45 protein-coding genes are annotated in these 57,671 nt (G+C 61.1%); 27 read left to right on the top strand and 18 right to left on the bottom strand.

Going from position 1 to position 57,671, the window contains the following annotated elements; genetic code table 11:
* The first annotated feature begins 6 nt into the window (after nucleotides 1–6).
* From PMI03_RS26345 to PMI03_RS26285, 13 genes are all read left to right on the top strand, one after another.
* Nucleotides 7–1,107, top strand: a complete 1,101-nt coding sequence (locus tag PMI03_RS26345; protein WP_007700997.1) for a DUF475 domain-containing protein — start codon at nucleotides 7–9, stop codon at nucleotides 1,105–1,107.
* Nucleotides 1,108–1,369: 262 nt separating this feature from the next.
* The gene (locus tag PMI03_RS26340; protein ID WP_007700994.1) at nucleotides 1,370–2,797 is read left to right on the top strand and encodes a mannose-1-phosphate guanylyltransferase/mannose-6-phosphate isomerase; all 1,428 of its coding nucleotides are present in this window, start codon (nucleotides 1,370–1,372) and stop codon (nucleotides 2,795–2,797) included.
* Nucleotides 2,798–3,080: 283 nt separating this feature from the next.
* The gene (locus PMI03_RS26335; protein ID WP_007700988.1) at nucleotides 3,081–6,404 is read left to right on the top strand and encodes a DUF2126 domain-containing protein; all 3,324 of its coding nucleotides are present in this window, start codon (nucleotides 3,081–3,083) and stop codon (nucleotides 6,402–6,404) included.
* Nucleotides 6,405–6,417: 13 nt separating this feature from the next.
* Nucleotides 6,418–8,835 carry a circularly permuted type 2 ATP-grasp protein gene (locus tag PMI03_RS26330; protein ID WP_007700984.1) on the top strand — a complete coding sequence of 806 codons (2,418 nt, stop codon included), beginning with the start codon at nucleotides 6,418–6,420 and terminating at the stop codon, nucleotides 8,833–8,835.
* Between the two features lie 4 nt (nucleotides 8,836–8,839).
* Nucleotides 8,840–9,724 (top strand): transglutaminase family protein, encoded by an 885-nt coding sequence (locus PMI03_RS26325; RefSeq protein ID WP_007700981.1) that lies wholly within the window; start codon nucleotides 8,840–8,842, stop codon nucleotides 9,722–9,724.
* A gap of 105 nt (nucleotides 9,725–9,829) precedes the next feature.
* On the top strand, nucleotides 9,830–11,035 hold the full coding sequence (locus tag PMI03_RS26320) for a VWA domain-containing protein (RefSeq protein WP_007700978.1): 1,206 nt from the start codon (nucleotides 9,830–9,832) through the stop codon (nucleotides 11,033–11,035).
* 309 nt (nucleotides 11,036–11,344) lie between these two features.
* Nucleotides 11,345–13,807 carry a glycogen/starch/alpha-glucan phosphorylase gene (locus tag PMI03_RS26315; RefSeq protein WP_007700975.1) on the top strand — a complete coding sequence of 821 codons (2,463 nt, stop codon included), beginning with the start codon at nucleotides 11,345–11,347 and terminating at the stop codon, nucleotides 13,805–13,807.
* A complete protein-coding gene (glgB, locus tag PMI03_RS26310) occupies nucleotides 13,804–16,011 on the top strand; it encodes a 1,4-alpha-glucan branching protein GlgB (protein WP_007700971.1) in 2,208 nt (735 codons plus the stop codon). Before PMI03_RS26315 ends, glgB begins: the two co-directional genes overlap by 4 nt.
* 26 nt (nucleotides 16,012–16,037) lie before the next feature.
* Nucleotides 16,038–17,300, top strand: a complete 1,263-nt coding sequence (gene glgC, locus PMI03_RS26305) for a glucose-1-phosphate adenylyltransferase (protein WP_007700968.1) — start codon at nucleotides 16,038–16,040, stop codon at nucleotides 17,298–17,300.
* Nucleotides 17,301–17,303: 3 nt separating this feature from the next.
* Nucleotides 17,304–18,746 (top strand): glycogen synthase GlgA, encoded by a 1,443-nt coding sequence (glgA, locus tag PMI03_RS26300; protein ID WP_007700965.1) that lies wholly within the window; start codon nucleotides 17,304–17,306, stop codon nucleotides 18,744–18,746.
* A gap of 4 nt (nucleotides 18,747–18,750) precedes the next feature.
* Nucleotides 18,751–20,379: an alpha-D-glucose phosphate-specific phosphoglucomutase gene (locus tag PMI03_RS26295; RefSeq protein ID WP_007700962.1), complete on the top strand. Its 1,629-nt coding sequence runs from the start codon at nucleotides 18,751–18,753 to the stop codon at nucleotides 20,377–20,379.
* Nucleotides 20,380–20,601: 222 nt separating this feature from the next.
* Entirely contained in the window at nucleotides 20,602–22,575 is a 1,974-nt protein-coding gene (glgX, locus tag PMI03_RS26290) for a glycogen debranching protein GlgX (protein ID WP_007700959.1), read from the top strand.
* A gap of 68 nt (nucleotides 22,576–22,643) precedes the next feature.
* Entirely contained in the window at nucleotides 22,644–23,132 is a 489-nt protein-coding gene (locus tag PMI03_RS26285; RefSeq protein WP_007700957.1) for a MaoC family dehydratase, read from the top strand.
* Here the strand turns inward: PMI03_RS26285 and PMI03_RS26280 are convergent.
* From PMI03_RS26280 to PMI03_RS26250, 7 genes are all read right to left on the bottom strand, one after another.
* Entirely contained in the window at nucleotides 23,129–23,677 is a 549-nt protein-coding gene (locus tag PMI03_RS26280; protein ID WP_007700954.1) for a sarcosine oxidase subunit gamma, read from the bottom strand. The two genes, PMI03_RS26285 and PMI03_RS26280, sit on opposite strands and share 4 nt — an antisense overlap.
* Nucleotides 23,670–26,663 carry a sarcosine oxidase subunit alpha gene (locus PMI03_RS26275; protein WP_007700952.1) on the bottom strand — a complete coding sequence of 998 codons (2,994 nt, stop codon included), beginning with the start codon at nucleotides 26,661–26,663 and terminating at the stop codon, nucleotides 23,670–23,672. The genes PMI03_RS26280 and PMI03_RS26275 overlap by 8 nt, the downstream gene beginning before the upstream one ends.
* Nucleotides 26,660–27,025, bottom strand: coding sequence for a sarcosine oxidase subunit delta (locus tag PMI03_RS26270; RefSeq protein ID WP_007700939.1), 366 nt, complete (start codon nucleotides 27,023–27,025; stop codon nucleotides 26,660–26,662). Before PMI03_RS26270 ends, PMI03_RS26275 begins: the two co-directional genes overlap by 4 nt.
* Before the next feature lie 16 nt (nucleotides 27,026–27,041).
* Entirely contained in the window at nucleotides 27,042–27,458 is a 417-nt protein-coding gene (locus PMI03_RS26265) for a hypothetical protein (RefSeq protein ID WP_039974719.1), read from the bottom strand.
* Nucleotides 27,458–28,711, bottom strand: coding sequence for a sarcosine oxidase subunit beta family protein (locus PMI03_RS26260; RefSeq protein ID WP_007700933.1), 1,254 nt, complete (start codon nucleotides 28,709–28,711; stop codon nucleotides 27,458–27,460). Before PMI03_RS26260 ends, PMI03_RS26265 begins: the two co-directional genes overlap by 1 nt.
* A gap of 178 nt (nucleotides 28,712–28,889) precedes the next feature.
* Nucleotides 28,890–29,297: a hypothetical protein gene (locus PMI03_RS26255; RefSeq protein WP_007700930.1), complete on the bottom strand. Its 408-nt coding sequence runs from the start codon at nucleotides 29,295–29,297 to the stop codon at nucleotides 28,890–28,892.
* 17 nt (nucleotides 29,298–29,314) lie between these two features.
* On the bottom strand, nucleotides 29,315–29,593 hold the full coding sequence (locus tag PMI03_RS26250) for a hypothetical protein (RefSeq protein WP_007700927.1): 279 nt from the start codon (nucleotides 29,591–29,593) through the stop codon (nucleotides 29,315–29,317).
* A 350-nt stretch (nucleotides 29,594–29,943) separates the two neighbouring features.
* Between PMI03_RS26250 and rpsU the strand changes: the two genes are divergently transcribed.
* The 4 genes from rpsU (at nucleotide 29,944) to PMI03_RS26230 (ending at nucleotide 34,270) form a co-directional block, all read left to right on the top strand.
* Nucleotides 29,944–30,156, top strand: a complete 213-nt coding sequence (rpsU, locus tag PMI03_RS26245; protein ID WP_003585885.1) for a 30S ribosomal protein S21 — start codon at nucleotides 29,944–29,946, stop codon at nucleotides 30,154–30,156.
* 138 nt (nucleotides 30,157–30,294) lie between these two features.
* Nucleotides 30,295–31,170 carry a tetratricopeptide repeat protein gene (locus PMI03_RS26240; protein WP_039974749.1) on the top strand — a complete coding sequence of 292 codons (876 nt, stop codon included), beginning with the start codon at nucleotides 30,295–30,297 and terminating at the stop codon, nucleotides 31,168–31,170.
* A 117-nt stretch (nucleotides 31,171–31,287) separates the two neighbouring features.
* Nucleotides 31,288–32,370 (top strand): FAD-binding oxidoreductase, encoded by a 1,083-nt coding sequence (locus PMI03_RS26235; RefSeq protein ID WP_007700920.1) that lies wholly within the window; start codon nucleotides 31,288–31,290, stop codon nucleotides 32,368–32,370.
* 244 nt (nucleotides 32,371–32,614) lie between these two features.
* Nucleotides 32,615–34,270: a sensor histidine kinase gene (locus tag PMI03_RS26230; RefSeq protein ID WP_039974715.1), complete on the top strand. Its 1,656-nt coding sequence runs from the start codon at nucleotides 32,615–32,617 to the stop codon at nucleotides 34,268–34,270.
* Between the two features lie 104 nt (nucleotides 34,271–34,374).
* On the opposite strand, the gene PMI03_RS26225 is transcribed toward PMI03_RS26230, so the two are convergent.
* The 6 genes from PMI03_RS26225 to PMI03_RS26200 all read right to left on the bottom strand — a co-directional run bounded on the left by PMI03_RS26225 (nucleotide 34,375) and on the right by PMI03_RS26200 (nucleotide 41,520).
* The gene (locus PMI03_RS26225; protein WP_039974747.1) at nucleotides 34,375–35,769 is read right to left on the bottom strand and encodes an NAD(P)(+) transhydrogenase (Re/Si-specific) subunit beta; all 1,395 of its coding nucleotides are present in this window, start codon (nucleotides 35,767–35,769) and stop codon (nucleotides 34,375–34,377) included.
* Nucleotides 35,770–35,779: 10 nt separating this feature from the next.
* On the bottom strand, nucleotides 35,780–36,178 hold the full coding sequence (locus PMI03_RS26220) for an NAD(P) transhydrogenase subunit alpha (RefSeq protein WP_007700911.1): 399 nt from the start codon (nucleotides 36,176–36,178) through the stop codon (nucleotides 35,780–35,782).
* Nucleotides 36,179–37,342 (bottom strand): Re/Si-specific NAD(P)(+) transhydrogenase subunit alpha, encoded by a 1,164-nt coding sequence (locus tag PMI03_RS26215; protein WP_007700909.1) that lies wholly within the window; start codon nucleotides 37,340–37,342, stop codon nucleotides 36,179–36,181.
* A 109-nt stretch (nucleotides 37,343–37,451) separates the two neighbouring features.
* Entirely contained in the window at nucleotides 37,452–37,676 is a 225-nt protein-coding gene (locus tag PMI03_RS26210; RefSeq protein WP_007700907.1) for an aa3-type cytochrome c oxidase subunit IV, read from the bottom strand.
* A gap of 204 nt (nucleotides 37,677–37,880) precedes the next feature.
* Nucleotides 37,881–40,184 carry a bifunctional diguanylate cyclase/phosphodiesterase gene (locus PMI03_RS26205; RefSeq protein WP_007700905.1) on the bottom strand — a complete coding sequence of 768 codons (2,304 nt, stop codon included), beginning with the start codon at nucleotides 40,182–40,184 and terminating at the stop codon, nucleotides 37,881–37,883.
* Nucleotides 40,185–40,413: 229 nt separating this feature from the next.
* Nucleotides 40,414–41,520 (bottom strand): TRAP transporter substrate-binding protein, encoded by a 1,107-nt coding sequence (locus PMI03_RS26200; RefSeq protein WP_007700902.1) that lies wholly within the window; start codon nucleotides 41,518–41,520, stop codon nucleotides 40,414–40,416.
* 296 nt (nucleotides 41,521–41,816) lie between these two features.
* On the opposite strand from PMI03_RS26200, the gene PMI03_RS26195 reads away from it, so the two are divergent.
* Complete coding sequence (locus tag PMI03_RS26195; RefSeq protein ID WP_007700899.1) at nucleotides 41,817–42,605, top strand: gamma-glutamyl-gamma-aminobutyrate hydrolase family protein; 789 nt, start codon at nucleotides 41,817–41,819, stop codon at nucleotides 42,603–42,605.
* On the opposite strand, the gene PMI03_RS26190 is transcribed toward PMI03_RS26195, so the two are convergent.
* The 3 genes from PMI03_RS26190 to PMI03_RS26180 form a co-directional block, all read right to left on the bottom strand.
* A complete protein-coding gene (locus tag PMI03_RS26190) occupies nucleotides 42,606–43,574 on the bottom strand; it encodes a 2-hydroxyacid dehydrogenase (protein ID WP_007700895.1) in 969 nt (322 codons plus the stop codon).
* A gap of 31 nt (nucleotides 43,575–43,605) precedes the next feature.
* The gene (locus PMI03_RS26185; RefSeq protein ID WP_007700893.1) at nucleotides 43,606–44,628 is read right to left on the bottom strand and encodes a LacI family DNA-binding transcriptional regulator; all 1,023 of its coding nucleotides are present in this window, start codon (nucleotides 44,626–44,628) and stop codon (nucleotides 43,606–43,608) included.
* Between the two features lie 120 nt (nucleotides 44,629–44,748).
* Nucleotides 44,749–45,261, bottom strand: a complete 513-nt coding sequence (locus tag PMI03_RS26180) for a MarR family winged helix-turn-helix transcriptional regulator (RefSeq protein ID WP_007700891.1) — start codon at nucleotides 45,259–45,261, stop codon at nucleotides 44,749–44,751.
* A gap of 86 nt (nucleotides 45,262–45,347) precedes the next feature.
* Between PMI03_RS26180 and PMI03_RS26175 the strand changes: the two genes are divergently transcribed.
* The 6 genes from PMI03_RS26175 to PMI03_RS26150 all read left to right on the top strand — a co-directional run bounded on the left by PMI03_RS26175 (nucleotide 45,348) and on the right by PMI03_RS26150 (nucleotide 52,488).
* Nucleotides 45,348–46,139, top strand: a complete 792-nt coding sequence (locus tag PMI03_RS26175) for a creatininase family protein (protein WP_007700889.1) — start codon at nucleotides 45,348–45,350, stop codon at nucleotides 46,137–46,139.
* 138 nt (nucleotides 46,140–46,277) lie between these two features.
* Entirely contained in the window at nucleotides 46,278–47,387 is a 1,110-nt protein-coding gene (locus tag PMI03_RS26170) for a GTP-binding protein (protein ID WP_007700886.1), read from the top strand.
* Nucleotides 47,387–48,376, top strand: a complete 990-nt coding sequence (locus PMI03_RS26165; protein WP_007700881.1) for a WD40 repeat domain-containing protein — start codon at nucleotides 47,387–47,389, stop codon at nucleotides 48,374–48,376. The genes PMI03_RS26170 and PMI03_RS26165 overlap by 1 nt, the downstream gene beginning before the upstream one ends.
* 16 nt (nucleotides 48,377–48,392) lie before the next feature.
* Nucleotides 48,393–49,208, top strand: coding sequence for a serine O-acetyltransferase (gene cysE, locus PMI03_RS26160; protein WP_007700871.1), 816 nt, complete (start codon nucleotides 48,393–48,395; stop codon nucleotides 49,206–49,208).
* Between the two features lie 242 nt (nucleotides 49,209–49,450).
* Entirely contained in the window at nucleotides 49,451–51,079 is a 1,629-nt protein-coding gene (locus PMI03_RS26155; RefSeq protein ID WP_007700868.1) for a phospholipase C, read from the top strand.
* Between the two features lie 23 nt (nucleotides 51,080–51,102).
* Complete coding sequence (locus PMI03_RS26150) at nucleotides 51,103–52,488, top strand: cytochrome-c peroxidase (protein WP_007700865.1); 1,386 nt, start codon at nucleotides 51,103–51,105, stop codon at nucleotides 52,486–52,488.
* 40 nt (nucleotides 52,489–52,528) lie between these two features.
* Here the strand turns inward: PMI03_RS26150 and PMI03_RS26145 are convergent, their stop codons facing one another.
* Entirely contained in the window at nucleotides 52,529–53,119 is a 591-nt protein-coding gene (locus PMI03_RS26145) for a GNAT family N-acetyltransferase (RefSeq protein ID WP_007700862.1), read from the bottom strand.
* A 95-nt stretch (nucleotides 53,120–53,214) separates the two neighbouring features.
* On the bottom strand, nucleotides 53,215–54,348 hold the full coding sequence (odc2, locus tag PMI03_RS26140) for an ornithine/lysine decarboxylase (RefSeq protein ID WP_007700859.1): 1,134 nt from the start codon (nucleotides 54,346–54,348) through the stop codon (nucleotides 53,215–53,217).
* A gap of 532 nt (nucleotides 54,349–54,880) precedes the next feature.
* Here odc2 and PMI03_RS26135 point away from each other — a divergent pair.
* The 3 genes from PMI03_RS26135 (at nucleotide 54,881) to PMI03_RS26125 (ending at nucleotide 57,584) form a co-directional block, all read left to right on the top strand.
* Nucleotides 54,881–55,774 (top strand): LysR family transcriptional regulator, encoded by an 894-nt coding sequence (locus tag PMI03_RS26135; RefSeq protein ID WP_007700856.1) that lies wholly within the window; start codon nucleotides 54,881–54,883, stop codon nucleotides 55,772–55,774.
* Between the two features lie 188 nt (nucleotides 55,775–55,962).
* On the top strand, nucleotides 55,963–56,310 hold the full coding sequence (locus tag PMI03_RS26130; RefSeq protein WP_007700853.1) for a YciI family protein: 348 nt from the start codon (nucleotides 55,963–55,965) through the stop codon (nucleotides 56,308–56,310).
* An 11-nt stretch (nucleotides 56,311–56,321) separates the two neighbouring features.
* Complete coding sequence (locus PMI03_RS26125; RefSeq protein WP_007700849.1) at nucleotides 56,322–57,584, top strand: RNA polymerase sigma factor; 1,263 nt, start codon at nucleotides 56,322–56,324, stop codon at nucleotides 57,582–57,584.
* Nucleotides 57,585–57,671: the final 87 nt, after the last annotated feature.

The raw sequence follows: 57,671 nt of genomic DNA, 5'->3' as shown, positions 1-57,671 counted from the left end.
GCGCCCATGACGCAGCCCACCTCCCCCAGATCCGTGCTCGGCTATTTCGGCTGGGCTTTCGCTGTTACAGCCGCCGGCCTCGCCCTCGGCGCGCTGCTGGGCTGGAATGCGACCGGCACGTTCGGCGGCCTCGCGACAGCCTTCTTCATCTGCGCGGTGCTTGCCGTGCTGGAGATATCGCTCTCCTTCGACAACGCCATCGTCAATGCCAACAAACTGAAAGAGATGACGCCGCTCTGGCAGCATCGCTTCCTGACCTGGGGCATCGTCATCGCCGTCTTCGGCATGCGTATCATCTTCCCGCTGGCGATCGTCGCCATCGCGGCTTGGATCAATCCCTGGGAAGCGCTGAAACTCGCGGCCGCCGAGCCGGAGCAGTATGCGCGGATCATGCATGACGCCCATCTGCCTATCGCCGCTTTCGGCGGCACCTTCCTGATGATGGTCGGCCTCACCTATTTCTTCAATCACGAGAAAGATGTGCACTGGATTGCCTTCGTGGAAAAGGCGATGGCGCGTTTCGCCACCATCAAGGGCATCGAGATCGCCTTCGTACTGATCCTCATTCTGGTTTTCTCCTCCCTGCTCGACGGCGAGGATTCAACGACGTTCCTGCATGCCTCCATCTACGGCCTCCTGACCTTCCTGCTGGTGGAAGTCCTGGCCGGCTTTCTCGACGCTTCGCAGAAGACGATGAGTGCTGCCGCCAAGGGTGGCTTCGGCGCCTTCCTTTATCTCGAGGTTCTCGACGCCAGCTTCTCCTTCGATGGCGTCATCGGCGCCTTCGCGCTGACCCAGAACCTCTTCATCATCGCCATCGGCCTCGGCATCGGCGCCATGTATGTGCGCTCCATGACGATCATGCTGGTGGAAAAGGGGACGCTTGCCCACTATCGCTATCTGGAGCACGGCGCCTTCTACGCGATCCTGATCCTCTCGGTGATCATGTACGTCCAGACGCTCATGCATATTCCGGAGGTCATCACCGGCCTTGGCGGCGCCGCCCTGATCGGCATCTCACTGTGGTCGTCTATCCGCTACAATAAGCGCAACGGCGTCCAGCATGGGCCTGCCCATGAAGAACCGGGCGACCGGGCCGAGGCGTAGAGAAGAATATATGACCGTTGCCGCTTGGAGCGGCGACGGTCGCCTCTCGCGGCAAGCAATCCGCCATACGGCTGCCTCCTTTTCGTCGAAACGTAAGCTCTCCGATGAGAGTCTATTAGAATTTCCACACTAAAGTCGATAAAGTTCCCAGTCGACGGCAGATCGCAATGGCGATAAGAGTTGTCGAAGGAACTGTGTCGATAATCCTATAGGTTGCAAACCTTCGCGTAACGCTTGAACAAGTGTCTAGGAGAGAGAAAGAATGGCAGCGAAAATCGTCCCGGTGATCATGGCCGGAGGCAAGGGAACACGGTTATGGCCGCTGTCTCGCGCCTCGGCGCCAAAGCAATTCATTCAGTTCATCGGCGACAGGACGCTCTTTCAGAACACGCTGGAGCGCGTTTCCGATCCCGAGCTTTATGAAGCGCCGATCGTGCTCACCAACGAAGAATTCCGCTTCCTCGTCGCCGAGCAGGCGCGTGAACTCAGCCTGACACTGGCCGCCGTGCTGCTGGAGCCGGTTGCCCGCAACACCGCCGCCGCCGTCGCCGCCGCCGCTGCGCTCGTCACCGAACTCTTCGGCAAGGACGCGACCATGCACGTCCTCGGCTCCGACTACGAGATCGATGCCAACGCGACCTATTACGATTGCGTCCGGATCGCCCGTGACACAGCGCTTCAGGGCAAGCTTGTCACCTTCGGCATTGCACCGACTGAGCCGGCAACCGGCTATGGCTATATCGAAAGCGGCAAGGCGCTGCCGACCGGTGCCCACGTCGTCAAGCGCTTCGTCGAAAAGCCGGTGCTCGAAAAGGCCAAGGAGATGATCGCCAGCGGCGGGTTCTATTGGAACTCCGGCATGTTCATGTTCTCTGCCGCCCAGCTTCTGTCCGAAATCAGCGAATATGCGCCAGAGGTCGAAAAGGCAGCCAGCAAGGCGGTCTCCAAATCGAAGCGCGACCTCGACTTCACCCGCCTGGATGCCGACTCCTTCGCAAAGAGCCCCGATATCTCCATCGACTACGCGCTGATGGAAAAGACGGCGAACGCAGCCGTGGTCCCCTCGCCCTTTACCTGGTCGGATCTCGGAAGCTGGGATTCGGTCTGGAAAGTCGGCAAGCAGGACGACAACGGCAATGTCGCGGCCGGCAGCACGACGCTGATCAACACCAAGAACTCGCTCGTCATGACCCACGGCATCCATCTCGCCGTACAAGGACTAGAGGACGTCGCGGTCATCGCCAGCGAAGACGCCGTCTATGTCGGCCACCTCAAGGACAGCCAGGAAGTCGGCAAGCTGGTCAAGCTGCTGGCGGGTCACAAGGCGACGGCCAAGCTCACCGAAACGCATCCGACATCCTATCGTCCCTGGGGCGGCTATACCTCGGTGCTGAACGGCGAACGCTTCCAGGTGAAACGGATCTTCGTCCTGCCCGGCAAGAAGCTGTCGCTGCAAAAGCATCACCACCGCTCTGAACACTGGATCGTCGTCAAGGGCACGGCGGAAGTGACGGTCGGCGAAAATGTGCAGATGCTGCGCGAGAACGAGTCGATCTATATTCCGCTCGGGGAAGTCCACCGCCTGTCCAACCCCGGCAAGATCCTGCTGGAGCTGATCGAGGTGCAGACGGGCTCCTATCTCGGCGAAGACGACATCATCCGTCTGGTCGATGAATTCGGCAGAAGCTAGCGCATAACCCCTTAAATCGGAATCGATTTAAGGAAAGGATTATGCGCCAGTTCAAAGTGTTACTGCGACCCTAGCGCGTCCGGTTGGACGCGCGGCGCAGTAATGTCTTAGACAGCAATGATTTCAATGCGGCGGGCGAAAGCTCGCCGCTTTTGCTTTCGCATTATACGGGACAGCCCCGATTGACCGCCAAGACGCCTTGCATTCTCTCGCTGCATTGCACACACTGCCACCGGGAACGGCAACTGCCGCACAACGATGCGGGGCTAGGCAAAGAGACAATATGGCGATCAAAGCGAGCATCTATCATCTCACCCATTACAAATACGACAATCCGATCCGCCTTGGCCCCCAAGTCATCCGCCTGAAACCAGCCTCGCATTCCAAAACACGCGTTCTCAGCCACTCGCTGAAGGTCACGCCCTCCAATCACTTCGTCAATCTGCAGCAGGATCCCTACGGCAATTATCTCGCCCGCTTCGTTTTCCCCGATCCGGTGACCGAGTTGAAGATCGAGGTCGATCTCGTTGCCGACATGACGGTCTACAATCCCTTCGATTTCTTCGTCGAGGAAGAGGCCACCAAATGGCCCTTCGACTATCCCGAGACGCTTCGCGAGGATCTGTCGATCTACATGAAGCCGGAGGTGCCGGGACCGCGCCTCGAAGCCTTCCTCGCCACGCTCGACCGCTCCGAGCAGCAGCCCACCGTCGACATGATCGTCGGCATCAATGCGCGGCTGCAGCAGGAGATCGGCTATGTTATCCGCCTGGAAACCGGCGTACAAACGCCGGAGGAAACACTGGAGACGGTCAAAGGCTCCTGTCGCGACACGAGCTGGCTGCTCGTCCAGGTCCTTCGTCATCTGGGTCTCGCCACCCGCTTCGTCTCCGGCTACCTCATTCAGCTCACCCCGGACCTGAAGGCGCTCGACGGCCCCTCGGGCACGGAAGTCGACTTCACCGATCTGCACGCCTGGGTGGAGGTCTATCTTCCCGGCGCCGGCTGGGTCGGCCTGGACCCGACGTCCGGCTTGCTGACCGGCGAGAGCCATATTCCGCTCGCAGCAACCCCGCATTACCGCAACGCCGCCCCGATCTCCGGCGGCTATTTCGGCGAAGCCAACACTGAATTCGACTTCGCGATGAAGGTCACCCGCGTTGCCGAGCATCCGCGCATCACCAAGCCTTTCTCCGACGAAAGCTGGGATGCCCTGAATGCGCTCGGCGAAGAGGTCGACCGCGTCCTGCAAAGCGACGACGTACGCCTGACCATGGGCGGCGAGCCGACCTTCATCTCGATCGACGACTTCGAAGCTGAAGAATGGAACACCACCGCCGTTGGCCCGACCAAGCGCGACCGGGCAGATCAGCTGATCCGCCGCCTGCGCGATCGCTTCGCGCCCGGCGGCTTCCTGCACTATGGCCAAGGGAAATGGTATCCGGGCGAAAGCCTGCCGCGCTGGACCTTCTCGCTCTACTGGCGCAAGGACGGCAAGCCCGTCTGGCAGAACCCCGCCCTGATCGCGCAAGAAACCGCCAAAACCGGCGCCAGCGTGGAGGATGCCGGAAAGCTTCTGAGCGCAATTGCCAAGGAACTGGCGATCGAGCCCGACATGGTGCTGCCGGCCTATGAGGACCCGGCCGAATGGATCATCAAGGAAGGCAGCCTGCCGGAAAACGTCGATCCCTCCAATTCGAAACTCAAAGACCCCGAGGAGCGCAGCCGCATCGCCCGCGTCTTCGAGCGCGGCCTGACAACGGCGACCGGCTATGTCCTCCCCGTACAGGCCTGGAATGCGCGCGCCGCAGGCACGCGCTGGGTGAGCGAAAAGTGGAGCACGCGCCGCGGCAAGATCTATCTGATGCCGGGTGATTCGCCGATCGGCTACCGCCTGCCGCTCGGCACCCTGCCTTACGTGCCGCCGTCCCGTTACCCCTATATCCACACCGTCGACCCCTCCATCCCGCGCACGCCCTTGCCGGATGTCATCGTGCCCGCCGGCCGGGCAATGCCGGAGGCTTCGTTCCAGGCCGATGAAAGCGGGCAATCGCGCGTCGAACAGAAACTTGGCGATATCCGAGGCGCGGTCCGCACCGCCATCTCGGTCGAGCCGCGCGACGGCCGGCTCTGCGTCTTCATGCCGCCGACCGAAAGCATCGAGCAGTATCTCGAACTGCTGGCTGCTGCCGAAAATGCGGCGTCGGAACTCGGGCTGCCGGTGCATATCGAAGGCTATTCGCCGCCTCAGGACGAACGCATCAACGTGATCCGCGTCGCCCCCGATCCCGGCGTGATCGAAGTCAATATTCACCCGGCATCAAACTGGCAGGACTGCGTTGACATCACCACGGCGGTCTATGAAGAGGCTCGGCTGACGCGCCTCGGCACCGACAAGTTCCTGATCGACGGCCGCCACACCGGCACCGGCGGCGGTAACCATGTCGTCGTCGGCGGCGCCAATCCGGGCGACAGCCCCTTCCTGCGCCGCCCGGACCTGCTGAAGAGCCTGGTGCTGCATTGGCAGCGGCATCCGGCACTCTCCTACCTTTTCTCCGGTCTGTTCATTGGCCCGACCAGCCAGGCCCCGCGCTTCGACGAGGCGCGTCACGACAGCCTCTACGAGCTGGAAATCGCGATGGCCCAGGTGCCGGCCCCCGGCCAGGGCATCCCGCCCCTGCCATGGCTCGTCGACCGCCTGTTCCGCAATCTCCTGACCGACGTCAGCGGCAACACCCATCGCTCGGAAATCTGCATCGACAAGCTGTTTTCGCCGGATGGACCGACGGGCCGCCTCGGCCTGGTGGAATTCCGAGGCTTCGAAATGCCGCCGAATGCCCGCATGAGCCTTGCCCAGCAATTGCTGGTCCGCGCCCTCATCGCCCGCTTCTGGCGCAACCCGATCGACGGCAATTTCGTCCGCTGGGGCACGGCGCTGCACGACCGTTTCATGCTGCCGCACTATATCTGGCAGGATTTTCTCGATGTGCTCGCGGATCTCCGGCAAAACGGCTTCGACCTTCGCCCCGAATGGTTCCAGGCCCAGCTCGAATTCCGCTTCCCCTTCTGCGGCGAAGTCGAATACGAGGGCAGCAAGCTGGAACTGCGCCAGGCGCTCGAGCCGTGGCATGTCATGGGTGAAGAAGGCGCAGTCGGCGGCACCGTCCGTTATGTTGACTCATCATTGGAGCGGTTGCAGGTTCGGCTCGAAACCAACAATCCGGCGCGCTACACTGTTGCCTGCAACGGTCGCGCCATGCCGCTGACGCCGACGGGCGCCTCCGGCGTTTCGGTTGCCGGCGTCCGTTACAAGGCCTGGCACCCGGCTTCCGGCCTGCATCCTGTCTTGCCGATCAATACGCCACTGACCTTCGATATTTATGATACATGGTCCAAACGTTCGATCGGCGGCTGCATCTACCATGTTGCCCATCCGGGCGGCCGGAACTATGACACCTTCCCCGTCAATGGCAACGAGGCAGAAGCGCGGCGCTTGGCGCGATTCGAGCCTTGGGGACATACGGCGGGCGATTATACTCTGCGGACGGAAACGGTGTCGGGCGAATTTCCGCTGACGCTCGATCTCAGGCGGCCGATAGGAGTTTGAAACAGGAATAAGCATGCGCAAAAAACCCGCGACGAAACGGCGTGATGAGGTAAAGGCTGGCATCGGTAACGATCCGGCCTTTGCCTATTCGGCCCTGGCTGGCGTCGCCGACGAGATGGTTGACAATACCGGAGCGGTGCGCCCGGTGTGGCAGAACCTGCTCGCTGCGCTCAGCCGTATGCCGGAACAGGAGCTGCTGGAGCGCTTCGCCCGCGCCGACCGCTACCTGCGCGACGCCGGCGTCTTCTACCGCGCCTATGGTGCAAAGGGCCTCAGCGAGCGCAACTGGCCGATTTCGCATATTCCCGTGCTGATCGACGAGCGCGAATGGCAGACGCTGTCGGAAGGGCTTTGCCAGCGCGCCGACCTGCTCGAAGAAGTGATCGCCGATATTTATGGCGACAACCGGCTGGTGCAGGAAGGTCTGCTGCCGCCGGCGCTGGTCGGCGGCAATCCGGAATTCCTGCGGCCACTTGCCGGCATCAAGCCCGCGGGCGGGCACTATCTGCATTTCCTTGCCTTCGAGATCGGCCGCGGCCCTGATGGCAACTGGTGGGTACTTGCCGACCGCGCCCAGGCGCCGTCGGGTGCAGGCTTCGCTCTGGAAACCCGCGTCGCCACCACCCGCGCCTTTTCCGACATCTACGCCGAAACCAAAGTGCATCGCCTCGCCTCCTTCTTCGGCGCTTTCCGCGATACGCTTCAGGGCGCAAAGCGCGGCGCGACGGACCGTATCGCCGTTCTGACGCCGGGGCCGGCCAACGAGACCTATTACGAGCACGCCTATATCGCCCGCTATCTCGGCTTCATGCTGCTCGAGGGCGAGGATATCACCGTCGTCAATGACCAGCTCATGGTCCGCACCGTCGCGGGGCTGAGGCCGATCAGCGTGCTCTGGCGCCGCCTTGACGCATCTTACGCGGACCCGCTGGAGCTCAACCAGCAATCCCACATCGGCACGCCGGGCCTGGTCGAGGCGCTTAGGGCGCAAACCGTCACCATCGTCAACGCGCTCGGCTCCGGCATTCTCGAAACCCGCGCGCTGCTCGCCTTCATGCCCACCATCTGTCGGCATCTGCGCGGCGAAGAGCTGAAACTGCCGTCGATCGCCACCTGGTGGTGCGGACAGAAGGCCGAACGCGAGCATGTCGCCAAGCACATCGAAAAGATGGTGATCGGCCCGGCCTATTCCTGCATGCCCTTCTTCGACGACAGCGGCCAATCCGTGCTGGGGTCGACGCTGCGCACCACCGCCAAGGAATCGATTACTGACTGGCTGGTGAAGGACGGCCAGAAGCTCGTTGGCCAGGAGGTCGTCACGCTCTCAACGACACCCGCCTGGGTGAACGGCAAGCTGATCCCACGACCGATGAGCCTGCGCGTCTTTGCCGCCCGCACCGAAAAGGGCTGGCAGATCATGCCCGGCGGCTTTGCTCGCATCGGCAGCGGCGACGATGTCGCCGCCATCGCCATGCAGGCCGGCGGTTCGGCCGCCGACGTCTGGATCGTCTCCGACAAGCCGGTCGAGCGCCACACGTTGCTGCCGGCCGAAGAGACCTTTACCCGCAACATGCCCGGCAGCCTGCCGAGCCGTGCCGCCGACAATCTCTTCTGGCTCGGCCGCTACATCGAGCGCGCCGAAGGGGCACTGCGCATCCTGCGTGCCTGGCACGCGCGCTTTGCCGAATCGGCCGACCCCACCCAGCCGCTGCTCGCCGATGTCAGCGCCTATCTCGGGGCGGTCGACATCGACACCGAGGAGGCCGTGCCGGAAAGCCTGCTGCGCAACATCGAAAGCGCCGTCTATTCCGCCAGCAACATTCGCGACCGCTTTTCGCCGGACGGCTGGCTGGCGCTGAACGATCTCGCCAAGACCGCCCGCCGCTTCCACGAAACGGTCAAGCCCGGCGACGACGCCAGCCATGCCATGACCATCCTGTTGCGCAAGCTCGCGGGCTTTGCCGGTCTCGTGCACGAAAACATGTACCGCTTCACCGGCTGGCGCTTCCTGTCGCTCGGTCGCTATATCGAGCGCGGGCTGCACATGACGCGCCTGCTCGGCCATATGTCCGGCCCGGAAGCGCCCGACGGCGCGCTCGACATGCTGCTCGAAATCGGCGACAGCGTCATGACCCATCGCCGCCGCTACAACGTCAATACGGCGCGGCTGACGGTGACCGATCTGCTGGCGCTCGATCCGCTCAACCCGCGCTCGATCCTGTTCCAGATGAACGAGATCCACCGCGAAGTGGAGCAATTGCCGAACGCCTTCGTCAACGGCCAGATGTCGCCCTTCTACCGCGAAGCCATGCGGCTGCATTCGGGCCTAGCCGTCATGACCCCGGAAACAATGAACGATGAGGTCTATCAGCGGCTGGAACAGGAGCTGGAACGGCTCTCCGACCTTCTGGCCCAGACCTATCTCGGATGATGTGATGCTTTACGACCTGTCGCTGCACATGGGCTATATCTACGACGTGCCGGCCAGCGGCGCGCGCCATATCATGCGCCTGCTGCCGCTGTCGCTTGACAACCGCCAGCGCCTGATTGCCGGCTCGCTGAAAATCTCGCCGCATCCCGACGAGCAATCGAACTTCACCGATTTTTTCCAGCATCCTACGACCTCGATCCTGGTGCGCAATCACCATGAGAAGCTGGATATCCGCATGCAGGCGCGGGTGCAGGTGGAGAGCCAGCCCGTCGCCGCCGACTTCTCGCCCGTGCTGGCCAAGCTGCCGGACGAGATCAGCGACTGCTGGACGGTCGACTCGTCCTCGCCGCATCACTTCCTAGGCATCAGTCCTCGCCTGCCGGAAACACCCGAAATCGCCGATTATGCCCGGCAATGGGCAACGACCAATCTGACGGTCATGCAGATCGCCCATGCCGTCTGCACCCAGATCCACAAGGATTTCACCTACGACGCCAAGGCGACGACGGTGGAGACCACGCCGAAGGAGGCATTCCGCCTGAAACGCGGCGTCTGCCAGGATTTCACGCATGTGATGATCATCGCGCTGCGCAGCCTCGGCATTCCCGCCGGCTATGTCAGCGGTTTCCTGCGCACCATCCCGCCGCCGGGCAAGGAGCGGCTGGAAGGCGCCGACGCCATGCATGCCTGGGTGCGCGTCTGGTGCGGCGAAACGGCGGGCTGGATCGAGCTCGACCCGACCAACAACATCCCCGCCGGCACCGACCATATCGTCGTCGCCTATGGCCGCGACTACTCTGACGTCGCCCCCGTCATCGGCGTGCTGAAAAGTTATGGCAGCCAGAAGACGGTCCAGGCCGTGGATGTTATTCCACTAAAGCAGCATTAATTACGCCAGTCGCTAAAAGTCGAACGATCATCTAAACGCCGAGCTTAGATTTCTCGCCGATATTTGCCACCATTCTGAGGCTATTACTTCGTTGGGGCGAACGTGATGATCAATGGTTCGGGTAAATTTCGCAGTCTTCTACAACTTATACACGATCGCGCAGGAAATTTCGGCATCCTGACCGCGATTGCCATTCCGGTCGTGGCAGCGACGGCGGGTGTCGCTGTCGATGTCACCAACATGACCGTCTCCAACAGCCAGCTGCAGCAGGCGACGGATGCGGCGGCCCTTGCAACGGCAACGGCGCTTGCCAATGGCAATGCGACGACAAGCAACGCTCAACAATTGGCGACCCAATTCGTGACCGGGCAGATGTCGAACTACCTTTCAGGCGATACGAATACCGCCGATGCCCTGAAAGCCGGGACCACAGCCAACGTGACGTCAGCCACAAACTCGGCCGGCGGCACCAGCTACACCGTCGCCGTCAACGCCTCGTATGACATGTCGGTCAACGGCATGAGCCAGTTGCTGGGTATAAAGACAATGCATGTGTCGGCCGCCAGCACATCGACCAGCGGGAGCGCGACGGCAGCTAAGCAGGCTGCGCTTTCCATGGAGATTGCGCTCGACAAATCCGGATCCATGTTGCTGAATACCGATGTTATCGATACGAGCCAGAAGAGCTGCACCCAATATTACACCGAAGGTAATTACCTCTATCAATACCCAAAGGCAAAAAGCCCCTGCTATATTAAGAAAATAGCAGCTCTGAAGACTGCGGTCGGCACTCTGCTCGATCAATTGGATAGCGCCGATCCCAAGTCGCAATATGTCCGTACGGCCGCCATTGCCTGGAGCAGCGAAGTCGACAGTTCCAGCGCTCTTGCTTGGGGAACGACAGCAACGCGCTCCAATGTCATTAGCGGCTTGAACGCCAATGGCGGCACCGAGTCGAGCGCTCCAATGGCGCTGGCCTATAAGAACGTTTCGGCATCTTCGGAAGCAACTGCCCAAGCGGCGAAGGGCAACACGACTTTTCAGAAGATCATCGTACTGATGACGGACGGCGAAAACAACGCGACTAGCTCCGACACAAAGACTTTGGCCACATGCAAGGCCGCTAAAGATGCCGGCGTTCTCATCTATTCCGTCGCCTTCATGGCACCAGACCGTGGGCAAACTCTGCTGAAGAACTGCGCCTCAAGCCCCAGCAACTATTTCGACGCACAACAAATGTCCGATCTCATCGCCGCCTTCAAAACCATTGGCAATCAAGCATCGAAGCAAATCACCCTTCTGACCAAATAAAGTCCGGCGCCGGGCATACCGGCCACCCCGGATAGACCACAAATACACACAAATACAAAAGCCGCTCCAGATCGTTCCGGAGCGGCTTTTTCTCGTCAGTCAATCCAGCGATAAGAGCTGGAAAAACAACCGAAATCAAGTCTTTTCGCTGCCTCTGGAAGGCTGGCCCGCTATTTTCACCTCCGTCCGAATTCACCTGTTGCAACAACTTTACATCGGTGCGTAAACTGCTAGTTAGACGAGATGGCAATTTGGTTTACTCAGGCATAACATCCTGAATATAAATCACAAATGGCGAGAGTTGATAGTATGAATAGCTTGACGAAGGCCAATCTCCCCGCCCCAGCTCCCCGTAGTTCCCGCCCTGAAATCCTCGCGGAGGAAATCATCGAGCGCCTGACCTATCGTATCGGCAAGGACGCGAAAGTCGCCAAGCCGCATGATTGGCTGACAGCAACCATCCTCGTCATCCGCGACCGCGTCATCGACAAATGGATGGAATCGACCCGCAGGGCCTACGAGACCAACGCCAAGCGCGTCTACTATCTATCACTCGAATTCCTCATCGGCCGCCTGATGCGCGATGCGGTCTCCAACCTCGGCCTGATGGAGGAGATCACCAACGCACTCACCTCGCTCGGCGTCGATATTCGCGTCATCGCCGGCCTTGAGCCCGATGCGGCGCTCGGCAATGGTGGCCTTGGCCGTCTCGCCGCCTGCTTCATGGAATCGATGGCGACTGTCGAGGTCCCGGCCTATGGCTACGGCATTCGCTACGTCCACGGCCTCTTCCGCCAGCAAATGGCCGACGGCTGGCAGGTGGAGCTGCCGGAAACCTGGCTCGCCCACGGCAACCCATGGGAATTCGAACGTCGGGAAAGCGCCTATGAAATCGGCTTCGGCGGCGCCGTCGAAACCGTCGGCGGTCACGACGACCAGCCCCGCTATGTCTGGAAGCCGGCCGAACGCGTTATCGCCGCCGCCTTCGACACGCCCGTCGTCGGCTGGCGCGGCAACCGCGTCAACACGCTGCGCCTCTGGTCGGCCCAGCCGATCGACCCGATCCTGCTCGACGCCTTCAACGCCGGCGACCATATCGGCGCGCTTCGCGAAAGCAACAAGGCCGAAAGCCTGACCCGCGTCCTCTATCCGGCCGATGCGACGCCCGCCGGCCAGGAGCTGCGCCTGCGCCAGGAATTCTTCTTCTCCTCCGCTTCACTGCAGGACATCCTGCGCCGCCATCTGCAACAATATGACGACCTGAACAATCTGGCCGACAAGGTCGCGATCCAGCTCAACGACACCCACCCGGCCGTCTCCATCGCCGAAATGATGCGCCTGCTGGTCGACGTTCACGGCATGGAATTCGAACAAGCCTGGGATATCACCCGCAATACCTTCGGCTACACCAACCACACGCTTCTGCCCGAGGCGCTGGAAAGCTGGCCGGTACCGCTGTTCGAACGGCTGCTGCCGCGGCACATGCAGATCATCTATACGATCAACGCCAAGATCCTGCTCGAGGCCCGCAAGACCCGCAATTTCAGCGACGGCGAAATCCGCTCGATCTCGCTGATCGACGAGAACGGCGACCGGCGCGTGCGTATGGGCAATCTCGCCTTCGTCGGCTCTCACTCGATCAACGGCGTTTCGGCACTGCATACCGACCTGATGAAGGTCACTGTGTTTGCCGACCTGCACAAGCTCTATCCGGACCGCATCAACAACAAGACCAACGGCATCACGCCGCGCCGCTGGCTGATGCAGTGTAATCCGGGCCTCACCGGCCTCATCCGCGAGACTATCGGCGACGAGTTCCTCGACGACGCCGAAAAGCTGAAGCCGCTCGACAAGTTCGCCCGCGACAGCGCCTTCCAGGAAAAATTCGCCGCCATCAAACGCGCCAACAAGGTGCAGCTTTCCAATCTGGTCGCCAGCCGCATGGGCATCAAGCTCGATCCCAACGCGATGTTCGACATCCAGATCAAGCGCATCCACGAATACAAGCGCCAGCTTCTCAACATCATCGAGACGGTGGCACTCTACGACCAGATCCGCTCGCATCCGGAGCTGGACTGGCAGCCGCGCGTAAAACTCTTCGCGGGCAAGGCGGCACCGAGCTATCACAACGCCAAGCTGATCATCAAGCTGATCAACGACGTCGCCCGCGTCATCAACAATGACCCGTCGGTGCGCGGCCTGCTGAAGGTCGTCTTCGTGCCGAACTACAACGTCTCGCTCGCTGAAATCATGGTTCCGGCCGCCGACCTCTCCGAGCAGATCTCGACCGCCGGCATGGAAGCATCCGGCACCGGCAACATGAAATTCGGCCTCAACGGCGCACTGACCATCGGCACACTCGACGGCGCCAATGTCGAGATGCGCGACAATGTCGGCGAGGACAATATCGTCATCTTCGGCCTGACGGCCGACGAAGTCGCCAATCTGCGTAGCGACGGCCACGATCCCCGCGCCGTTATCGCGCGCTCGCGCGAGCTGGCGCAGGCGCTCGATGCCATCGCTTCCGGCGTATTCTCTCCGGATGACCGCACCCGCTATGCCGGCCTCATCGACGGTATCTACACCCACGACTGGTTCATGGTCGCGGCCGATTTCGATGCCTATGCAGCAGCCCAGCGCGAGGTCGACACCCTCTGGGCCAAGCCCTCCGAATGGTACACCAAGACGATCAACAACACCGCTCGCATGGGCTGGTTCTCCTCCGATCGGACGATCCGTCAATATGCCAAGGAAATTTGGAGAGCCGGATGAAGAAGCCGAAAAGACCCGTTGACGGCATAGCCTTGAGGGACATTTCGGCAGACGAGATTGCTGCAATTCTCGCAGGCACCCATTCCGATCCGTTCGCCGTTCTCGGCGTGCACAAGACGGAAGACGGCTTCATCGCCCGTTGTTTCATTCTGGGCGCCGAAGCCGTCACCGCCATGGCGCTCGACGGCACCGTCATCGGCGAACTGGATTGCCTCGACCCGGCCGGCTTCTTTGCCGGCAACGTCAAAATCACCAAGCTGCAGCCGGTCCGGTATCGCGCCCGGCGCGGCGACGTCGAATGGGCGGTGACGGACCCCTATAGCTTCGGTCCGGTCCTTGGCCCGATGGATGACTATTTCCTGCGTGAAGGCACGCATCTGCGCCTGTTCGACAAGATGGGCGCGCATCCTCTGAAGCACGAGGGCGTGCAGGGCTTTCACTTCGCCGTCTGGGCGCCGAATGCGCAGCGCGTTTCGGTGGTCGGCGATTTCAACGGCTGGGACGGCCGCCGGCATGTCATGCGCTTTCGCTCCGACGCCGGTATCTGGGAGATCTTCGCGCCGGATGTTCCCGCCGGCATTGCCTACAAGTTCGAAATCCGTGGCCATGATGGCGTGTTGCTGCCGCTGAAGGCCGATCCCTTCGCCCGCCGCAGCGAACTTCGCCCGAAGACCGCCTCGGTCACCGCCAACGAGATGACCCAGGTCTGGGAGGACACGGCCCATCGCGAGCATTGGGCAAGCGTCGATCAGCGCCGCCAGCCGATCTCAATCTATGAGGTGCATGCCGGCTCCTGGCAGCGCCGCGACGACGGATCGATGCTATCCTGGGACGAGCTTGCCTCGCGCCTCATCCCCTATTGCGTCGACATGGGCTTCACCCATATCGAGCTCATGCCGATCACCGAGCATCCCTATGATCCGTCCTGGGGCTATCAGACCACCGGCCTCTATGCGCCGACGGCCCGCTTCGGCGAACCGGAAGGCTTTGCGCGCTTCGTCAACGGCTGTCACAAGGTCGGCATCGGCGTCCTTCTTGACTGGGTACCGGCGCATTTCCCGACCGACGAACACGGTCTGCGCCGGTTCGACGGCACTGCCCTTTACGAGCATGAAGACCCACGCAAGGGCTTTCATCCCGACTGGAACACGGCGATCTACAATTTCGGCCGTACCGAAGTGCTCGCCTACTTGCAGAACAACGCGCTCTACTGGGCCGAGAAATTCCATCTCGACGGCGTGCGCGTCGATGCCGTCGCCTCGATGCTCTACCTCGACTATTCCCGCAAGCACGGCGAATGGATCCCGAACGAGTATGGCGGCAACGAGAACCTGGAAGCCGTTCGCTTCCTGCAATCGATGAACAGCAGGCTCTATGGCGCCCATCCCGGCGTCATGACCATTGCCGAGGAATCGACCTCCTGGCCGAAGGTGTCCCAGCCTGTCCACGAAGGCGGCCTCGGCTTCGGTTTCAAGTGGAACATGGGCTTCATGCATGACACGCTGAGCTATCTTGCCCGCGACCACGTTCACCGCAAGTATCACCACAACGAGCTGACCTTCGGCCTGATCTACGCCTTCTCGGAAAACTTCGTCCTGCCGCTCTCCCATGACGAAGTGGTGCACGGCAAGGGATCGCTGATCGCCAAGATGGCGGGCGACGACTGGCAGAAGTTCGCCAATCTGCGCGCCTACTATGCCTTCATGTGGGGTTATCCCGGCAAGAAGCTGTTGTTCATGGGCCAGGAATTCGCGCAGTGGAGCGAGTGGAGCGAGGAGCGCGCGCTGGACTGGAACCTGCTGCAATACCGCATGCATGAGGGCATGCGGCGACTGGTGCGCGATCTCAACTTTACCTACCGCAGCAAGCCGGCCTTGCATGCCCGCGACTGCGAGGGTGAAGGTTTCGAATGGCTGATCGTCGACGATTTCGAAAACTCGGTCTTTGCCTGGCTGCGCAAGGCGCCCGGCGAAAAGCCGGTGGCGGTCATCACCAATTTCACGCCGGTCTACCGGGAGAACTACGCTTTGCGCCTGCCGGCTGAGGGACGGTGGCGCGAAATACTGAATACCGATGCCGACATTTATGGCGGCAGCGGCAAGGGGAATGGCGGGCGCGTGCAGGCCGTCAGCGCCGGCGGCAGCATACATGCAACAATAACGCTGCCGCCGCTGGCAACCATCATGCTCGAACCGGAATTTTAAGACCATTACGGACAGGGAGGAATGAAATGGTAGAAAAACGCTTTCAGCCGCTGGCGCGCGACGCCATGGCCTACGTTCTTGCCGGGGGCCGTGGCAGCCGCCTGAAGGAACTGACCGACCGCCGCGCCAAGCCGGCCGTCTATTTCGGCGGCAAGACCCGCATCATCGATTTTGCGCTCTCGAACGCACTTAATTCCGGTATCCGGCGCATCGGCGTGGCGACCCAGTACAAGGCGCACTCGCTGATCCGTCACATGCAGCGCGGCTGGAACTTCTTCCGCCCGGAGCGAAACGAAAGCTTCGATATCCTGCCCGCCTCCCAGCGCGTTTCCGAAACGCAATGGTATGAAGGCACGGCCGACGCCGTTTACCAGAACATCGACATCATCGAGCCCTATGGCCCGGAATACATGGTCATCCTTGCCGGTGACCATATCTACAAGATGGACTATGAGTGGATGCTGCAGCAGCACGTCGATTCCGGTGCCGAAGTCACCATCGGCTGCCTGGAAGTGCCGCGCATGGAAGCCGTCGGCTTCGGTGTTATGCATGTCGACGAGAAGGACCAGATCATCGACTTCGTCGAGAAGCCGGCCGACCCGCCCGGCATTCCCGGCAATCCGGATTTCGCGCTGGCCTCGATGGGCATCTATGTCTTCCACACCAAATTCCTGATCGAATGCCTGAAGCGCGATGCGGCCGACCCGAACTCCAGCCGCGACTTCGGCAAGGATATCATCCCCTACATCGTCAAGAACGGCAAAGCCGTCGCCCACCGCTTCGCGCAGTCCTGCGTTCGCTCCGATTTCGAGCGCGAAGCCTATTGGCGCGACGTCGGTACGATCGATGCCTACTGGCAGGCCAATATCGACCTGACCGCCGTGGTGCCCGAACTCGACATCTACGACAAGTCCTGGCCGATCTGGACCTATGCGGAAATCAGCCCGCCGGCCAAGTTCGTCCATGACGACGAGAACCGCCGTGGTTCCGCCGTCTCCTCCGTCGTTGCCGGCGATTGCATCATCTCCGGCGCCAGCCTGTCGAACAGCCTGCTGTTTACCGGCGTGCGTGCCAACTCCTATTCCAAGCTGGAAGGAGCCGTGGTGCTGCCGAGCGTCAAGGTCGGTCGTCACGCTCAGTTGAAGAATGTCGTCATCGACCACGGCGTCAATATCCCGGAAGGCCTGGTGGTCGGCGAGGATCCGCAACTCGACGCCAAGCGTTTCCGCCGAACGGAAAGCGGTATCTGCCTGATCACGCAGACGATGATCGACAAGCTGGATATCTGACAGATGAAAGTTCTTTCGGTTTCATCCGAAGTCTTCCCTTTGATCAAGACAGGGGGCCTGGCCGATGTGGCCGGTGCCCTGCCTGGCGCGCTTAATCCTCATGGTATCGAAACGAAGACCCTGATCCCCGGTTATCCCGCGGTCATGAAGGTCATCCGCAATCCGGTGGCCCGCCTCGAATTCGCCGACCTGCTCGGCGAAAAGGCGACGGTCTTCGAAGTCGAGCACAGCGGCGTGTCCTTCCTCGTGCTCGACGCCCCGGCCTATTACAACCGCACCGGCGGCCCCTATGTCGACGCCACCGGCAAGGATTATCCCGATAACTGGCAGCGTTTTGCCGCCCTGTCGCTTGCCGGCGCGGAAATTGCCGCCGGCCAGATGCCCGGCTGGCAGCCGGATCTGGTGCATGTGCACGACTGGCAATCGGCCCTGGTGCCGGTCTACATGCGCTACGCGCCGACGCCGGAGCTGCCGAGCGTGCTCACCATCCACAACATCGCCTTCCAGGGCCAGTTCGGCCCCAGCATCTTCCCCGGCCTGCGCCTGCCCGCACATGCCTACTCCATGCAAGGCGTCGAATATTACGGCGATATCGGTTTCCTGAAGGGCGGCCTGCAGACGGCCCATGCGCTGACGACCGTCAGCCCTTCCTATGCCGGGGAGATCCTGACGCCGGAATTCGGCATGGGGCTGGAAGGGGTCATCGCCAGCCGCGCCGCCAGCCTCCACGGAATCGTCAACGGCATCGACGACGGCATCTGGAACCCCGAAACCGATCCGATGATCGCCCGGACCTATGGGGCCTCGACGCTGAAGGACCGCGCCATCAATCGCAAGCAGGTGGTCGAACATTTCGGCCTGGACGACGATGACGGCCCGATTTTCTGCGTCGTCAGCCGGCTGACCTGGCAGAAGGGCATGGACCTGCTCGCCAGCATTTCCAGCGAGATCGTCGCCATGGGCGGCAAGCTCGCCATTCTCGGGGCCGGCGATGCCGCCCTCGAAGGCGCGCTCTTTGCCGCCGCCGGTCGCCATCGCGGCCGCGTCGGCGTTTCCGCCGGCTACAACGAAGCGATGTCGCATCTGATGCAGGCCGGTAGCGACGCCATCATCATTCCCTCCCGCTTCGAACCCTGTGGCCTCACGCAACTTTATGGTTTAAGATATGGCTGCGTGCCAATCGTTGCGCGTACAGGTGGTCTCAACGATACGATCATCGACGCCAACCATGCCGCGCTGCAGGCGAAGGTCGCAACCGGCATTCAATTTTCGCCCGTCACCGCCGAAGGACTACTGCAAGCCATCCGCCGCGCCATATACCTTTTCCAGGACCGAAAGGTCTGGACGCAGATGCAAAAGCAGGGCATGAAATCCGACGTATCCTGGGGTAAGAGCGCAGAACGCTACGCGGCTCTCTACTTCAGACTTGTCTCGAGAGGCGCTTAACCCGATGATTAAAACCGTTACCACCACCCCCTTTGCCGATCAGAAGCCTGGTACGTCAGGCCTTCGGAAGAAGGTTCCGGTATTCCAGCAACCGAACTATGCCGAGAACTTCATCCAGTCGATCTTCGATTCGCTCGAAGGCTATCACGGCAAGTGCCTGGTCATCGGCGGCGATGGCCGATACTACAATCGCGAAGTCATCCAGAAGGCCATCAAGATGGCCGCTGCCAACGGCTTCGGCAAGGTCATGGTTGGTAAGGGCGGCATCCTCTCGACGCCCGCGGCCTCACATATCATCCGCAAATACAAGGCGTTCGGCGGCATCATATTGTCGGCCAGCCACAATCCCGGCGGCCCGACCGAAGACTTCGGCATCAAGTACAATATCAGCAATGGCGGCCCGGCGCCGGAAAAGATCACCGACGCGATCTACGAGCGCTCCAAGGTCATCGATAGCTACAAGATCGCCGATTTCCCCGACATCAATCTCGATCGCATCGCGCGTGAGGATGTCGGCGGCATGATCGTCTCGGTCATCGATCCGGTCGAGGACTATGCAGCCCTTATGGAAGAGCTGTTCGATTTCGGCGCCATCCGCAACCTCATCAGCCTCGGCTTCCGCCTCAACTTCGACGCGATGAGTGCTGTAACCGGCCCCTATGCCAAGGAAATCTTCGAAATCCGTCTCGGCGCGCCGGATGGCTCGGTACGCAATTTCCTGCCGCTGCCCGATTTCGGCGGCCATCACCCCGACCCGAACCTCGTCCATTGCAAAGAGCTCTATGACGAGATGATGGGAGACGATGCGCCCGATTTCGGCGCGGCATCGGACGGCGACGGCGACCGCAACCTGATCATCGGCAAGGGCATCTACGTCACGCCCTCGGACAGCCTGGCGATCCTTGCCGCCAACGCCAATCTCGCGCCTGGCTATTCGAGCGGGCTTACCGGCATCGCCCGTTCCATGCCGACCAGCGGCGCCGCCGACCGTGTCGCCGAAAAGCGTGGCATCGGCATGTATGAAACCCCGACCGGCTGGAAATTCTTCGGCAACCTGCTCGACGCCGGCATGGCGACGATCTGTGGTGAGGAAAGCTCCGGCACCGGCTCGAACCATGTCCGCGAAAAGGACGGCCTCTGGGCCGTGCTGCTCTGGCTCAACATCCTCGCAGTGCGCGGCGAAAGTGTCATCGACATCGTCACCCAGCATTGGGCGACCTATGGCCGCAACTATTATTCGCGCCATGATTATGAAGGCGTCGACACCGATGCCGCCAACGGCCTGATCGACGCGCTGCGCGAGAAGTTGCCGACGCTGCCCGGCACGAAATACGGCGATCTCACCGTTTCCGCCGCCGACGACTTCGCCTACCACGATCCGGTCGACAAGTCCGTCAGCCAGCATCAGGGCATCCGCATCCTGTTCGAGGGCGGCTCCCGCGTCGTCTTCCGCCTGTCCGGCACCGGCACGACGGGCGCGACCCTGCGCGTCTATATCGAGCGCTACGAGCCCGATTCGACCCGCCACAACATCGAGACGCAGGAAGCTCTGGCCGACCTGATCGACGCCGCCCAGGCGATCGCCGACATCAAGGGCCGCACCGGCCGTGACGCGCCGACGGTCATTACCTAACAACAAAACACCTTCTCCCCGCAAATGCGGGGAGAAGGTGGCCAGACGCTGCTGCACGAAGTGAGGCGGCGACTGGTCGGATGAGAGGCTTTCTCAAAATTCGCCACGGCGGCACAGTTTGCCGAAGGCTCCGCCCCTCACCCTAGCCCTCTCCCAGCCCTTCGATAAATTCAGGAGAGGGGGAAGGGAACGATCTCAAGCCATCCGGAGAGCCCGCGAGACATGTCAGAGCCCGCCACCCGCTCCCTTGGCGCCACCCTCACCGACGACGGCGTGGAATTCGCGGTCTGGTCCAAACATGCCGACAGGATCGAGCTCTGCCTGTTCGATGCCGAAGGCAAAAAGGAGATTGCGCGCCTGCCTCTGGCGCGTGAAGGCGAAGAGCATCGCCTGTTTGTGGAGGGCATCAAGGCCGGCGCGCGCTACGGCTTTCGCGCACATGGCACCTATGATCCCGACCAGGGCCTGTGGTTCGATCCTTCCAAGCTGCTGGTCGATCCCTATGCCAAGGAGCTCGATCGGTCGTTTCACTACGATCCGCGTCTCGGCACATTCGGCGAGGATACGCAGGATCTCATGCCGAAGGCGATCGTCTCGTGCGATGTCGCGGTCAAGCCGGCCAAGCCGCTGTTCCAGCCGGGCGGCCTGATCTACGAAATCGCCGTCAAGCCTTTTACCATGCTGCATCCGGACGTGCCGGCGGAAAAGCGCGGCACGCTGGCCGCCCTCGCCCATCCCGCCGTTATCGCCCATTTGAAGCGCCTGCATGTCGACGCGGTCGAGCTGATGCCGATCACCGCATGGATCGACGAGCGGCATCTGCCGCCGCTTGGCCTCACCAATGGCTGGGGCTACAATCCCGTCGCCTTCATGGCGCTCGACCCGCGTCTCGTGCCCGGCGGCGTGACGGAGCTGCGCGAGACGGTCGCCGCCCTTCATGCCGAGGGCATCGCCGTCATCCTCGATCTCGTTTTCAACCACACAGGTGAGAGCGATCGCCAAGGCCCGACTCTGTCTTTGCGCGGCCTCGACAACCTCACCTATTTCCGCCATCTGCCAAATCAGCTAGGCACACTCGTCAACGACACCGGCACAGGCAATACCGTTGCCTGCGACCAGTCGGCGACGCGCCGGCTCATCATCGACAGCCTGCGCCATTTCGTCCTTCACGCCGGCATTGACGGCTTTCGCTTCGACCTCGCCACCGTCCTCGGCCGTACGCCTAGGGGTTTCGACCCCGAAAGCCTGACCCTGCGCTCGCTGTTTGCCGACGAGGTGCTTCAGGATCGCATCATGATCGCCGAGCCCTGGGATATCGGCCCCGGCGGCTACCAGCTCGGCAATTTTCCGGCCCCCTTCCTCGAATGGAACGACCGCGCCCGCGACGACCTGCGCTGCTTCTGGCGCGGCGACGGCGGCAAGACTGGCGACATCGCCACCATCCTTGCCGGCTCGTCCTCCGTCTTCGGCCGCGACGGCCGAACCCAGACGCGCAGCGTCAACTTCCTCGCCGCCCATGACGGCTTCACCCTGATGGACATCGTCTCCTACGAGAACAAGCACAACGAGGCGAACGGCGAGAACAATCGCGACGGCCACAACGAGAACCTCTCCTGGAACAATGGCGTCGAGGGCAAGACAGACGATACGGCCATTCTCAGCAAGCGCCGCACCGACATCGAGGCCATGCTCTCGACGCTCTTTGCCACGCGCGGCACGATCATGTTGACGGCTGGCGACGAGGGCGGCCGCACGCAGCGCGGCAACAACAATGCCTATTGCCAGGACAATGATATCACCTGGATGGACTGGGCAGCACTGGACGAAGAACTGATCGACCACACTGCCTGGCTCGCCAGCCTCCGCCGCCGCTTCAGTGCTTTCAGCGACATGGAGTTTTTCAACGGCAAGGGCGACGTGTTCTGGTTTTCCGCCGAGGGCACCGCGATGACGGTGTCTGATTGGGAGCGGCCGGATGCCGGCCTGTTCGGCATGGCGATCGACACCGAGGACCGCGACAGCAGCAGGAAGACGCGTCTCGCAATACTGCTCAACCGCGGACATCAGGAACAGCGCTTCAAGCTACCGGCGTCAGGCCAAGGTGGCTGGTCGCTACTAACCCCGCAGGGGGCGACGGCAGTTCAAAACGAAATCATGGTATCGGCACGCTCCGTCAGCTTCCTCATCGAAAACTGATTTCCTTGCACTTTCCGGCCTTCTTCGCCAGAAAGAGCGAAGAAGCAGCAAAGACGGATGAGGACCCTATGCCCGGCGATATTTCGCTTGTTGAGATCATGCAGCGTGTCGGAACCGAACTCGGCATTTCCGATTGGATCACGGTCGACCAGACAATGATCGACACCTTCGCCGACGCGACGCACGACCATCAGTTCATCCATGTCGATCCCGAGCGCGCCAAGGCGGAAACACCCTATGGCGGCACGATCGCCCACGGCTTTCTGACGCTGTCGCTGCTTTCGGCCATGAACTACAGCGCCCTGCCCAAGATCCGCGAGGAGGTCATGGGCATCAATTATGGCTTCGAAAAGATCCGCTTCATGTCGCCGGTCAAATGCGGCGCCCGCGTGCGCGGCCGTTTCGTGCTTGCCGAAACGCGGCTGCGCGGCGCCAACATGCTGATGCTTACCTATGAGGTCAGTGTCGAGATCGAGAACGAACGCAAACCTGCGCTCACCGCGACCTGGACGACCCTCTCACAATTCGACCCGAAGGATCGGCCGGAAGCGAGCTAGAACCCGGCATCCTCCGCAGCTTCGCCAAGCAGGCCGAAGGCGTAGTCGGAGAAGGACCGCCAGACTTCGACGCGGAACGTCTCCTCGTCGAGCCGCAGCAGCACGATTTCCACCTTGCCGAACAGCGTGCGCGAGCAAGCACCGATAGGAAACGCGCCAAGCGATAGATCTTGCGGGCAGCCGCCTGCAAGCGTTGCTTCCGCGCCGGGGCCGGAGACGATGATCGCCGTGTTGCGATGAGAGACATCGGTTGCCGAATGCAGCACACCGGCGGTTGCGGCAAGCGCCACAAGCTCGGTGCCGCTCTCGTCGATCACAAGCCATTCATCCGGGCCAAGCCAGAGAGCATAGCGCCCATGGCCATGCGCCGATGTCTTCGGCTTGCGCGGCAGTTTCAGCCCGAGCACCTTGGAAAGACCGGCGATCGAATCATCAGGCGCGCGCAGCGCAATGCGACTGGCTGGAACAGCCGGAGTCAGGCGAACGGTGCCGGAGCCGCCGTGGCGGCCGGCGAGCGGCAGTTTACGGGTTGCGAGATCAACCATTGATCCGGCCTCCTTCCTTGTCAAAGAACACCAGATCCGTCACCTCGACGGCGATCGTCTTGTCGGGCATCGGCACGTAAAGTGTCTTGCCCATGCGCTCGCGGCCACCGGCAACCAGCGCGAAGGCAATCGAGCGGCCGAGGTTTTCCGACCAATAGGCCGAGGTGACATGACCGAGCATGGTCATCGGCTTCTGCTCGTTCGGATCGGCAACGATCTGCGCGCCTTCCTCCAGCACCACCTTCGGATCGCGGGTGACGAGGCCGACCAACTGCTTGCGGCCTTCCTTCACCAAATCCGGCCGCTTCAGGCCGCGAATGCCGACGAAATCCGTCTTCTTCTTGGAGACGGCCCAGGAAAGCCCTGCGTCATCAGGCGTCACCGTGCCGTCCGTATCCTGGCCGACAATGATGTAGCCCTTTTCAGCGCGAAGAACGTGCATGGTCTCGGTGCCATAGGCGCAGGCGCCTAGCGGCTCGGCCCGTGCCCATACGGCTTCCAGAACCGACTGGCCGTAATCGGCCGGCACATTGATTTCGTAGCCGACTTCACCGGTAAACGAGACGCGGAACAGCCGTGCCGGCACACCGCACACCTTGCACTCGGCAACGCTCATATGCGGGAAGGCCTCGTTGGAAAGATCCTGCCCCTCGACCAGCGGCTCGATGATCTCGCGCGCCTTCGGCCCCTGCACGGCAATGACGGCCCATTGCTCGGTGGTCGACGTCAGCCACACCTTCAGATGCGGGAATTCGGTCTGCAGATAATCTTCCATATGATGCAGCACGCGCGGCGCTCCGCCGGTCGTGGTCGTCACATGGAAGCGGTCTTCGGCCAGGCGCCCGACGACACCGTCGTCATAAACGAAGCCATCCTCGCGCGTCATGATACCGTAACGGCAGCGGCCGGGCTTCAGCGTGTCCCAGGCATTGGTGTAGAGCAGGTTCAGGAACTGCGCCGCGTCCGGACCGACCACTTCGATCTTGCCGAGCGTCGAGGCGTCGAACACGCCGGCCACTTCGCGCGCCGTGCGGCATTCGCGATCGACAGCCTGATGCATGGTCTCGCCGGCGCGTGGATAGAACCATGCGCGCTTCCAGTTGCCGACATCCTCGAAGATCGCGCCATGCGCCTCTTCCCAGGCATGCATCGGCGTCTTTCGTGCGGGGTCGAAGAAGGCTCCGCGCGAATGGCTGATCAACGTGCCGTAGGTGACCGGCGTATAGGGCGCGCGGAAGGTAGTGAGACCGACCTGCGGAATATCCTTGCCAAGCATTTCGGCGGCAATCGCCAGACCGTGCATGTTGGAAAGCTTGCCCTGGTCGGAGGCCATGCCGTTGGTGGTGAAGCGCTTGATATGCTCGATCGAATGCATGCCCTCGCGCACGGCAAGCCGGATATCCTTGGCGCAGACATCGTGCTGGAAGTCGACGAAAGCCTTGGCATTGGTGTCCGGCCCCGCCCCTTCGGCAGCGCCGATCATGCCGCCGGTCCATTCGAAGGCCTGTTCGGCCTGGATCGATATCTTGCCCTCGCCCTCGGCTCCGGTGGCCTTCGCCATCAGCTCGCCGGCGGCAAGTGATTCTTCGATTGCAGCCTGCAAGCCATCGGTGCCGTTGCAGGCGCCGACAGAGAGACAATCCTGAACATAAGTGCCCGGCAGGAAACGCTGCTTCTCGGCATCGAACTTCAGCTTGCCGCGCGACTGCGAGAACAGATGCACGGAAGGCGTCCAGCCGGAGGAGACGAGCAACGCATCGATGGCGATCTTGCGCGAGCCAGAGCCGCCATTGCGCGCCACCGTCATCGAGGAAACCCGCAGCTTGCCGGCGGTGTCGATGACTGCATAGTCGCTCAGCACTTCGATGCCGAGCCGCTTGGCCTCGGCGGCAACCGCTTCGCCCGGACGCACGCGGCTATCGACGATGACGGCGATGGAGACGCCGGCGCGCTTCAGATCGAAGGCTGCCTCATAGGCAGAGTCATGCGCCGTATAGACGCCGATCTTGGCACCAACCGCGACGCCGTAATGGTTGAGATAGGTGCGGGCGGCAGATGCCAGCATGATGCCCGGACGGTCGTTGTTCGGGAACACCATGTGACGTTCGATCGCGCCGGTCGCCAGGATGACGCGCTTGGCGCGCACCTGCCACAGACGCTCGCGCGGCAGATCGCGGCCGGGCTTTGCGAGGTGATCGGTGACGCGCTCGGCAAGGCCGAAGAAATTGTGGTTGTAATAGCCGAATGCCGTCGTGCGGGTCAGCACCTCGACATTGTCCATCGACTTCAGCTTGGCGATGACGCCCTGCGCCCAGACATAGCCCTCGGTACCGTCGATCTTGACGCTGGCATCGAAGCGCAGCGCGCCGCCGGCTTCGGCCTGTTCGTCGCAGAGGATGACCTTGGCGCCGGCCTCAGCGGCGGCGAGCGCTGCCGAAAGACCGGCGACACCGGCGCCGACCACCAGCACGTCGCAATGGGCGTAGCGGCTGGCATAATGATCGGGATCCTCTTCCGTCGGTGCAACGCCGAGACCGGCGGCGCGGCGGATGAGCGGCTCGTAAATATGCTTCCAGGCCGCCTTCGGCCACATGAAGGTCTTGTAGTAGAAGCCGGCAGCGAAGAAGGATGACAGCAGATTGTTGGCGCCGCCGACGTCGAAGGCAAGCGACGGCCAGCGGTTCTGCGACTGCGCCTTCATGCCGTCGAAGACCTCCTGCACGCTGGCGCGCACATTGGGCTGGCGGCGGGCGGCATCGCGGGAAATATCGAGCAGCGCATTCGGCTCTTCGGCACCAGCCGAGAGGATGCCGCGCGGACGGTGATATTTGAACGAACGGCCGACGAGGTGAACACCATTGGCAAGCAGCGCCGAGGCGACGGTGTCACCCTCCAGCGCCGTGTAGCTTTTGCCGTCAAAGGTGAAGCGGGCGGTTCTGGCCGGCGTCAGACGCCCCTTGCCCGCAATACGATTCGCGCCGCTCATTCCGCAGATCCCTCTTTTTGTGCCGTTTGTTCTTGTGCGTTTTTATCCTGCGCCACCGGCTCATTGGCCGTCGGCAGCAATGTCGAAAGATCCGGCTTCGGCTCGCCGGCCTTGTAGGTGAGATAGAAGCGGTCGCTGACCGTGTCTCGCGCCGCATTGAAGAAGCGGCCGCAGCCATGGATATGCCGCCAGCGCTCGAAGATCAGGCCCTTCGGATTGTCGCGCAGGAAGAAATATTGCTCGAATTCCTCGTCGGAAATCCCGGCAATGTTTTCCGGCCGCACGATATGCGCGTCGCCGGCATTGCGGAATTCCAGTTCCGAACGCTCTTCCTCGCAATAGGGGCAGTAAATCAGCAGCATCGTTTTCTACCTAATGTTAAAGCTCGGAACCGGAAATATTGGTGCCGGGAGGCTGGGCGCAGAGCTGACGCCCCATGGTAATGAAGGGCGTGATCCGCACCACAAGCTCCTCCAGCGATCCATAGGGCTTCAGCACGTCGGTCATCCCCAAATTGATCATGCTCATGCCGAGCAGATCGGTGTCGAGCACGAAAGCCCTCGTTGCCTTAGGTTTCTGCTCCGGCACGAAATAGACCGCCGGCTTGTTCAGCACCTTGGCGCAGATAAGCGTTCCGCTTTCGGCAACGAAGGGCCATTCGGCTTCATCCTTCGCTTTGTGGATCACCTGCATGCGAAAATCCTCGGCCTCTGGAAAAAGATCACTGACTTCGGTCACGATCGTTCCTGCTGACAATGAAAGCCCTGCCGCAAGAAAGATCCCGACCGCCAGCATCAATGCGCCACGGCGGCAGCCGCCGCTTCGTCGATCAAGCGGCCGGTGCGGAAGCGATCCAGATTGAGCCCGGCATTGAACTTATGCGGCTCGTCGCGGGCGATCAGGTGCGCAAACAGGTTGGCCGAGCCCGGCGTCGCCTTGAACCCGCCCGTGCCCCAGCCACAGTTCACATAGAGGCCCGGCACCGGTGTCTTCGACTGGATCGCCGAACGGTCCGGCGTGTTGTCGACGATACCGCCCCAGGAGCGCATCATCTTCACGCGCCGGAACATCGGGAACAGCTCGCAGATCGCATCCAGCGTATGGGTGATGATCTGCAGGCCGCCGGTCTGGCTGTAGGAATTATACTGGTCCGTGCCGGCGCCGATGACGAGCTCGCCCTTGTCGGACTGCGAAATATAGGCATGCACCGTGTTCGACATAACGACGCAGGGGAAGATCGGCTTCAGCGGTTCGGAAACCAACGCCTGCAACGGGCTCGATTGCAGCGGCACGCGCACGCCGGCCATCTGCATGACGACCGTCGTGTGGCCAGCTGCCGAAACGCCGATCTTTTTCGCACCGATGAAGCCGCGGTTCGTGTCGACGCCGGTGACGCGTCCGTCCGGTCCGCGCTGAATGCCGGTCACTTCGCAATTCTGGATGATGTGCACGCCGCGATCGGACGCCGCGCGGGCAAAGCCCCAGGCGACCGCATCGTGACGCGCCGTGCCGCCGCGACGCTGCAGAGCCGCGCCGTTGATCGGATAGCGCGCGCTGCCGGAAATATCGAGCGGCGGACAAAAGGCCTTGGCCTGTTCCGGCGTCAGCCATTCATTGTCGATGCCGTAAAGACGGTTGGCATGGATATGCCGTTTGAAGGACTGTTGGTCATGCACATTATGCGACAGCATCATCACGCCGCGCGGCGAATACATGACGTTGTAATTGAGATCCTGAGACAGCCCCTCCCAGAGCTTCATCGAATGCTCATAGATGTGCATGCTCTCTTCATAGAGATAGTTCGAGCGGATGATGGTCGTGTTGCGGCCGGTATTGCCGCCGCCGAGCCAGCCCTTTTCGATCACCGCGACATTGGTGATGCCGTGCTCCTTGGCGAGGTAATAGGCAGCACCCAGACCATGGCCGCCACCGCCGATGATGATGACGTCATACTCCTTGCGCGGCTCCGGCGAGGTCCATTGGGCCTCCCAGCCCTTGTGAGCCCGCATCGCTTCCCGTGCCACGGCAAAAACCGAGTATTTACGCATTCGCCCTCAACTCCTTCAGGCAACAGGCCCGTTTGATCGGCCATACAAATCGCAAATCGAAAACCGACACAACGGCTCTTTTGCGACGCATTCAGCACCGGCTTTCGACACGGTTAAAAAGAATAGTCAAACGACACGGGCCGACCGCAGCCAATAGCGCGGATTGGCTCGATCGAAATCACGTCCGCAGAGGAACAAACCACAATGTTGCGTCACGCGTAAAAAGAAGACACGCGGCAAGTAGATACAACGGGGCCGTCGCAATTAGGAAAAAGAATTCCAGAGCCGTGGACTCGGTATCGCCTTTCATGCCGAAACCAACACCAATAATAAACAGCATGATGAATTGCGTGCAAAGCGTCATCCAGCGCGCCCAGTTCACTCGTTTATAAAAAACCAGCCAAACCCAGAAGATTTGAACGCAAAGCATCGCGATTTGCAAAATAGTGAAAGCGACCGGCGCTTCAGCAAACTGACTAGTCGGTTTGTCCCAGTTCACCAATTGACGGATAAAAATGAGCGCCATCGCAGCATATGTGAACCGCTCGGAATATCGAATACTGGCCGGCTTAGTCTGATCGTTCATAGTTTCCCTACCCCATGCTACTTGCGCTGCAAATGGCAAATCTTCTCCCGGCCACCATGGCCGTCTTTGCGCCAGACGCATCCTTTCTTCTGTGGCTTATGGTTGTAAAGATAGATTCTTGCCCGATGCTTGCTATCAAACCTCTGGTTTGAAAAATCGTGGCCGCCGACGCGGACATTCTTGCCGAAACGGACTTCGCCGGCGGTGACTGGTGCAAGCGTTGCGGCCAGAATGGCGCAGATAAGCGCCAGCGTCGCAGACAGTCTTCCGGCAGGAAAAACGTTCGTGAATATCATGCTGCGATTCTCCTTTGACGCACGCCGGAACTACCGGGATCGGACAACCGCGGCAGCATATGGTAACAATGTGAAGCAGGATCTTCGCACAGGCGTGTCAGTCTCGCAAAATATGACGAGACATTCCTTATTCGATAGCCGCAGCAACGCGATTAAGGTATAGCGAGCTTGTCTCGCTTGGGGCAAATTGCTTTTTCCCCTGCTAATGCACGATCCGGCTAGACTTTGACAAAGCGATCTGATATCTCGCCTAACCAATCGCAAGGCTGCGGCTGCGCGAACGTTATTTTTTTGCCTCTTGGCGCTGCCGTCGCCTCAGGCATCAACCAAACTAAAGGAACGTGATTCTCGTGCAGGTACTTGTCCGCGATAACAATGTCGACCAGGCTCTCCGCGCTCTCAAGAAGAAGATGCAGCGCGAAGGTATTTTCCGCGAAATGAAGATGCGCGACTACTACGAAAAGCCGTCGCAGAAGCGTGCTCGTGAAAAGGCTGAAGCCGTTCGTCGCGTTCGCAAGCTGGCCCGCAAGCGTGCACAGCGCGAAGGTCTGGTCGCACGGTAATCGTCGTTTTTTCGACGTTTTCAGATGCATGTTAGGCGGGGGCGAATCGTTCGCCGCCGCCTTTTTGATTTATTCTCCGTGCAAATCGGATTAAATCAGAACAGCCTGATATGACGCATGGCGAAAGCGAACCCGATAATGGCAATTACGACGTCCGACCAGTTCCGCACTTCGAACCTCACCTCCTTTGTTTCGAAGCGCGCTGCTGCCCTGCCAGCTTTGGCGCTTCTCGCTGCGATCGGCCTTTCCGGCTGCCAGACAGCCTCCACCGATACGGTGATCCGTATCGACAAGGCGCAGGGCTCCTCGGAAAACATTGCCTCGCTGACCTCGGTCATCAACGCCAATCCGCAGGATCCGGAAGGCTATAACGTTCGCGGTACCGCCTATGGCCGTGGCGGCGACTTCAGTAGGGCGCTGGCGGACTTCAACCAGGCGATCCAGCTCAATCCGAAGTTCTATCAGGCCTATGCCAACCGCGCACTCATCTACCGCAACATGGGCAAACTGCCGGAGGCCGTCGCCGACTATAGTGCCGCACTGCAGATCAACGGCAATTACGATGTCGCCTATATCGGCCGTGGTAACCTCTATCGCCAGTCCGGCCGCGACAATGATGCCTTCAACGATTATTCCAAGGCGATCAGCCTCGGCACGACGGACGGCCGCGCCTATAATGGCCGCGGCGTGATCTTGCAGAAGCGCAATCAGCAGGACAAGGCGATCGACGATTTCTCGAAGGCCATCTCGCTGTCGCCGAATTCGCCTGAGCCCTATAACAGCCGCGGCATCTCCTATCTCGCGCAGAAAGACGAAGACAACGCCTTCGCCGATTTCAACCACGCGATCGACCTCGACAACAAGGTTGCCGAATCCTGGGCCAACCAGGCGTTCGTCTACGAGCAGCGCGGCGACAAGGCCAAGGCCCGTCGTTCCTATCAGCACGCCGTCAACCTCGACCCGACCTACCAGCCGGCCAGGGACGGCTTGGCGCGTGTCGGCGCGGGCAGCTAAGATCGCGGCATATCATCGAAACAGTGGGCCGCCCGGCGATCATCCGCCCGGCGGCTTTTCTTTGCGCTGTCGAGCGCATAGTCTCGCGCCATCCCCCAACCGAACGAGACGCACGACATGCCCTCTTCGCAGAAAATCATCGTGGTCGGCGCCGGCATCATCGGTGCATCCATCGCCTGGCATCTCCAGCGCAAGGGCGCTGATGTCACCGTCATTGCCAAGAAAGCCGGCGGCGAGGCAACGCCGAACTCCTTTGCGTGGATCAATGCTAGCTGGGGCAACCCCGAATTCTATTACCGTTTCCGCCGCCGCTCGATGAGGGAATGGTCGCGCCTGGCGACTGATATTCCAGGCCTGCCGCTCTCCTGGTGCGGCGGGCTCTGCTGGGACATGCCGGAGGCGGAGCTGGAAGCCTATCTCGCGCAGCATCACGGCTGGGGTTATGACATACAGCCGGTCAACCGCACGACGAGTGCGGCCATCGAACCCAACCTTATCGATCCGCCCGACTTCGCCGTGCATGTCGCCGAGGAGGGCGCCGTCGAACCCGTGGCGGCGGCCAATCTTCTGTTGGAAGATGCCGTCCATCATGGTGCGAAGCTGTCATATGGCGCGGAGGTTACGCGACTTTTGCAGGAGAACGGCAGGATCACGGGCGTCGAAACGACGGATGGCACACTGCTTGCCGATCATGTCGTCCTTGCCACCGGCGCCGGTATTCTTCCGCTCACCGCCGCCATCGGCATCGAGGTTCCACTCGAAACGCCCCCCGGGCTGATTGCGCATTCCCGCCCTGCCCCTCGGCTGCTGAATGGCCTCGTCATGGCGCCGGAGCTGCATATGCGCCAGACGCAGGAAGGCCGGATCATCGCCGGCAGCGATTTTGGCGGAGGCGATCCCGGCGATGATCCGCGCAAGGCTGCCGAGGCGATTATCGCCAAGGTCAGAGCCATGCTGCGTGGCGGCGAGCAACTCGAACTCGATTTTTACACGATCGGCTATCGCCCGAACCCGAAGGATGGCTTTCCGATCATCGGCGGCGTCGACGGAGCGCCGGGTCTCTATCTCGCGGTCCTGCATTCCGGCGTGACGCTGGCGCCGCTCGTCGGGCTGCTTGCGGCAGAGGAGATCGCCGGCGGACATCCGGACGCGCAGCTCGCCCCATTCCGCTTGTCGCGATTTGCGAAGGCGGGCGAATGAGCTGCGCGATGATCGACGTCAAATCCACGCGGCGTGCATCGAAAGCGTCCGGCGTCACTTACGATTTAGCGACGGTGACTTTTCGTATGTTGCAACAAAATTTACCGGGCCATAACATGACGCTTTCGAGAACATGCTGCTCGGACAAAAGCATTGGGGGCGCTCGGCATGATGACTGAAACCGCTATTTCCACCTTCGCAGACGCGCTCGAACCCTATGGTGGTCCGATCGGTTGATCGCGTTATGAAAAAGCTGCATTTCCCGAGGGCTTCGATTGGAGCTTATCTGATCGCCATAGCGCTGGCGATTGCCTTGCCGATCCTTGCCTTCGTGGCACTCCTGCTGTTCCAGCTCGAAAACAACGAGCGCGACGTGTTAAAACGCGACGCGGTTCAGGACGCGCAAGCGCTGGGACGTACCATCGACCGGCAATTGCAGGATATGGCGACAACCCTGCGGCTACTCTCCTCCTCGCCGGAGTTGGAACACAACGATATCACCACCTTCTTCTACCGGACGGAGACGGTGCTGCGTACCGATTCGCTGTTCGTCCTGCTCTTCGAAAAGGACGGCCAGATGCGATTGAATACGCGATGGCCACTCAGCAGGCCGCTTGGCAAGACCGGCAATATGGCCGCCCTGCAATCGGCGCTCAATTCGGGACGCATCGAGGCGTCCGATGTCTTCATCGGATCCAACATCCACCGCTGGGTCTACAATGTCACCCTGCCGCTCGACCATTCGCCGGCCGGCGCCGCCCTGGCCATGACGCAAGACGCCAATGATCTCGCCAAGCTCGTCACGACGGATGCTCTTGCTCCTGGCTGGTCGGCCGCGGTCATTGACAGTTCCGGCCATATCGTCGCCGCCAGCGGGCCTGCCAATCTCTCTCCCGGCGATCCGTTCAACAAGGACATCCTGCCGAAACTGATCGCCTCAAGCGGCGTCTATCAGAACGAGGCGATCCTGCCGCACTCCTTGCTCGGCTATGCGCAAATCCCCGGCTGGTCCTGGAAAGCCGTCGTGTGGGGACCCGTCGCCTCTGCGCAGGCTTCGCTCATGAGCACCTGGCGCTTCCTGATCTACGGCGGCGTCACCCTGCTTCTGGTCGCGCTGATTGCCGTCTATGCCCTGGCCCGCCAAGTCCGCACCACCATACGCAGCATCGCCGACATGGCCGAACGCATGGGCCGCGGCGAGATCGTTTCGCCGGTCGAAACCAGCGTCATCGAGGCCAATCAGGTCGCCATCGCGCTGTCCAACGCCTCCTTCGATCGCAGCGAGACGGAGGACCGGCTGCATTTCGTCATGCACGAGCTCGTCCACCGCACCAAGAACCTGCTGGCGCTCGCCCAGGCGATGACCCGCCAGCTCGCCCGGCAGACAGACAGCGTCGATACCTTTCAACGCGCCGTCGCCGACCGGCTGGAGGGGCTTGCGCGTTCGATCGAAGTGCTGACCAGCGAACAATGGTCGGGCGTATCGCTGCGGCGGGTGATCGACATTCATCTCGCCACCTTCCTGCAGGCGCCGCAACAGCTCGACATCAGCGGTCAGGATTTTGTCCTGAAGCCGGAAGCCGTGCAGAATCTCGGACTGGTCCTGCATGAGCTGGCGACGAACTCGGTAAAGTACGGCGCGCTTTCCGCGCCCGAGGGCAAGATCGCTATCGAGTGGACGAATGTCGACGGCGATATCGGACCGATGATCCAGTTCACCTGGACGGAAAGCGGCGGCCCGCGCGTCAAGAAGCCAACCCTCACCGGCTTCGGCACCACCGTCACCAAGGCCCATGCGGCATCGGCCTTTGGCGGCAACGTCGAGATCGACTTCCGGCCAGAAGGCCTCGTCTGGGTGCTGAATGCCCTGCGCAGCACCATGGAACGCGAGCGGACGTGAGGCGAGCGGCTACGACATGGACCTCCATATCGACAGTCTCCGGAAATACCCGTCAAAGCCAGCACACCTTTCCTCTCCCCCAGATTGGAGAAGGCAGGCGATTTCTAATCATTCATCGCCTTGACGATCTCTTCCGTCACCTTCTTGGCGTCGCCGAGCAGCATCATCGTGCCGTCCTTGTAGAACAGCGTGTTGTCGATACCAGCATAGCCCGAGCCGAGCGAGCGCTTGACGAAGAGGCAGGTCTTGGCCTTGTCGACGTCGAGGATCGGCATGCCGTAGATCGGCGAGGTCTTGTCATCGCGCGCCGCCGGATTGGTGACGTCGTTGGCGCCGATGACATAAGCGACATCGGCCTGGGCGAGTTCCGAATTGATATCCTCAAGCTCGAACACTTCATCATAGGGAACATTGGCCTCGGCAAGCAGCACGTTCATATGGCCGGGCATGCGGCCGGCGACCGGATGGATGGCATATTTCACGTCGACACCATGCGCCTTGAGGCGATCCGCCATCTCGCGCAACGCGTGCTGGGCCTGCGCCACCGCCATGCCGTAACCCGGCACGATGATGACCTTCGAGGCATTCGCCATCAGATAGGCGGCATCCTCTGCCGAGCCGAGCTTCACCGTCTTGTCGCTGTTGTCAGTGCCTCCAGCAGACGCCTCACCGCCAAAACCGCCGAGAATGACGGAGACGAAGGAGCGGTTCATGCCCTTGCACATGATATAGGACAGGATCGCGCCCGAGGAGCCGACCAACGCGCCGGTGATGATCAGCGCCAGATTGCCGAGCGTGAAGCCGATACCCGCCGCCGCCCAGCCGGAATAGGAGTTCAGCATCGACACGACGACCGGCATGTCGGCGCCGCCGATCGGCACGATCAGCAGCACGCCAAGCGCCAGCGCCAGGACGACGATTGCCCAGAAATCGAAATGGCTCTCACTGATCGCCAGGCCCACCATGAAGAACAGGATCAGTGCCAGCAGGGCCGCATTGATAAGATGACGATAGGGCAGCAGGATCGGCTTGCCGGACATGCGGCCATCGAGCTTCAGGAAGGCGATGATCGAACCGGTGAAGGTAAGCGCGCCGATGGCGACGCCGATCGCCATTTCGATGCGTGCCTCGGTATGGATCGAGCCGATATTGCCGATGCCGAAGGAAGACGGCGTATAGAGCGCAGAAGCCGCAACCAGTACGGCCGCAAGACCGACCAGCGAATGGAAGCCGGCCACGAGCTGCGGCATCGAGGTCATGGGGATGACACGGGCGATATAGGCCCCCGCCCCGCCGCCGATGGCAAGACCCAGAACGATCAGCACCAAGCCACCGAAGGACGGCGTCGCCAGCACCAGCGTCGTGGCAATGGCGATGCCCATGCCGACCATGCCGTAGAGATTGCCGCGGCGGCTGGTGGCCGGATGCGACAGGCCGCGCAGCGCCAGAATGAACAGCACGCCGGAAACGAGATAGAGGAAGGCCGCGATATTGCTCAGCATGCCGCCCTCACTTGTCTTTTTTCTTGTACATCGCCAGCATGCGCTGGGTGACAAGGAAACCGCCGACGATATTGACCGAAACCAGCACCAGCGCCACGAAGCCGAAGCCGGTCGCAAGTCCGCTGGCGGAAATGCCGACCGCCAGAAGGGCGCCGACGACGATGACCGAGGAGATGGCGTTCGTCACCGCCATCAGCGGGGTATGCAGAGCCGGCGTCACCGACCAGACCACATAATAGCCGACGAAGATCGCAAGCACGAAGATCGCAAGCTGGAAGACGAAGGGATCGATCGCGCCGCCGGATGCGGCGCTGACGGCCTCCGGGGCCTGCGCAGCGGCAGTCCTGACCGCAGTAACGGCGTCATTCAGCTGTTGGAGCGCCTGATCCATTGCTTGGCTGGCCATTTAGACATCTCCCTTGTTGACGGTCGGCTGATCCGGGTCGACGAAATTCGGGTGCACGACTTCGCCGCCGTCGGTCAGCATCGTCGCCTTGATCAACTCGTCGGCGCGGTTGAGCCCGAGGCTCTTGGTATCCTTGTCGACCATCGTCTCCAGGAAGGTGACGAGGTTCTTGGCGTAGAGAGCGGACGCGCTCGCCGCAACGCGACCGGCCATATTGGGATAGCCGACCACCTTGACGCCTTCGACATCGGCGACAGTCCCGAACTCGGCGCCTTCGATATTGCCGCCGCGCTCGACGGCGAGGTCGACGGCGACCGCACCGGGCCGCATCGCTTTCAGCATCTCGCGGCTGACGAGCCGCGGCGCCGGGCGGCCGGGGATGAGGGCTGTGGTGATGACGATATCCTGCTTGGAAATATGTTCGGCAACCAGGGCCGCCTGCTTGGCCTGATAGGCCTGTGACATTTCCTTGGCGTAGCCGCCGGCGGTCTCCGCCGCCTTGAACTCCTCGTCCTCGACGGCGATGAATTTCGCGCCGAGCGAAGCGACCTGTTCCTTGGCCGCCGGACGAACGTCCGTCGCCGACACCTGCGCGCCGAGCCGTCGTGCCGTCGCGATCGCCTGCAGGCCGGCAACGCCCGCACCCATGACGAAGACCTTCGCCGCCGGCACCGTGCCCGCCGCCGTCATCATCATCGGCAGCGCTCGGTCATAGACCGCAGCCGCCTCGATCACCGCCTGATAACCGGCAAGATTGGCCTGTGACGACAGAACGTCCATCGACTGCGCGCGGGTAATGCGCGGCATCAGCTCCATGGCAAAGCTCGTCAGCCCTGCCTTCGCCATCTCGACCAGCGCGGCTTCGTTGCCATAGGGATCCATGATGGCGATGACGATCGCGCCGCGCTTGTAGCCGCTGATCTCCTTGGGTGTCGGCCGCCTGACCTTGAGGATGACGTCGGCCCGCTTGGCATCCTTGACCGCCCCGATACGCGCGCCGATAGCCTCGTATTCGCTATCCGGAATGCGCGACAAGGCGCCGGCGCCTGCTTCCACCACGACATCGAAGCCGAGGCTTTTCATCTTCTTCACCGTTTCGATGGATGCCGCGACACGCGTCTCATCCCCTACGGTCTCCTTGGCGACAAAAACCAGATTGCCCAACGACACCACCTCGCATCAAACGACAGCCCTGCTGGAGACAGCAGCACAACAGCCTGCGAAATCAGGCCAAGATCTCAGGGAAAGCGCGGGCCGAATGGCCCAGCGACGTTCAGCGCGCGAGAAAGGCGCCGACGATCGAAAGAACGACGAAAATGAGAAACCCGCCGAACAGGCCAGCGTGACCGAAGAAACCCGCTGTCATCGCGATCAACAGCGCGGCGATGATCGCCGATCCAACCCTGGCGACCAAAAGGAACCCGTTATAGGTTTTCTCGTGCTCCTTGTAATCCATCGGAGCACCGGTTTCGATCGGTCCGGTATGATGTTCGGCCATGCAAAGTCTCCCCTCAATCCGCTCCCCGACAAAGCTTGCAACAGCTGCCGGCTGGAGTTCGCCCTCAAAAGCTGCGGTATCTCTTGATAGGGCACCGCAGCCAGATTTCCTCTACCGAGGCGTTACACAAAGCGAGAAAAAATGCAATGCACGAGAACGTCGCAGAGGAGCGATTGGAAACCGATCGCAGTACTCCCGGCAGCCTTAGGCCAGGATATCCTGGCGCAGGGCCGGCCGATTGCGGTCGAGACCGTCTATCATCTCGCCGACCCGCGCCAGCGACACCGGCATCGAAAACACATAGCCCTGGATCACGTCGGCCAGGCCGCGCTCGTTGATGAGTGCCAATTGTTCCGGCGTCTCGACGCCTTCGACGACGATTTTCAGACCCAGAGCCCGGGAGAGATCGGCGATGCCGCACAGGAGCTTGAAACGGCGGCTGTCGCCGGTGATCTCGTGCACGAAGGAGCGATCGATCTTGACGATATCCACCGGCAGTGAATCGAGATAGCTGAGACTGGAAAAACCGGTCCCGAAATCATCGATGGCAATCGTGATGCCCTTGGCCCTGAGATCGGCGAGAATGGAGCGAACGGTGGCAACCTCGTCCATCAGGCAGCTTTCGGTCACCTCCAGATGCAGGCGTGACGGCTCCAACCCCGATGCCTCCAGCGCTTCCGTCACGACAGCGACAATGTCATTGCCGCGCAGATCCTGCGCCGAGAGATTGACCGAGACCGAGAGAGATCGAGGCCAGCCGGCGCAATCCCGGCAGGCCCGGTTGAGCATGAAGCGGGTGATGCCGGAAACGATCCCCATCTCCTCGGCGATCTGTACGAAGACATTGGGCGGGATCGACCCTTTTTCCGGATGAACCCAACGCGCCAGCGCTTCGCAGCAATCGATGTGGCCGCCGTCCGGCGTGAACATCGGCTGATAGACCGCATGCAGCTTGCCGGCCTCGATCGCCTCACGCAGATCGGTCTTCAGCTTTTGCCGCTCGATGTAGCGAGCATCCATTTCCTCTTCGAAAGCGGAGCAGCCGCCCTTCGTCCGCAACTTGGTGTCGAACAGCGCCAGATCGGCCTTGATCTGCCATTCTTCCGGACGGAACTCGCTGCTCGACATGGTCACGTAGCCGCCGCTGAAGGAGATACGAAGGCTATGATCATCCACCTCGTAGGTGCCTGCCATCGCGGCATGCAGCGCGGATATGCGCCCATCCAGATCCTCGATGCCGTCATCGTTCGGGAAGAACAGCACGAACTGGTCCCCGACCAGGCGCGCGCAAAGCGCCCTATCGCCCGCCGTCTCCCTCAGCCGCGCGGCGATAGCGACCAGCAGCCGGTCGCCGGTCACATGCCCCTTGAAATCATTGACGTGCTTGAAATCGTCGACATCGAGAACCAGAAAGCCGATCCGGCCGTCGCCAACATGCGCGGCCAGCTTCTCCTTCGTCAATTCGGCGAAGTATTCGCGGTTCGGCAGGCCGGTCAGCGGATCGAAGCGCACCATATGCAGGATCTTGCGCTCGGCCCGGATACGCGCCGTGACGTCCTCGAAGATCAGGATGACGATGCCATCGGCGCGACGGCTCGCCGAAAACTCCAGAAACAGGTCTTCGCCGAGCTCAATCAGCGTGCGCGACAGCGAGCCGTCGACAAGCTGCTCGATCTGTTGCTGGATCAAGCCCGGAAGAGAACCGTCGATGGAGGCATGGCGTACGCCATAACGCAACACGACGTCGAAATCGCAATCCCTGAGCTGCTCGGGATTCGTCAGATTCAGAAGTTCGCAAGCCTTTCGATTGACCACCAGGATGCGGTTGTCGGCATCCAGCATGAACAGGCCATGCGTCATATTGTTGAGCGCCGTGTCGAACCGATCAGCGATCAGCGATATCTCGCGCGACACTATGACGTTCTTGTAGAGAAACTCACGCAGGTTGCTCGCCATCGAACGCGTCGTCAGTCCGAAGGGCACCAGCATGATGGAAACGATTGCCATATAAGGCTGCCCCGACATCAGGCAGGCGACGATAATCGGCAGGCAGCACGCCATGGTCTGCAGGTCGATCGCCTTCTGAGAACCATAGTTGCGGCCAAGGATCGATACCATCGATCCCATGGTCACCGCGATGCAGATGAATTCCGCCAGCGGATTCTGGACGATCAGGATGGCATAACCGCTGGCAACACCGAGGATCAGCGTCGCCGCCGTCGCGCCGAGCACATAGCGCGTTTCCCAGCGCGCGATATCGGCGCGCGAAAGGACGCTCTTCTCGAGCGCGTCAAATTGCCGGAACGAATGGATGCGGAAAGCGAAGACGATGGCTAAGACAAGGCAAAAACCAAGATAGATGCCAGCGCCCGTGCTCAGGAAGACAATGCCATAGGCGAGGATATGAACGAATACCCCCGTAAGCAATGTGCCACGGTTTCCGAAAAGCGAACTGACGAACGACAAATAAACATCCGTCGGCACGATGTTCGGGTTTTGAGGCTTCATTCAGAGCTCCCCTGATGCGGCGCGAACTCTAGTTGAAACGTTTTAAAATTTGATTGCCCAGATCGCGCATATTTGGATGGATTTTCCAATCACGCGATAATTTACATCGATTTTTAGTGATATTTTGCACCACATTCGAGCAATGAATGAAGCCACGCTCTACTTGGATTATAGTTTCTTCGTCATGAGGCGCTAAAATAGAAAACAACGATCAGCAAAGCATCTTCGGTCAAATCTTGCCCGCCCGCTGCTGAATCATCATGAAAGTATCGAAAGTGTATTCGGAAAGCTGCATCCAGAGATAGGCATCTTTCTTGTAAGCAACCTGATCCTCATAGATCCGCTTGAAATAATCATTCGATTTCGAAAGGTCAGCATAAATGCCGGTGGCCGCCTGGAAGCAGGCTTCGAGAATTTCCTGGCTGAAGGGGCGCAGTGTCACGCCCTGCTGGACGATATCCTTCAGTGCCTGTGGATTTTTAACGTCATATTTGGCCAGCATGTTGGTGTTGGCAAAGGCACAGGCATCCGCGAGGATCGCCTGATAGTTTTTCGGCAGCCCGTTCCATTTTTCCAGATTGAAGAAGGCATGCACGACGGCACCGCCTTCCCACCAGCCGGGATAGTAGTAATATTTGGCGATCTTCTGGAAGCCGAGTTTCAGGTCGTCATACGGACCGACCCACTCCGCGGCATCGAGCGTGCCCTTGTCGAGCGCGTCGTAGATGTCGCTGACGGGGACGTCCTGTTGCGGCACGACGCCGATCTTCTCGATTACCTTGCCGGCCAGGCCGGCGATACGCATCTTCAGGCCCTTGAGGTCATCCAGCGTATTGATTTCCTTACGGAACCAGCCGCCCATCTGCACGCCGGTATTGCCGGCGGGCAGGCCAAGAATGCCCTGCGTGGCATAGAATTCGTTCATCAGCTTGTTGCCGTCGCCCTGGTAGAACCAGGCATTGGTGAGCCGGGCATTGAGGCCGAAGGGCAGCGCCGTGCCGATGGCGTAGGTCGGGTCCTTGTTCCAGAAATAATAGGAGCAGGTATGCGCCGCCTCGACGGTGCCGGCGCTCACGGCATCGGCCACCTGCGGGCCGGGAACGATCGCTCCGGCCTCATAGGTCTGAATGACGAAATTGCCATTGGTCGCGTCCGAAACATGCTGCGCGATATCCTCCGCGCCGCCATAGATCGTATCCAAGCTCTTCGGAAACGACGACGTCATCCGCCAGGTGATCTTGGGATATTCCTGGGCGATGGCAGGACTGGCAAGCGCTGAGGCGGCGGCACCCGCACCGACTGCTCCGGCCCGTCTGATGAACGAACGGCGATCCATTATAACCTCTCACACGGATGGCATTGCGGGAGATACATTCTCCCGATCATGGCGCAAGCGTTGGAGCTTAACCATGCCGCGTATTGTCTTTCAAGTTTGCTTTTGCACTGCATTATGGCGATTCCTGTACATCGTCACGACAAAGGGAAACAAAGCCCAGCCGCGGCCGTCCCGCGTTGCCGAATGCCTGCTCTTCGCGTAGATTTCTCGGCAAGTTGGCCCATCGCGGCATCGACACCATATTCATTCGGGGTCTCGACCAGGCCCGGCAGTTTTGCATGTTTCCGGAGCCTCGCATGTCCAGACCGATCATAGCCATTCCCGCCGACATCCGCGAATTCGACGGCGCAACCTGGCATGCGGTGCAGCAGCAATATGTCCGCGCCGCCGTCAAAGCCTCCGGCCTGATGGCGCTGATCGTCCCGGCAATGGAAGACGGCAACGATATCGACGCCATTCTCGACCGCGTCGACGGGCTGCTGGTATCCGGTTCGGCCACCAACGTGCATCCTTCGCTCTATGGCAGAGAAGCCCATGAGAGCGACGGCCCCTTCGACCCGGCCCGCGACGCCACATCCTTGCCGCTCATCCGCCGCGCTATCGAGCGCGCCATTCCCATGCTCGCCATCTGCCGCGGCATTCAGGAGCTGAACGTCGCGCTCGGCGGCACACTCGCCAGCGAAATCCAGGAACAGCCAGGCATCTGGGACCATCGCAAACCGCAAGATGTCGACCGCGACACGATGTATTCGATCCGCCAGAGCGTTTTCGTCAAGGAAGGCTCCTGCATTGCCGCTGTCGTCGGCCCCGGCGAGGTGCGCGTCAACTCGCTGCATCGTCAGGCAATCGCCGACACGGCACCACGGCTGCAGGTGGAAGCCATCGCCGAAGACGGCACGATCGAGGCCGTCTCCGTCATCGACGCCAAGGCTTTCGCCGTCGGCGTGCAATGGCATCCGGAATATTGGGCGGAAACGGATTCGCCATCGCGCAAGCTGTTTGTCGCCTTCGGCGATGCCGTGCGTGATTATGCGGCGGCCAAGGAACAGCCGATCGCCACTCCCCGCCGCCAATCTGCACTCTGATCAGCCCTTTGGCTTGACAGGGGTTTCGGGCACCGGCGTCAGCACCGCACCCTTGCCGAACCACTCGATGATGTTGTCCGCAACGAGATCGGCCATCGCGTTGCGCGTCGGCACCGAAGCGGACGCCACATGCGGCAGCAGCGAAACGTTCGGCAAGGAAAGATAACCCGCTGGAACATTCGGCTCATCATAGAAGACATCGAGGCCGGCAGCCCCGAGCGTGCCGTTTCCAAGAGCGGCGATCAGCGCGTCGTCATCCACCGACCAACCGCGCCCGACATTGATGAATACGCCCTGTGGCCCGAGTGCTGACAGGATCTCGGCGTCGATGACCTTATGCGTCTCCGCCGTTTTCGGCACGATGCTGATCAGCGTATCCACGGCCTCCGCCATCGCCTTCAGCGACGGATAATAATCATAGGCCAGTTCCGTGCGCGGCGTGCGGGTATGATAGCCGATCTTCACCTTGAACGGCTCCAGCCGCTTGGCGATCTCCTGACCGATGCGACCAAGGCCATAAATACCGACGCGCCGCCCCTTCAACGAGAAAGGCGAAAGCGGGAAAGGCCCCTCATTCGCCCAGCGGCCCTGCCGCAGCCAAGTTTCCGCCTGCGGAAACTGGCGCAGCGTGTTCAAAAGCAGCGCGATCGCCGTATCGGCCACTTCGTCGTTCAGCACATCAGGCGTATTGGTGACGACGACACCCTTTGCTGCCGCATGATTGACATCGATACCGTCATAACCGACGCCGAAATTGGCGATGACCTCGATATTCGGAAAAGCGTCGATCCAGGCCGCGTTGAAACCACCGGCGACAGCAACACCACGCACGCGCGCCGCAGTCCCGACATCGACCTGGGGGCTATCGCTACGATCGGCGGCGATAACATCGAAATGCCCGCCAAGCCTTTCGAGAACACGCGGATGTATCTTCCCCGGAACGAGGATGGCGATGCGGTTATCGGACATGGATCTTTCCTCTTGAATATGTCGTGCGGCGCTATTGGCGGGCCTGATAGGGAGATGTCGACTGGCGAATACGCATTTCCGGCTTGATAAGATGGATACCATCCGGCTCATGGCTGCCTGCCAGCCTATCCAAAAGCGCGCGTGCTGCAAGCCTTCCGACTTCCGCCTGGCCGTTCCACACCGTCGTCAGCGCCGGCGTGGCGATCGCCGCCTCCTCCAGATCGTCATAGCCGGTGACCGAAATATCCTTACCCGGCACAAGGCCGGCGCGGGAAATGCCGTTCATCAGACCAATGGCGACGAGATCGTTCCAGCAGACGGCCGCCGTCGGCTTCTGCGGCAACGACAGGAGATGCACCGCCGCCTCGAAACCGCCCTGCTTGGAACGGGCGCCGGGTATGCGCAGATCCGGATCGACCTCGATACCCGCCTTGCGCAAAGCATTGACATAACCCTGGTAACGATCACGGCCAGTCGAGGTCTGGTCGGTGCCGCCGATCATCGCGATAGTGCGGTGGCCGAGGCTGATCAGATGATTGGTGGCAAGCGAAATACCGTAGCTGTCGTCGCCGCGAAAGGTCGGCAGATCCAGCCCTTCCATCGAACGGGCGACGAGAATGGCCGGCATGCCGTTCTCCTCCGCCAGATCGAAATCCTCCGCCGGCGTGCCGATCGCCGGTGACATGATGATGCCATCGCCGCCAAGCTGCAGCAAGGTTTCGACGAAGGTCCGCTGCTTCTCGACCGAATCGTAATGGTTGGAAAGAATGAACGTATGACGGCTGCGATCGAGCTCGCTTTCGATCGCCTTGAGGATTTCGCCGTAGAACGGGTTCATGATGTCATGGACGACCACGCCGATGATCCCGGATCGTGAAGTCCTGAGACTGGCCGCGCGGCGGTTGTAGATATAACCCAGCGCCCGCGCCTGATCCTTGATCTTCTCACGCGTGTTGACCGCCACCAGCGGACTGTCGCGTAAGGCCAGGGATACGGTTGCCGTTGAAATACCCAGCGATTCCGCAATGGTAGACAGTTTTATCTTTTGCGCCATGCGCTCCCCTCCCCGTGAAACGCAGCCGAATATGCCATTCCGTCGTTTTACGATTCCGGAATTTAAAAACTTTAATTAAAAGCTTTAATCGGCCTGCGCAACTCGAATCCTCGGGAATTCTTAAAATTCCTCAGCATCCTCGTCGTGGTCGCCGATATGAAGGTTGCCCTCGATGGCCTTCAGCAGCCGCACCAGCGAACGGACGTCCTTTTCCGAAAAGCCGCGCGTGGCAAGTTCGTCGCAGGCAGCAGCCGAACTTTCGATCTCGCTGACGCTGTTGCGGCCCGCTTCGGTGAGATAGACCTTGGTCAACCGCGCGTCCTCGGCATCCGGCCGGCGCTCGAGGAAGCCCTGCGCTTCCATGCGGCCGATCGTGCGGGTCATGGTCGGCGCCTTGACGCCAAGCTTCTGCGCCAGCGTTCCCGCCGGCAGACCGTCACTGGCCGCAAGCGCGAGGATAACGCCATCCTGGCCCGCGTAGAGGCCACTGGCCGTCAGGTTGCGCGTCAGAACCGTTCGCATGGACCGCGCCGCCTGCGTCAACGCCGGCGACAAATCAGCGAGCGTGTACTCGCTGTGATCCTTCTTTTTACCCGACTTACTTTTCTTGCCGTCCTTGTGCTTCTTACCCATTGTGATTCCGTTGCTCTTTCCGCCACTGCATCATCACGTTATGACATTGCCTAGGTTACTGACATAAACAAGAGGCACACCTGCAGATGGCACAGCCTTTGCCACGTTTCGATGACAATGATAGGACGCTGGCGCCCGCAGACAGAGCAAACTGGATCGCCGTCCTGCCACTTGGCGCCCATGAGCAACATGGCCCGCATCTGCCGTTCGACACCGATACACTGATCGCCGAGGGCATCGTTTCCCATTTGAAGGCCGCCCTGCCCGCCGATTTGCCCGTCACATTCTTACCCGTGGAGCCGGTCGGCTATTCCATCGAGCACATGGATGTTGCCGGCACAAAGACGCTCGACTTCGATGAAGCCGTCAACCGCTGGCTCGGCATTGCCGAGGCCATACATCATCTCGGCATCCGAAAATTCGTCATGCTGAACGCCCATGGCGGCAACTCGCCCTTGATGACCATCGTCGCGACCGAGGCGCGCATCCGCTTCGACATGCTGGCGGTGGCGACCAGCTGGACACGCTTCGGCGTGCCGGAGGGCCTGATCGCGCCGGAGGACAAGGCCATCGACATCCACGGCGGCGACATCGAGACATCGGTGATGCTAGCGCTCCATCCGGAAATGGTCGACATGAGCAAGGCCACTGATTTCCCCTCCCGGCAGTCCGACTACACGCAGCGCTTCAAGCATCTGCGGGCCTATGGGCCGCATGCATTCGGCTGGAAGATGTCGGATCTGAGCGCTGAGGGCGTGGCCGGCAATGCAGGCGCCGCAACGGCGGAAAAGGGCGAGCGGCTGATTGCGCATGCGGTAAAGGGGCTGGTGGAGCTTTTGCGGGATGTTGATGCGTTTGATGCGGAGGCACTGACGTAAACCTCAACGGATCCGCGATCCCAAGCCTAATGTGATCTTATAACATACAAAAGCCTTTGAACTGACGCGTTCAACTCCTTATATGGAACCCGATCATTTTCCGCCCCCTTGGGGGAAATCCCATATTTCGAGGCTCCCATGACCGAAACAGCCACGCAAAAGCCCATTCCCGTCACCGTTCTCACCGGCTATCTCGGTGCCGGCAAGACGACTCTGCTGAACCGCATTCTCTCCGAAAACCACGGCAAGAAATACGCCGTCATCGTCAATGAATTCGGCGAGATCGGCATCGACAACGACCTGATCGTCGAGTCGGACGAAGAAATCTACGAGATGAACAATGGCTGCGTCTGCTGCACCGTGCGCGGCGACCTCATCCGCGTCGTCGAAGGCCTGATGCGCCGCCCCGGCCGTTTCGACGGCATCATCGTCGAGACCACCGGCCTTGCCGATCCGGTTCCGGTTGCCCAGACCTTCTTCATGGACGACGACGTCCGCGCCAAGACCGAGCTCGACGCCGTCGTTGCGCTCGTCGACGCCAAGCATCTGCCGCTGCGCCTGAAGGACAGCCGCGAGGCCGAAGACCAGATCGCCTTTGCCGACGTCGTCGTCATCAACAAGTCCGATCTCGTGTCGTCGGAAGAACTGGCGCAGATCGAGGACATCGTCCGCGCCATCAACCCGGCCGCACGCGTCTACAAGACCACCCGCTCCGGCGTCGATCTCGCCCGCGTGCTGAACCAGGGCGCCTTCAACCTCGAGCGCGCGCTGGAAAACGATCCGCACTTCCTCGATCAAAGCCATGACGATCATGTCTGCGGTCCGGATTGCGGTCATGACCATCACGACCATGATCACCATCATCATGGGCACGATCACGACCATCATCACCATGATCATGATCATCACGATCATGGCCACCACCATGCCCCGTCGCCGATCCATGACGTGACGGTGCAGTCGGTGTCGCTGCGCGGCGGCGAGATGAACCCGGACCGCTTCTTCCCGTGGATCCAGAAGGTCACGCAGACCGATGGCCCGAAGATCCTTCGCCTGAAGGGCATCATCGCCTTCAAGGGCGATCCCGAACGCTATGTCGTCCAGGGCGTGCACATGATCATCGAAGGCGACCATCAGCGTGCCTGGAAAGACGGCGAAAAGCATGAGAGCCGCCTGGTCTTCATCGGCCGCGAGCTCGACCGCGAAAAGCTGGAAAAGAGCTTCAATGCCTGCGAGGCAGCCGCCTGATGCCGACTGTCGCTCCGCTTGATATCGACGGCCACGTTCTGGCCGTCGAATTTTTAGGGGATACCCCCATCTTCGCCAGCGCCGCCGGCACGATCCATCGGCTGGAAGGCGGGGAAAAAGTAAGCGAAGCCCATCAGGGCATGCTCACCTGCATCCGCGATCCCCATAGCGACAGCCTGATCTCCGGCGGTGAAGACGGCAAGGTCCTGCGGATCGCAGCCGATGGCGGCGTGACCGTGCTTGCCGAAGCGCCGCGCAAATGGATCACCCAGCTTGCCGCCGGCCCGCAAGGCGCGGTCGCCTATGCCTACGGGAAAAGCAGCTTCGTGCGGCTTGCCGACGGCTCGACCAAGGAATTCACCGAGGAGCGCACCGTCGAAGGCCTCGCCTTCGCGCCCAAGGGCCTGCGCATCGCCGCGGCCCGCTACAACGGCGTGTCGCTGCATTGGGTCGGCATGAGCGCACAGCCGATCAATCTGGAGTGGAAGGGCGCCCATACCGGCGTCACCTTCTCGCCGGACGGCCAATTCGTCGTCACCACCATGCAGGAAAACGCCCTGCACGGCTGGAAGCTCGACAGCAAGCCGGGTGGCGAAGCACGGCACATGCGTATGACCGGCTATCCCGCCAAGGTGAAGTCGCTGTCCTGGTCCGCCAAGGGCAAGTGGCTCGCCTCCTCCGGCGCCCCGGCGGCGATCGTCTGGCCCTTCCAGAGCAAGGACGGCCCGATGGGCAAGGCGCCGCAGGAGCTCGGCACCCGCGCCAACATCATGGCGACCTCAGTCAAGTTCCATCCGGCGGAAGACATCCTGGCGATCGGCTTCATCGACGGCATGATCCTGGCGGTGCGTATCGGCGACGCCAAGGAGGCGCTCTTGCGCCGTCCCGGCAAAGGTGCGATCACCTCGATGAGCTGGAGCAAATCCGGCAAGCTGCTCGCCTTTGCCTCCGAGGCCGGCGATTGCGGCGTTGTTGATATTTCCGCCTGACGAGAAAGACAGGACCATGTCCCAGACAGGTACGGCAATCGCCGGACATTCCACTGCCACACCAGGCAGCGTCTGGGACGTGATCCGCCACGAGGCCATCGATCTTGCCGGCCGCGAACCGACGCTTCGCCCATTGCTGACGACGCAGATCGTCGCGACGCGATCGGATGCCGAAAGCCTCGCCAATGTCCTGGTCGCCCGGCTCTCCACTGCCGGGATAGAGACTCGCGACCTCTTCGCCCTCTTCCAGGATATGCTGACACGCCATCCCGAGATCCTGCCGGCGACCGAGGCCGACCTCGTTGCCGTGCGGACCCGCGATCCCGCCTGCACGACCTATCTGCATGCGCTGCTCAACCTCAAGGGCTTCCACGCCCTGCAGACACACCGCATCGCCCATGCGCTCTGGACGGAAGGCCGGCCGGAAATCGCCAGCTGGCTGTCCAACCTCGCCTCGCTGGTCTTCGGCCCGGACATCCATCCGGCGGCTAAGATCGGCGCGTCCATCATGCTCGACCACGGCTCCGGCATCGTCATCGGCGAGACCGCCGTCATCGAGGATGAAGTCTCGATCCTGCAGAATGTCACCCTCGGCGGCACCGGCAAGGAAACCGGCGACCGGCATCCGAAGATCCGCCATGGCGTCATGATTGGCGCCGGCGCGAAGATCCTCGGCAATATCGAAGTCGGCGCTTTCAGCAAGGTCGCGGCCGGCAGCGTCGTCGTGAAACCGGTTCCACCCCACTGCACCGTCGCCGGCGTCCCGGCCACGGTCGTCCGCATCCATCCCGCCGATGAGATCCCGGCGGAGACGATGGATCAGAATATCTAGCGGATAGATGCCCCGTGACATAAGGTAGCACCGTCGCACCCTCATGCTTCACCGGCGTACGCTCCCCTCCTTCATTCCAACAAAATCAATCGCTTGGTTGTGCCTTCCGCGGCTGTGACCGCCACTCTCAAGGCACCCCTTCACGGAACTGTCACATACCGTTGATAGCCCGGCATGGTTCCCTCTGTTCCGGCGCGGCGCAAAAGCGCCGGGGCAATGCCCCCACTTGAGAGGATATCACCATGACCCGTCTTTCGCGTCGCGCCGCCCTTGCAGCAGGCAGCGCACTTGCCCTTGTTTCGCTCTGTTCCGCCGCTGGTGCCGCTGACACGACGCCGGCAACCAACACCGCTACGCCGATCAAGCACCTGGTCGTCATCTTCCAGGAAAACGTCTCCTTCGACCATTATTTCGCGACCTACCCCAAGGCCGCAAACGTCGCCGGCGAGCCGGAATTCAAGGCCGCCGACAACACGCCAGCCGACATCAATACGCTCGCCAATGCCGGTCTTATCGACAACAACCCGAACAAGACCAATGCGGCCAATGGCACCGATGCCGCAGCCCCCTTCCGCCTCGACCGCACCCAGGCGGCCACGCAGTCGCAGAACCACGGCTATACCGCCGAGCAGGCGGCCTACAACAATTTCGCCATGGACCTTTTCCCCGCCAATACCGGCAAGGGCACCAAGGGTGCGGCCGGCGCATTCGGCACCAAGGGCCAGGTCATGGGCTATTATGACGGCAACACCGTCACCGCCATGTGGAACTATGCCCAACACTACGCACTGAACGACAATTCCTTCTCCACCAATTTCGGCCCATCGACCCCCGGTGCGCTCAACCTCATCTCCGGCCAGACCAACGGCGCCATCCTGCCGCCCGGCTATACGCTGGAGAAGGACGGCACCTATTCCAAGGGCCGCATCGTGCCCGACGGCAATGGCGGCTGGACCGCCATCAGCGACTTCGACCCGACCGGCGACGTCTGTTCCGTCGGCCAGACCGCGCTGATGTACGGCAAGAACATCGGCGACATGCTGAACGCACACAACATCACCTGGGGTTTCTTCGAAGGTGGCTTCGACCTGACCCAGACCAACGCCGACGGCACCACCGGCTGCAAGCGCGCCACGACCTCGCCCGTCACCCAGGTCAACTACGGCGACTACATTCCGCATCACCAGCCATTTCAGTACTATGCCTCGACGGCCAACCCGACGCATGCACGTCCGTCCTCGGTCGCAGCAATCGGCACCACCGACGCCGCCAATCATCAGTATGACGTGACAGACTTCTATGCCGCGCTGAAGAACGGCAGCATGCCGACCGTCAGCTTCCTGAAGGCACCCGCCTATCAGGACGGCCATGCCGGCTATTCCGATCCGCTCGACGAGCAGGAATTTGTGATCCAGGTCGTCAACACCGTCCAGAATTCGCCCGACTGGAAGGACACCGCCATCATCCTTCTCTACGACGATTCCGACGGCTGGTATGACCACGCTCATGCGGTCGTCAATCCGTCGAAGCTTAGCGTCAAGGGCTATGACGTGCTCAGCGGCGACAGCTGCTCCACCGGCACACCGCTGCCGGGCCTCAACGGCCAGCCGGCCCAGGGCCGCTGCGGCTACGGCACGCGCCAGCCGTTGCTGGTCATCTCGCCCTACGCCAAGGTCAATTTCGTCGACCACACGCTGACCGACCAGACCTCCGTCATGCGCTTCATCGAGGATAACTGGATGAGCGGCGCGCGCCTCGGCGGCGGTTCGTTCGATGCCATCTCCGGCTCGCTAAACGCCATGTTCGACTGGTCGAAGGGCGATACGCCAAAGCTGATCCTCGACACGAAGACCGGCAACAGCGCGTCCTAAGCGAAAGAAGAGGGGGACGGACGATGTCTCTGAAATCCAATCACCGTCTCCTGCCGCTCATCGCACTCGCGGGCGTGTCGCTCGCGGGGGCGACCGTCGGCATGGCAAACCAGCCTGCCCCCGATGCCTCCCCGGCCACGAATACCTATGAGGATACCGTGCCGCTGAGCGCCGTTGCCCAGCTCGGCAAGAAGCTGTTCTACGACCCCTCGCTATCCGGCAGCGGCCAGATGTCCTGTTCCACCTGCCATGATCCAAACAATCACTATGCGCCGGCCAATGGTCTCTCCGTACAGCTTGGCGGCGTGCATCTCGACCAGCCGGGCATCCGCACCGTGCCGAGCCTCGCCTACAAGATGTCGACCCCTTCCTTCTCGATCGGAGAAGAAAGCGCTGCCGACGAGGCGGCGGAGGCAGCGCCGATGACCGAGGCCTCTGGTGTTGCCCTCGCCAATACGCCGGCGGTCGTTGCCGGGCCACTGACCGCGCAAGCCGTCGTCAAGGCCGATGCTGCCGCCGCGAACCTCGTGCCGCAGGGCGGCATGTTCTGGGACGGACGTGTCGATTCGCTGGAGGAGCAGGCCTTGCAGCCGATGATTTCGCCCTTCGAAATGGCAAATGCGGATGCGGCGACCGTCTATGCGAAGCTGAAAAAGGGCTATGGCAAGGATATCGCCGCCCTCTTCGGCAGCAACGTCCTCAACGATCAGGACATGGCGATTGCCGAAGTCGGCTTTGCGCTCGCCCGCTACCAGATCGAAGAGCCCTCCTTCCATCCCTATACGAGCAAATACGACTATTATCTGCGCGGCAAGGCGGCGCTCTCGGATGCCGAGCAGCGTGGGCTGAAACTGTTCGACGACGCCAACAAGGGCAATTGCGCCTCCTGCCATCTCGACAAGATGATGGGCGACGGGCAGATGCCGAACTTCACCGATTTCGAGTTCGAAGCCTTGGGCGCGCCGCGCAATCCGGACATCCCGGCCAATGCCGACCCGCATTACTACGACATCGGCATCTGCGGCCCGCTGCGCAACGACACCTATTCCGCCCAGCCGCAGAATTGCGGGCTGTTCAAGACGCCGACGCTGCGCAATGTCGCCAGCCGCCGCGTCTTCTTCCACAATGGCGTCTATCGCTCGCTGGGGGATGTCACCCGGTTTTATGTCAAGCGCGACACCAATCCGGAGGAGATCTATCCGAAGGATGCCAACGGGCATGTGCAGAAATTCAATGATTTACCGCAGCAATATCAGGCCAATATCGACATCATCGACGCACCAATGAACCGCAAACAAGGCGATGCACCGGCTCTGAACGACGCCGAAATTGCCGACGTCGTGGCGTTTCTGAAGACGCTGACGGATGGATATGACCCAGCAAAGGATGGGGTGAAGGCGGCAAAGTGATATCATGCCTTCGCCCCATCGGGGCGAAGGCAAATCAGCCTCAAGCGGCCTTTGCGATCGGCTGTTGGGCCAGTTTGCGGCCGCTGGCGATGATCATACCGGCGGCACCGGCGAGCCAGCCTTCCTTCAACTCAAGCGCCAGGAAACGGTCGCGCTGGAACGGTCCCGGCATGACGAGATGACGGGCCTTTTCGGCGAAGAAGCCGAAACGCTCGTAGTAAGGCGCATCACCGACGAGCAGGATGGCGCCATGGCCGCGCTTCTTGGCTTCGAGAATGGCGGCGCGCATCAGCGCCGAGCCGATGCCCTTGCCTTCATGGGCGGCATCGACAGCCAGCGGACCGAGGAGCAGTGCTTCGACCGGACGGGTTTCGCGATCGACGCCGGCTTCGACGTTCCACAGACGAACCGTGCCGATGATATGGCCGGTGCGGTCGCGAGCGACCAGCGCCAGGCCTTCGGCCGGAACGCGGCCGCGGCGGATCTTCTCCGACGACTTCTTGCGACGGTCAGTGCCCATGGCCTGATCGAGCAGATTTTCGCGAGCGACGACATCGCCTGCGTTTTCCAGGTCGAGCGTGAAGGTGGACGGCGCAAAGAATGCGCGGACAGAATCAAGAACAGCGGCCATCTCGGCCTCCCGTGCCCAATACCGTTATCAGCGGCGGTGACAGATTATTGTGAGGATGCCGCCCCGGCTGATTACGGGGTCGGCGAAGTCGGACCTTAGATGATGTAGGACTTCAGCGGGTCGAACCCGTTAAAGGCTACAGCCGAATAGGTCGTCGTATAGGCGCCGGTGCCTTCGATCAGGACCTCGTCGCCAATGGTGAGCGTCACCGGCAGCGGATAGAGGTTCTTTTCATACAGCACGTCGGCCGAATCGCAGGTCGGGCCGGCAATGATGCAGGGTTCCATCTCGTCGCCGTCGCGCTCCGTGCGGATCGGGTAACGGATCGCCTCGTCCATGGTCTCGGCGAGACCGCCGAACTTGCCGATGTCGAGGAAAACCCAGCGCGCATCGTCATTGTCCGACTTCTTGGAAATCAGGACGACTTCAGCCTTGATCACACCGGCATTGCCGACCATGCCACGGCCCGGCTCGATGATCGTGTGCGGGATCTGGTTGCCGAAATGGGCACGCAGAGACGCAAAGATCGCCTTGCCATAGGCTTCAGCGGACGGAACGTCGCGCAGATACTTGGTCGGGAAACCGCCGCCCATGTTGACCATCTGCAGGTGGATGCCCTGCTTGGCCAGCGAGACGAAAACGCGCTTGGCATCGGCAAGAGCAGCGTCCCAGGCATCGACCTTGGTCATCTGCGAGCCAACGTGGAAAGACACGCCATAGGATTCCAGGCCCAGCTGATGAGCGTAGACGAGAACGTCGACAGCCATCTGCGGAACACAGCCGAACTTGCGCGACAGCGGCCATTCAGCGCCTTCGCCATCGGTCAGCACGCGGCAGAACACGCGAGCGCCGGGAGCGGCACGGGAAATCTTTTCGACTTCCTCATGGCTGTCGACGGCGAAGAGGCTGATGCCGAGTGCGTGTGCACGGGCGACATCGCGTTCCTTCTTGATCGTGTTGCCGAAGGAGATGCGGGCAGCGGTCGCACCGGCATCGAGCGCCATTTCGATTTCAGCGACGGACGCGCAATCGAAGTTGGAGCCGAGGCTTGCGAGCAGGCGCAGCACTTCCGGAGCCGGGTTGGCCTTGACAGCGTAGTAGATGGCGCTGTCCGGCATGGCATGACGGAAGGCACGAAAATTGTCGCGAACGACGTCGAGATCAACCACCAGGCAGGGACCATCGGGACGACGGGTAGCGAGAAAGTCGCGAATACGTTGCGTGGTCATGTCAATTCCCTTTTCAATTCCAAAAGCTCCGGGAAAGACCCAGAGGACAAAGGGCGACGCTCATTCGCTCAGGTACCAGCCGGTGGAGACCCCGGAACCGTGCAAACGCGCGCTGCGCAGATAATGAACCAGTGCCACGAAAGCAGCGCTAATTCGGCTTTGTCTGCCATGGATTGGAGGGAATATCCCAACCGCACTTCCGGCAATGAAGGTGTGCCTCTTCAGTAACCCCGGCTGATGGAAAGCCGGGAGAGAACAAAAAGGCCCGCACCGTCGTTGCTTCAGATGTCCTCGCATTTTTCGGTTGGCCGAAATAGCGACTGGAGGGGTTAGTTCCAGGTACCTTACCGATTTTCTCACCACATCGAGGATCGGCGGACACCCACGGGCACGTGCGACTTTGGGCTGAGGGGGAGATAAGAATATTCGCCGTCATAATCAAGAATTTTTTTCGTTGGCGGCCTAAAAAAATAATTGAACAAATCAGCGCGTTTTGTTCAACATCTTGCAACAGTTAACGGGAGGCATCGCCATGGACACTTTGACCCGGATTCGCGCCTTCATCGACGTGGTCGAAGCGGAAGGTTTTTCGGCCGCCGCCCGCAAGACCGGTCGCTCCAAGGCGCTGCTGTCCAAATATGTCCGGGAACTGGAAGACGATCTCGGCGCACTCCTGCTCAACCGCACCACGCGGCAATTCTCGATGACCGAGGCGGGCCACACCTATTATCGCACCGCATCCGACATCTTGAAGGAAATCGACAACCTTGCCGATCTGGTGCGCGAGAACAACCAGCAGCTCAAGGGCCGGCTGCGCGTCTCCGTGCCGCGCACTTTCGTCGACGCCGATGTCGGGCAATCGCTGATCGACTTCGCCAAGGAAAATCCCGATCTCTCGCTGGAGATCGCCGCCGACGACCGCTTCGTCGATCTGATCGAAGAGGGCTTCGACGTCGCGGTGCGCGTCACCAAGCTCGAGGATTCCGGCATGATCGCCCGCAAGATCTCGGATTTCCGCGTCCATCTCTGCGCCACCCGGGAATTTCTAGACCGCTATCCGGCGCTGGAGCATCCGAGCGATCTCGCGCATGTGCCTTTCATCATCGACACCAACACCCGCTCGCAAGGCAATATTCGCTTCGTCGATGCCGACAGCACCACCTTCAATGTCGCGATCAGCGGCACGCTTGAAGTCAACAGCCCGCATGCGACGCTGCGTGCGGCGCTCGCCGGCCTCGGCATTGCCATTGTCCCGGACTTCATCGGGCGCAAGGCGATCGAGAGCGGGCAATTATTGACCCTGTTCAACGACTATCTTCCAACCGACCGCGGCATCTACGCCGTCTATCCGCACCGCCGCTATCTCCCGGCCAAGGTGCGCATCTTCGTGGACTACCTGCATAACTGGTTCCGCAAGCACGGCTGAGCATTCCAGTTGTCAAAACCAGCGAGGCGTGCGGCTGATCGCCCATGTCCCGCACATCATTGGCAGATATGTTTCGCACCCTGTCTCGGTTGAAATTTCTCCCCGCGCCCTGTCAAAATCGCGCCGGTTCAAACGTCAATGCTGCACGGGGCTGTGGAGCTCCGCGTATCGAGAGAAAGGAACGCGTCATGCAATATATGCTGTTGGTGTATTGGAACGAAGCCGAACACAAGAATGCTAAAAAAGAACAGAAGGCCGAGACGTTCGCGGCCTACGCGGCCTACACGGAAGTGTTGAAAAAGGCCGGAGCGTTCCTGGCGGGCAGTGGATTGCAGGATTCCTCGACGGCAACCGTGGTGCGCGCGCCGGATGGCAAGACCTCGGTTCTCAACGGCCCCTATATCGAGAGCAAGGAGCAGTTAGGCGGCTATTATCTCATCGAGGCGCCTGATCTCGACGGCGCCCTCGTGTGGGCGGCGCGTTGTCCCGGCGCTCAGCACGACACGGTCGAGGTTCGCCCTCTCATGGTTTATTGAGCTGCTTTGCCATGTCGCGAGGAGACGACCAGCCTGCCACCAAAGCTGCCGAGGCGGTTGCGCGCCGAAGCTATGGCAAACTGGTCGCCATTCTCGCGGCGCGCACGCGCGATGTGGCCGGCGTCGAAGACGCCTTGTCGGAGGCCTTTGCCTCGGCTCTGGCCGATTGGCCAGTCAATGGCGCGCCACTGAGCCCCGAGGCCTGGCTGCTTGCCGTTGCCCGGCGCAAGATGATCGACGCCATCAGGCGCGGACGGGTCAGCGCCGCCGCCTCCGAACATCTTCGGCTCATGGCGGAGGAGTTGGAGGCAACCGCGAGCCAAGCGCCAGAAATTCCAGACGAGCGTCTTGCTTTGATGTTCGCTTGCGCACATCCGGCAATAGAGCCTGGAATCAGAGCACCGCTGATCCTGCAGACGATCCTCGGGTTTGACGCACAGACAATCGGTTCCGCCTTCCTGGTCTCGCCGGCGGCAATGGGCCAACGATTGGCGCGGGCAAAAAACAGGATTCGACGCGCCAAGATTCCTTTACGCGTGCCCGACAGGACAGACATGCGCCCGCGCCTTGGCGCAGTCCTAGAGGCGGTTTATGCGGCCTATACGGAAGGCTGGAGTGATCCGGCCGGCGCCGATGTGAGCCTGCGCAACCTGGCTGAGGAGGCGATTTGGCTTGGCCGGCTGATCGTCGCGCTCTTGCCAAGGGAGGCCGAAGCGCTCGGCCTGCTTGCTCTGATGCTCTATTCACATGCGCGGCTTGGCGCCCGGCGCAGTCCGGCTGGCGAATTCGTACCGCTGGCCGATCAGGATCCTGCTCTATGGGACGAAGGGTTGATCGACGAAGCGGAGGGGTTGCTTATTCACGCCAGTGCGTTTGACGCCTTCGACCGCTATCAATTGGAAGCGGCAATCCAATCGGCCCATGTCGCGCGACGCCGAACAGGCACGACTGATTGGGTGGCGATCGAACGTCTCTACGATGGCCTCTGCGCAATTACCGGCTCGCCGGTGGCGGCCATTAATCGCGCGATCGCCGTGGCGCAGACGCGAGGCCCCGCCGCAGGGCTGGCGGCGCTGCCGACGCTGGACCCCGGCAGCCGGCTTATCGAGTATCAACCCTATTGGGCGGCGCGAGCGGAACTTCATGCGAGAGCAGAGGAAATGGTGGCAGCACGCGAGGCCTATGACCAAGCGATAGCGCTGGAAATAGATCCTGCGGTCCGCCGCTTCTTGCAAAAGCGGCGGACGGAAAGCTTGGCGCCCGATAGCCCCTAGGGACATCAAGCAAAGATAGAACCTAACCAACAAACTTGCTTTGAGTTACCCTAATTCTCCCCCGCTTATCAGGCTAGCGACGCGTCA

Origin of the sequence: Rhizobium sp. AP16 (genome assembly GCF_000281735.1) — a bacterium.
GTDB classification, from domain to species: domain Bacteria; phylum Pseudomonadota; class Alphaproteobacteria; order Rhizobiales; family Rhizobiaceae; genus Rhizobium; species Rhizobium rhizogenes.
Note: the sequence above shows the minus strand (reverse complement) of the source record. Positions and strands in the feature narration are given on the sequence as shown.

Coding starts and splice junctions, on each gene's coding strand:
- PMI03_RS26270 (WP_007700939.1), bottom strand. CDS start 27,025: ATGCTGCTGATTTACTGCCCCTATTGCGAGGAAGAGCGTTCGGAACTG.
- PMI03_RS26230 (WP_039974715.1), top strand. CDS start 32,615: ATGAAAAAGCTGCATTTCCCGAGGGCTTCGATTGGAGCTTATCTGATC.
- PMI03_RS26145 (WP_007700862.1), bottom strand. CDS start 53,119: ATGGCCGCTGTTCTTGATTCTGTCCGCGCATTCTTTGCGCCGTCCACC.
- glgA (WP_007700965.1), top strand. CDS start 17,304: ATGAAAGTTCTTTCGGTTTCATCCGAAGTCTTCCCTTTGATCAAGACA.
- PMI03_RS26150 (WP_007700865.1), top strand. CDS start 51,103: ATGTCTCTGAAATCCAATCACCGTCTCCTGCCGCTCATCGCACTCGCG.
- PMI03_RS26170 (WP_007700886.1), top strand. CDS start 46,278: ATGACCGAAACAGCCACGCAAAAGCCCATTCCCGTCACCGTTCTCACC.
- PMI03_RS26175 (WP_007700889.1), top strand. CDS start 45,348: ATGGCACAGCCTTTGCCACGTTTCGATGACAATGATAGGACGCTGGCG.
- PMI03_RS26335 (WP_007700988.1), top strand. CDS start 3,081: ATGGCGATCAAAGCGAGCATCTATCATCTCACCCATTACAAATACGAC.
- PMI03_RS26135 (WP_007700856.1), top strand. CDS start 54,881: ATGGACACTTTGACCCGGATTCGCGCCTTCATCGACGTGGTCGAAGCG.
- glgX (WP_007700959.1), top strand. CDS start 20,602: ATGTCAGAGCCCGCCACCCGCTCCCTTGGCGCCACCCTCACCGACGAC.
- PMI03_RS26155 (WP_007700868.1), top strand. CDS start 49,451: ATGACCCGTCTTTCGCGTCGCGCCGCCCTTGCAGCAGGCAGCGCACTT.
- PMI03_RS26210 (WP_007700907.1), bottom strand. CDS start 37,676: ATGGCCGAACATCATACCGGACCGATCGAAACCGGTGCTCCGATGGAT.
- odc2 (WP_007700859.1), bottom strand. CDS start 54,348: ATGACCACGCAACGTATTCGCGACTTTCTCGCTACCCGTCGTCCCGAT.
- PMI03_RS26325 (WP_007700981.1), top strand. CDS start 8,840: ATGCTTTACGACCTGTCGCTGCACATGGGCTATATCTACGACGTGCCG.
- PMI03_RS26250 (WP_007700927.1), bottom strand. CDS start 29,593: ATGATATTCACGAACGTTTTTCCTGCCGGAAGACTGTCTGCGACGCTG.
- PMI03_RS26315 (WP_007700975.1), top strand. CDS start 11,345: ATGAATAGCTTGACGAAGGCCAATCTCCCCGCCCCAGCTCCCCGTAGT.
- PMI03_RS26275 (WP_007700952.1), bottom strand. CDS start 26,663: ATGAGCGGCGCGAATCGTATTGCGGGCAAGGGGCGTCTGACGCCGGCC.
- PMI03_RS26180 (WP_007700891.1), bottom strand. CDS start 45,261: ATGGGTAAGAAGCACAAGGACGGCAAGAAAAGTAAGTCGGGTAAAAAG.
- glgB (WP_007700971.1), top strand. CDS start 13,804: ATGAAGAAGCCGAAAAGACCCGTTGACGGCATAGCCTTGAGGGACATT.
- PMI03_RS26125 (WP_007700849.1), top strand. CDS start 56,322: ATGTCGCGAGGAGACGACCAGCCTGCCACCAAAGCTGCCGAGGCGGTT.
- PMI03_RS26320 (WP_007700978.1), top strand. CDS start 9,830: ATGATCAATGGTTCGGGTAAATTTCGCAGTCTTCTACAACTTATACAC.
- PMI03_RS26260 (WP_007700933.1), bottom strand. CDS start 28,711: ATGCGTAAATACTCGGTTTTTGCCGTGGCACGGGAAGCGATGCGGGCT.
- PMI03_RS26190 (WP_007700895.1), bottom strand. CDS start 43,574: ATGTCCGATAACCGCATCGCCATCCTCGTTCCGGGGAAGATACATCCG.
- PMI03_RS26280 (WP_007700954.1), bottom strand. CDS start 23,677: ATGGTTGATCTCGCAACCCGTAAACTGCCGCTCGCCGGCCGCCACGGC.
- PMI03_RS26200 (WP_007700902.1), bottom strand. CDS start 41,520: ATGGATCGCCGTTCGTTCATCAGACGGGCCGGAGCAGTCGGTGCGGGT.
- glgC (WP_007700968.1), top strand. CDS start 16,038: ATGGTAGAAAAACGCTTTCAGCCGCTGGCGCGCGACGCCATGGCCTAC.
- PMI03_RS26295 (WP_007700962.1), top strand. CDS start 18,751: ATGATTAAAACCGTTACCACCACCCCCTTTGCCGATCAGAAGCCTGGT.
- cysE (WP_007700871.1), top strand. CDS start 48,393: ATGTCCCAGACAGGTACGGCAATCGCCGGACATTCCACTGCCACACCA.
- PMI03_RS26185 (WP_007700893.1), bottom strand. CDS start 44,628: ATGGCGCAAAAGATAAAACTGTCTACCATTGCGGAATCGCTGGGTATT.
- PMI03_RS26255 (WP_007700930.1), bottom strand. CDS start 29,297: ATGAACGATCAGACTAAGCCGGCCAGTATTCGATATTCCGAGCGGTTC.
- PMI03_RS26130 (WP_007700853.1), top strand. CDS start 55,963: ATGCAATATATGCTGTTGGTGTATTGGAACGAAGCCGAACACAAGAAT.
- PMI03_RS26340 (WP_007700994.1), top strand. CDS start 1,370: ATGGCAGCGAAAATCGTCCCGGTGATCATGGCCGGAGGCAAGGGAACA.
- PMI03_RS26220 (WP_007700911.1), bottom strand. CDS start 36,178: ATGGCCAGCCAAGCAATGGATCAGGCGCTCCAACAGCTGAATGACGCC.
- PMI03_RS26165 (WP_007700881.1), top strand. CDS start 47,387: ATGCCGACTGTCGCTCCGCTTGATATCGACGGCCACGTTCTGGCCGTC.
- PMI03_RS26235 (WP_007700920.1), top strand. CDS start 31,288: ATGCCCTCTTCGCAGAAAATCATCGTGGTCGGCGCCGGCATCATCGGT.
- PMI03_RS26195 (WP_007700899.1), top strand. CDS start 41,817: ATGTCCAGACCGATCATAGCCATTCCCGCCGACATCCGCGAATTCGAC.
- PMI03_RS26345 (WP_007700997.1), top strand. CDS start 7: ATGACGCAGCCCACCTCCCCCAGATCCGTGCTCGGCTATTTCGGCTGG.
- PMI03_RS26205 (WP_007700905.1), bottom strand. CDS start 40,184: ATGAAGCCTCAAAACCCGAACATCGTGCCGACGGATGTTTATTTGTCG.
- PMI03_RS26285 (WP_007700957.1), top strand. CDS start 22,644: ATGCCCGGCGATATTTCGCTTGTTGAGATCATGCAGCGTGTCGGAACC.
- PMI03_RS26240 (WP_039974749.1), top strand. CDS start 30,295: ATGGCAATTACGACGTCCGACCAGTTCCGCACTTCGAACCTCACCTCC.
- PMI03_RS26330 (WP_007700984.1), top strand. CDS start 6,418: ATGCGCAAAAAACCCGCGACGAAACGGCGTGATGAGGTAAAGGCTGGC.
- PMI03_RS26265 (WP_039974719.1), bottom strand. CDS start 27,458: ATGCTGGCGGTCGGGATCTTTCTTGCGGCAGGGCTTTCATTGTCAGCA.